Here is a 50,429-nt window from a genome sequence, read left to right as displayed (position 1 = left end):
GGGGAGGAAAAACGGCCCCCTCCCTCGAGTTGGGGGAGGTAACCACCCCGAAAAACAGGGTTGGGGGAAGGGCTGGCCCACGGGGGGGGGGGGGGGGGGGGCCCCCCCCCCCCCCCCCGACCGCTTTACCGGTACGCCGGTGACGTGGAGAATCGGTCCCCGTCAATCAAGCTGACGACGGGGACAGTCATGCCGTTCGACGGGTTCATCTCCTACAGCCATGCCGCCGACCGGCGTCTCGCCCCCGCGGTCCAGCGGGGTCTGCACCGGCTGGCCAAGCCGTGGCACCGGCGCCGCGCACTGTGGATCTTCCGGGACCAGACCGGGCTGGCCGTCACGCCCGCGCTGTGGAGCTCCATCCAGCAGGCCCTGGACGGCTCCAAGTTCTTCGTGCTGCTGGCCTCGCCCGAGGCGGCGAGCTCACCGTGGGTGAACCGGGAGATCGAGCACTGGGTGGCGACCAAGTCACCGGACCGCGTCCTCCCGGTGGTCACCGACGGCGAGTGGCGCTGGGACGCCGACACCCGGGACTTCACCGCCGATTCCACGGCTGTGCCGGCTGCGCTGCGGGGTGTGTTCACCGAGGAACCGCTGTACCTTGACCTGCGCTGGGCTCGTGATGACGTACACCTGAGCTTGCAGCACATCCGCTTCCGCGACGCGATCGCCCAGCTCGCCGCCCCGATGCACGGGGTGAGCAAGGACGAGCTGGAGGGCGAGGACGTCCGGTACCACCGGCGGGCCCGGCGGTTGTCGGCCGTCGCGGTCGCGACGCTGGTGCTGCTCACCCTGCTCGCGTCGCTGGCCGGTGTCGTCGCCACGCGCAACGCCGGCCGGGCCAACGCCGCCGCGGCGGAGGCCGTCCGGCAGCAGCGGGTGGCGACCGAACAACGCGGCACGGCCGAACGCGCCACGGAGGAGTCGCTGCGCCAGCAGGAGAACGCCCGTGTGCAGGAGGTGAAGGCGCAGGACGCGGTGGCCGAGACCGAACGGCAGGCGCAGCTCGCCGAGGAGCAGCAGGCACTGGCCGAGGACGCCGCCGCCGAAGCGAAGCGCGAGCAGGCCAACGCCGAGCAGTTCCGGGCCGACGCCGACCGGCAGAAGGCCAACGCGGAGCGGCAACGGGCGGCGGCGCAGGGCGCCTCCGAGGACGCGGCGCGCCAGCGGGAGAACGCCGAACAGCAGCTGGCCAACGCGCGGCGGCAGCAGGAGCTGGCGAAGCAGGCGAGGGCCCGTGCGAAGGAGCAGGAGAAGCTGGCCCGGCACCACCGCGAGCTGGCCCGGCAGGCCAACCAGGAGCGCATCAAGCAGGAGAAACTGGCCCGGGAAGCCGCCGCGGACGCCCGCCGCCAACGCGAGCAGATGGCTCTGCAGCAGCGTCTGGTGATCAACCGGCGGCTGATGGGCCGGGCCCGCGCGATGATCACGGACGACCCGAAGAAGGCCCTCATGCTCGGCGTGGCCGCGCAGCGCCTGCACACCGACGACCAGACCCTCGAAGAACTCAGCCACCTCGCCATGTCGACGCACTACGCCGGCGCCCTCGCCGACGCGGTTGATGCCGCGGCCCTCGCCGGTCAGGTGGTCGCCGTCGCCGGGCCCGGCGGGACGGTGACGCTGTGGAAGACGGCCGACCCGGCGAACCCCGCCCGGATCGGCCTGCTGCCGGCCGGTGGAACGGCGGACAAGACGCTGGCGACCAGCCCGGACGGGCGGACCCTGGCCGTCTCCGACGGCAGCCCGCAGGCGGTGCTGTGGGACGTGACAGACCCGGCCCATCCGGTACGGAAGGCAGCACTGCCCGACGCCGCGGGGATCGTGGCAGTCACATTCAGCCCGGACGGTCACACCGTGGCCACGAGCAACCGCGACAAGAACACCGTCCTGTGGGACCTCAGCACGGCGACACCGTCGACGCTGGCTAGCATGCCGGGGGCGTACCCCCTGCAGTTCAGCCCGGACGGGCGCACCGGAGTGACCAGCGGCACCGCGGTCACCGTCTGGGACCTGACCGATCCGGCCCACCCGGTCCGCGGGGCCGCGCTCACCCAGCTCTGGGGCGATCCGGTCGTCGACGCCGCCGTCGAGTTCAACCCGAAGCTGCCGGTGGTGGCCGTCGAGGAGTACGGCGACTACATGCGGCTCTGGGACCTGACCGACCCGGCCCAGCCCCGGCGCGGCTCCTCAAAGGTGGCGGCGTCCGGGGAGGCGCACCTGAGCACGATGGCGTTCAGCCCGGACGGGGGCATGCTGGCCCTCGGTGACTCGGACGGGTCGACCACGCTGTGGACGGTCGACCAGAACGACGGGTGGCCGTGGCTGCCGACCCAGATCACCACCGTGGTGGCCCGTGGCGGCCCGGTCCAGTCGATGACCTTCAGCCAGGACGCCCGCACGCTGATCACCGTCGGAGACCGCCGGACGGCGACGCTGTGGAACACCAGGGGCCGCTTCGCCCGCGACGCGATCGCCGAGCTGCCCGGACCGTACCCGGGCAGCATCGTGGGACTGACGTACGGGGCGGACGGCCACTCGCTGCTCGCCGCCGGCCATCAAGGATCGGCCGTGCCGTGGGACCTGACCGAGCCGACCCGTCCCGTGCGGCGGGACGCCGTACCGCTGAGCACCGGCAAGGTCGAGGCCATCACGCTGAGCCGGGACGGCCGTACGCTGGCGGCCACCGGCGCGGACAAGACGGTGACCCTCTTCGACATGGCCCGCCCGACCGCACCCACCCAGCTGGCCACGATCAAAGACGAAGGCGACCTGGTGTACGCGACGGCGTTCAGCCCGGACGGCCGCACCCTGGCCGTCGGGCGCCGCGACGGCAGGACCACGCTGTACGACCTGGCCGACCGCCGGCACCCCGTGCTGCTGACCACGCTCGCCCTGCGCAAGACGTTGACGGCCATCGCGTTCAGCCCGGACGGGCGCACGATGGCCGTCGCCGAGGGCTACAACGTGTCCCTGTGGGACCTGGCCGACCGTTCCGTCCCGGTGCGGCTCACCTCGATCGCCCTCTCGGAATTCATCGGCTACACCGCCAAGGTCCTCGCGTTCAGCCCGGACGGCCGCACCCTGGCCGCCGGCACGGACAACGAGGCGGCGGCGATGCTCTGGGACGTCGGCGACCCGTCCCAGCCCAGCCGCATCGCCACCCTGATCGGCCACACCAACGCGATCCTCTCGCTGGCCTTCACCCCGGACGGGCGCACGCTGGCCACGGCCAGCCTGGACAATGCCATCATGCTGTGGGACATCGCCGACCCGGCGACCCCGATCCGGTACGCCACGATGAAAAGTCCCGAGCTGCAGAGCTTCTACACGGCGCTGAGCCCGGACGGCCGCACGTTGGCCGCCGGCGGCACGTACGGCGGCCCGAGCACCGCCGTCACGCTCTGGGACATCACGGTGCCGAAGGAAGTCGCCGCCGATCCGGCCCGGCAGGCGTGCGCGGTGAGCGGTCGCGGCCTCACCGCCGAGGAATGGGCCCGCTACATCCCCGAGATCCCCTTCGAGAGCACATGTTGATCCGGCAGGCCGGCTACGGCGAGGACGAGCCGCTGGTCGTCGGAACGCGGCGCGCTGGGGGCCTGCCGGTCTACCCGGCCCAAGGCGGGCTCACTGCTGACATCGTGGTACCTGTCGCCTCGCTGTCCAAGCAGATCACCGCCGCCTGTGTGGCTTTGCCGGTGCGACAGGCTCGGCTGGACACCGCGTCGACCTGGGGGAGTGGTTGCCCGAGCTGCCGGCGTGGGCCCACGGCGTACGGGTGCGGCACCTCGCCGGACCGGGAGCGAGCATCTGTCCGGCGGGCGGGTCTAGACCCGTCGGTCGGACGTGCGCGGCCGCAGGTGTCCGACCAGGGCGAGAGTGCGGTCCGGCGGAACCACACGATGGTCGCCAGCAGGACCAGCAGGATCAGGGGTACCAGCACGTCGCCGTCGAGCAGGACGAGCTCGGTGAGCACGGCACCGCTCATGACCCCGACCAGGCCCAGCGCCCCGAGCCCGCTCAGCCGGGGGATGAGCAGGCGGCGGGCCATCGTGACGACATGGTCGAGCAACGCCGAACGCCACGCCCGCTGTTGCCCCGAGGCGAGCCGGTGCTCATGACAGCATGCGCAACCGGCAGGTCGTCGCCACCCGGTTCTTCGTGCTGCGCGGCATGTGGCGGTACCGCCTGCTGGAACGGGTCCTCGACCTCTGACCGGAACGGGTTCAGCCGGTCTGCATGCGCTCGTACAGCGCGCGCAGCTCGGTGCCGCCGGCCTGACGGCGGGAACGGTCCAGCAGGATCCGGAGGGTCTCGGCGACCTCGGCCGACGTGCGCACATGCTGCGGCGCGATCCGTTCCGCGGTGAGCAGGAAGCGGACGGCCTCGCGGTCCTGCCCGCCGATGCGGGTCAGGGCCCGGGCGGTGTCGGCGTAGTAGAAGACCTGCCGGACCCCGGCCGGGATCGCCCGCGGGTCGGTGCGCCGGGCGATCTCCACCACCCGGACCGGGTCGCCGTCGCCGGCCTCGATGCTCATCCGCCAGATGTCCACGTTGGTGGGTCCGAAGAACATGCCCATGGTGTTCGTCTCGCCGGTGCGGCGGGCCAGCCGGGCCGCCTCGACCAGCCAGTCCCGGCTGTCGTCGAGCCGCTGCCGGCACCGGCCGGCCAGGGCGGCGACCAGGTGCAGCGAGCCGAGCACCTCCGGCCCGCCGGGCCGCCCGAGGTGCCGGCTCAGGTCGTCCACGGCCCGCTCGGCGAGGGTCTGGCCCCGCTGGTACGAACCGCAGGCGGTGGCCGCTCGGGCCAGCGCGTACGCCGCGTGTCCGCGCAGCACCGGGTCGCCGGTCGCCTCCGCCGCGTCGCGGCACCGCTCCGCGGCCAGCCAGGCGTCCGCCGGATACCCGAGACCACGCAGCACCGTGGACGCGACGTGGGTCGCGTCGCACAGCAGCCGCAGCGCCTCCAGCTGATCCGGGCCGGCCGTCTCGGTGTGCAGGTCCCGCAGCAGATCCGGGAGCAGGCGGGAGGCGCCGGCGTAGTCGCACGCCTGGTGCAGGGCGTCGGCCAGGGTGACGCTGCGGCGCAGCTCGGCCGTCGGCGGCGCGGGCCGGGCCGGTGGCTCGGTGAGGTCGATGTCGACCAGGGCCCGGCGCAGCTCGAACACGCCGGCCCGGGCGGACGCGGTCGCCCGGTCGAGAGCCGGCACCCCGGTACCGGCCAGATCGGCCGGGGCACAGTCCAGGGCGCCGGCGATATCCGCCAGCATGAACCGGTTGTCGGCCGTCTGGAGCCCCCGTTCGATCCGGCTCCAGGTGGCGTGGGAGACACCGGCCCGGCTGGCGGCGTACCGGACACTCCACCCACGAAGCAGGCGGCGGGCGCGGATCTGCTCGCCGACCGCGGGGTCGGCGCTCCGTCGGAGGGTCATACGAGCGACGGTAGCCCCGCAGCTCCGCCGGGCGGTCCATCCCTGTACCACCAACGGTGGCCGCCGGTCAGTCGGCGTCCTCGACGACCGTGGCGTTGTAGTCGCCGGTCCAGGACGCTCTCGCGCCGCGGACCCGGTTGTTTTTGGCGACAACCTGTCGTAATCTTTGCGACGGATTGTCGCCAAAAGAATCGAGGGCTTCCCATGACCGTGCTCGACGATCGCGCCCAACTCTTCGAACTGCTGAGCCGCTACGCCGACATCGCGGATCTGAAGGAGTTCACCGACCTGCCCGGCCTCGTCTTCACCGACCCGCTCACGATCGACTTCGAGTCCGTCGCCGGCATCCCGCCGATGACCGTGCCGCTGAGCGACTACGTCGGGATCGTCCGGGCCTCCTTCGCGTCCTTCACGGCGACCCACCACGCCATCACCGGCCACGTGATCGCCGTCGACGGTGACCGCGCGACGATCCACGCGCACGTCCGCGCCGAGCACTGGCTCCCGGCCGAGCTGGCCGGCGACGGGCCCGACCGCTGGCTGGTGGCCGGCTTCTACGACAACGAGGCGGTCCGCACGCCGGACGGCTGGCGCCTCAGCCGGGTGAAGCTGACCGCGGCCCACCAGGAGAATCCGCAGCTGGCCGGGGTCGCCGTGGCTGCCGGGCAGGCCGGCCGGCAGTGAGGGCGGGCCCGGCACGATCGGGACGCCCCGGTGGGGGAGGATGATCGGATGCCGCGGATCCGGGGAGCCAGCATCGACGAGCACCACGAGATGGTGTGGGCCGAGCTCGCCGAGGCGACGCGGCAGCTGCTGCTCGAACGCGACTACGACTCGATCACCATGGGCCACATCGCGGCCCGGGCCGGGCTCGCGCGCAACACGCTGTACAACTACGCCGCCGACAAGAGTGCGCTGGTCATGGCCCTGACCGAGCGGGCCGGCCGGCCCACGGTCGAGCGGGTGGCCGCGATCGCCGCCCGGTCCGCGGAGCCGGCCGCGGAGCGGCTGCCGGAGATCATCGAGGCGGTGCTGCAAGCGTTCACGGACCAGGCCCTGCAGTTGATGTTCCGGCCCGGCTCCGGCCCGCCGGATGCCGCGGCGCCGAAGGGGCCGGGCAGCCCGTTCCACGCGATCGTGCTCGAGGTGGAGAACGTCGTGCGGGACGGCATCGCCCGCGGTGAGTTCCGCGACGTCGGCGACGTACAGCTGGCGGTGGAGCTGTTGTCCGGCGTCATGCGCGCGGGCGCCGAGCGCCTCGGCCGGGATCCGGCCGCCTTCGCGGCCACGGTCCGGATGGCGCGGGAGATCATCCTCTCGTCGCTGGCGCGCGCGGAGTGAGCGGTCAGACCGCCTGCAGGTACGGGGATTCCGTCAGGCAAGTGGTGAGGGTGTCCAGCTCGGCCCGGGTGTAGCCGAGGAAGTAGATCGCCCGGAGCCCGGTCGTCGCCCGTTCGTTCAGATGATCGACCGCGGCGGTGATCATGGCGGTCGCGGTGGCCTGCGGGTCCCCGTGCCCGCTGCCCACGCCGAGCAGCGGGAAGACGATGCTGGTGACGTCGAGGGTCTCGGCCAGCGCCAGGGCGTTGGTCACGCACACACCGACGTTGCGGACCTGACGGAAGCCGGCCCCCGGCTCGCCCTGGACCGAGGCGACGTGGATGATCGCCCGGACGTGGTGGCTGTCCGCCAGCGAGCCCGGGCCGGTGACGAACGCGGCACCGGGCATGACCGGCCGGCGGCTGCCCACCTGCTCGGCCAGCTGGCGGGCGATGGTGTCGTCGACGATCCGGCCGCCGCCGTCGCGGCGCGCACCCCAGTAGCGGACGATGCCCGAGATCGTGAACTCGGCCGCCCGGGACATCTCCATGTCGGTGTTCTCGCTGCTCACCCAGGCGTCGGCGAAGCGGACGCGGCGGATGCTGCCGGCCACCGCACCGAGCCGGCAGGGCGATCGGTGTGCCGGTAGGAGGGCGAACATGCGGGGCTCGTCCGCTTCGGCCTCGGCGGTCGCGTCGTCGTCGGCGCGCTTGGTGAGCGGCTCCCGGCGCAGCACGGCCAGCGCGAAGCGGGCCGCGGCCTCGCTCGCGTACTCCTGCCAGGCGTCGTCCTTGTCGTGGTCGGCCAGGTCGCTGACCGCCTTGATCAGCAGAAAGCCGGCGCCGCTGCGGTAGGAGGCCGTGGCGACGCCCAGGCCCTCCATCTCGACCCCGACCGTTTTCGGCCAGGCCCGGCTCAGCCGGGCCAGCTCCCGGCTGTCGGCGATCACCTTCTCACCACTGAGGACCGTGCCGAGGTGCGACCGGGGCTGCGCCGGCGGGCCGGGACGGTCGGCGTCGATGTACGGCGCCCATTCGCCCGGCTCCACCTCCTGTGCCGCGGCCAGCAGCGCGAAATCGGGCCGGTGCACGTCGGGCCGCCGGTGCAGGCCGGCCTTGTCGTGGCGGCCGGGCTCGTAGCCGACGACGGTGTCGGCCACCAGCACGTCGCCCAGCGCCAGGCCCGATGTCGTCGGCGCCCCGCCCGCGATGCCGATCAGCAGTACGGCAGCCGGGCGCAGAGTGTCGATGAGCTGCTGCGTACCGGCCGCGGCGCCGGTGTTGCCCATGCCGGCCAGGCACCGCGCGACCACCCGGTACGGTCCGACCCGGGTCACGCCGCCGAGCGCCCGCAGCACGGCACGGTGCTCGACGGGCAGCGCGGTGAGCAGGACCACGTCCGCCGCTCGTGGACTTGACACCCCTCTACCGTGCCACGCGCCGATAGAATCTCCACCCGTGCCGCCCACGCCCGTCGATGCCGTGCGCGGCCGCCCGCATCCACCTCGGACCGTGACATGACCGGCGACGGGAGGGTGACGGCGCTCAGCGACCGGATCCGGATGTTCCTGGCCGGGAACCACGAGTTCGTCACCTCGGACGAGGCAGTGGCCGACGCGCACATGGTCATGCTTGCCCTCGACAGTGAGACCATCCCATCGAGGGATGCCGGCCGTGCCCTTCGCCTCGTGGCCCGGTTCTACTGTTTCCGGTATATGATGCTGCCGCCCGGCCGGCGAAAAGCCGAACTCCGGATAGCGCGGCAGCTCTTCGGGTACATCGCCCCGGACCCTCATGCCGCGGCCGCTTCCGAGACCGCGGTGCTGGCCGGCGCGCTGCTGCTGCGTGGTTCCGCGGACCTCGGCGTGCTCGACCGGGTCGTCTCGATGATCGACGAGGCCCTGCCCGAAGCCGACGACCTCGGCACCGTCGCGCTGCTGTCCCACCTCGCGGTTGCGCTCCGGCGGCGTTTCCAGCTGCGGCACCAGCGTGATGATCTCGTCCGAGCGGTGGATGTCTGCCGACGGTGGGCGGACTGCTGCCGCTCGAGGGTTTCGCCCGCGGGAGCGCCCACTCGATGCTGGCGGCGGTGCTGGGCACGCTCTTCGAGGCGTCCGGCCGGCCGGAGGACCTCACCGCCGCGGTCGCGGCGGCACGGGAGGCCGTCGCCGGGCGGGATCCGGACCGGATGCACCGTGCGCGGTACCTGACCAACCTCGGCAATCTTCTGCGGACCCGCTATGAACACTACCGGTCCCGCGACGATCTCGATGAGGCGGTCGGCGTCTGTGCCGAGGCGCTCGCCCTCGCGCCCGATCACCGTGGGGTGGCCGCCGTGTGGTCCAACTCCAGTGCGGCCCTGGGGGACCGCTTCCGCCTGGCGGGCGACCCGGAGGACCTGACAGCGGCCATCGACGCGGCCCGGCACGGTATCGCGGCGGCGCCACCGGGTGATCCGGACTTCGCCCCCTGTGCCGTCCATCTCGGCCTTGCTCTGCTCGACCGTTTCCGTCTCGGGGGCTCCGGGGAGGCGCTGGACGACGTCCGGGAGGCGGTCCGCATGCTGCGGGTCGCGCTCGAGGAGCTACCCCCGGCTCACCGATTCCGCGGTCCGGCGTGGGTCGATCTGGGCGCCGGGCTGCTCACTCTTTTCGAGGCTACGGGCGACCGCGCCGTTCTGGATGAGGCGGTGCTCGCCGGACGAGCCGGCCACCGCGCCGGACGCGACGACGACCCGCTCCCGGGCAATCGACGCCCTGAACCTCGCCGAGTCTCTGCGTACACGGTTCGGGGTGTCGGGGGAGGGCAGCGACGCGAGGGAAGCCGCGGACCTGTTCCGGGAGGCCGCCGAAGCGGTCACCGCGCCGGCGAGGATCCGGCTGGACGCCGCCCGGACCTGGGCCGATCTGGAGTCGACGCTGGAGTTCGGCAGCGCCGGCGCCCTGGCGGCCTATCGGGCAGCCGTCGGCCTGCTGCCCGTGGTGGCCTGGCGCGGCCTGCCGCCTGAGGACCGTGAGAACCTGCTGGCCGAGTACGCCGGCCTGGTCGACGAGGCGGCCGCCACCGCGATCGAGGCCGGTCACCCGGAGGAAGCCGTCGAACTGCTCGAAGGCGGCCGGGCGGTGCTGTGGTCGCAGTGGCTCGCCACGCGCGGCGACCTGGCCGCGGTCACCGCCGCGTCGCCGGAGCTCGGCGCGCGCCTCGACGCTCTCCGCGCGGTGCTCGACGACGACCTGTCGACGGTTGAGGACCGCATGGCGGCCGCTCAGCAGTGGGAAGCCACGGTGGCGGAGGTTCGCCGGCTGCCCGGCCTGGACGGCTTCCTGCGCCTGGCGACCTTCGCGGAGCTGAGGACCGGGCTGCCGGCCGGCACGGCGGTCATCGTCACGACCAGCCGGCACCGCTGCGACGCCCTGCTCGTCGACCGGGACGGCGTCCGCGTCGTCCGGCTGCCGGAGCTCACCTTCGACGACGCGTACGACCGCACCAACGCTTGCCTGGCCGCCCACGAGGCCGCCGACAGTGGCGGGGACAGAGCCGCCCACGACGCCGCGATCACTGCAACCCTGGCGTGGCTGTGGGAAGCCGTGGTCGGCCCGGTGCTGGCGGAGATCGGTCCCAGGGAGCCCGGGCACCGCGTGTGGTGGTGCCCGACCGGACCGCTGATGCTGCTGCCGCTGCACGCCGCGACCAGTGCCGACGGCCTTGATTGCGCGCTCGACCGGGTGGTGTCCTCGTACACGCCGACCGTCCGGATGCTCGCCGACGCGTCCGGCCCGGACTCCGGCACGCCCGGCACCGAGGTCCTGGCCGTCGTTCAGTCGGCCACGCCGGGACTGCGACCGTTGCCGAGCGCCGCCCGCGAGCTGGGCGTGCTGCGCGAGCTGACCGGCGGCGAGCTCACCGAGCTGAGCGACGGACGGGCCACCCGCGCCGGCGTCGTCGCGCTGGTCGCCCGGCACCGGGTGGCACACTTCAGCTGCCACGGCCTGCAGAATCCGCGGGATCCGAGCCGCAGCGGGCTGGCCGTGCACGACGGCTTCCTGACGGTGGCCGACCTGCGCGCGGTCACCGCCGGATCGCGGGGCGACTTCGCCTTCCTCTCCGCCTGCAAGACGGCGGCCGGCGGGGTGCGGCTGCTCGACGAGGCGCTGACCGTCGCCGCGGCCCTGCACTACGTGGGCTACCGGCGGGTCGTGGGCACCCTCTGGTCGGTGCCCGACCTGCGGGCCGCCGCGGTCAGCAGCGACGTCTACCACCGGATCATCCCGTCCGGCCGCCTGGACGCCGCCGCCTCCGCCGGCGCCCTGCACGAGACGGTGCGGGAGCTACGCCGGCGCTTCCCCGGGATGCCGCGTCTCTGGGCGTCCTACGTGCACCTCGGCCGCTGACCCCTGGTGGGCTGTGGCCAGGGCGTTTCCCTGGTGCGACCCCCCTGGCCGGTGACGCGAGTCTGATCGCATGAGTATCGCGGAGCAGTTCCACGTCAACGAGGTGTCGCCGTCCTACTGGCGGGTGACCTTCGACAACGGCCCGGTCAACCTCCTGGACCCCGACACCGTCGAGCAGCTCGGCGCGCTCATCGGGCGCATCGAGAACGACCCGGACCTCACGGTCGTCGTCTTCCGCAGCGACCGGCCGGGCTACTTCATGGCCCACTGGGACTTCCTGGCCGACGGCGCCCGCGTGGCCCGGATGGCCCCGGGACCCACGGGCCTGCACCCCTACCTGGACAACTTCGTGCGGCTGAGCCGGGTGCCGGTGGCCACGATCTCCGAGATCCGGGGCCGCACCCGCGGCGCGGGCAGCGAGTTCGTGCTCGCCACCGACATTCGTTTCGCGTCCGAGCAGGCGGTCCTGGGCCAGTTCGAAGTCGGTGTCGGTGCCGTACCCGGTGGCGGGCCGATGGCCCGGCTGGGCCGGCTGGCCGGTCGCGGGCGGGCCCTGGAGATTCTGCTCGGCGGTGAGGACATCTCCGCGCGGACCGCCGCCGAGTACGGCTACGTGAACCGGTTGGTCCCGGACGCCGACATCGAGGCCGTCACCGACGCGTTCGCCCGGCGGATCGCGGCCTTCGACAAGGTGGCCGTCACCGGCATCAAGGAACTGGTCGACCGGGCGACGCTGCCGGCCGACGAGGAGCTGGCGGCCGGGCTGGCCGCGTACTTCGCCACCGCCGGGCGGCCGGAGCACCGGCCCTTCGTCCGGCTGCTGCTCGACAAGGGACTGCAGCAGGCCGGCGGCATCGAGACCGACCTCGGCACCGCCATCGGGGAGTTGCGCCAGAACACGGTCACGGCCTGAACGCGCGGAGGGTGATGTCCACGAGCGCGTCGGCGTACTCCTCGGTCAGCGGCCCGGATCGGTGCAGCCAGCGCTGGAACAACGGTGCGTACAGGACCTCCAGCACGAGGTCCAGGTCGGCGTCCGCGGCCAGCTGGCCCGCCTGCTGGGCCCGGCGCAGCCGTTCCTTCTTGGCTTCGTCGACGGGTCCGGCCAGCTTCTCGCGGTACAGCGCCGTCAGGCCCGGGTCGGCGACGATCTCCATGGTGAGTGCTCTGATCGGTGCCTCGAAGGCCGGATCGGCGAACTCGGCGACGGTGGCCCGCATGACGGTCCTGAGGTCGGCCGCGATGTCGCCCGTGTCGGGCAGGCGGATGCCGTCCTCGTCCCCGGCCTCGCTGAGCGCCAGGAACGCATCGAAGATCACCGCGCCCTTGGACGGCCACCACCGGTAGATGGTCTGCTTGCCGACCCCGGCCCGGGCGGCGATGGCTTCGATCGAGATCTTCGCGTATCCGAGCTGGGCGACCAGCTCGCGGGCGGCGTCGAGGATGGCCCGGCGCGATCGCTCACTGCGCCGGGCGGGATTCGGGGTGCTGGGGCGGGACACGTCCGGGAGCCTAACACCGAACAAGACGAGACGTTCCGTCTTGCCAGTGCGCCGGCGAGCGCGCATACTCGTGTAACACGAGACGGGCCGTCTCGTCTCGTACGATCGAGGAGGTCGCATGACAACTGCCCGGGTGTGGTTCATCACCGGCGCGTCGAGGGGCCTGGGCCGGGCCTTCACCGAGGCGGCGCTCACGGCCGGAGAGCGCGTCGTAGCTGCCGCCCGCGATCTCAGCCCGCTGGACGACCTGGCCGGCGCCCACCCGGAGAAGCTCGTCCGGCTCACGCTGGACGTGACGGACCGTGCTGCCGTACGGGTGGTGGTGGATCGGGCGGTGGCAGCGTTCGGCCGGCTCGACGTCGTGGTCAACAACGCCGGAGTGATGCTGCTCGGCATGGTGGAGGAAGCCACCGAGGAGGAGGTCCGGGCCCAGTTCGACGTCAACTTCTTCGGCGCTCTCTGGGTGGCCCAGGCCGTGGTGCCGCACTTGCGGGCGCAGGGATCCGGCCATCTCCTGCAGGTCACCTCGATGGGCTCCGGCGGCGGGTTCGCTTCGACGGGCTTCTACGCGGCCAGCAAAGCGGCGCTCGACTCGCTCAGCCAGGCGCTGGCGATGGAGGTGGCGCCGTTCGGGATCAAGGTGACGATCGTGCAGCCCGGCGGTTACGGCACCGACCTGTTCACCCGGGGCACCACCCTGACCGGGCCGCGCCGCGAGTACGAACCGCTGCGCGTCCAGCTGGCCGAGATGTGGGGCGAGGACGCCGGCCCCGACCCGAGCACCGCCGCCCCGGTGATCACGGAGCTGGCCGGGCTGGCGGAGCCGCCGCTGCGGCTGATCGTCGGCTCCGCCTCGTACGACCTGGTCCAGCAGCTGGACGAGGCCCGCACCCAGGAGTACCGGACCTGGGAGCACCTGAGCCGCAAGGCCCCGGGCTGACCCGCGCGAAGGTCCCCTGTGGACATCGAGGTATCAAACCAGCCGGCCCTGGGTATGCCGTCCGCATTGGACAACGAGGAGGGACCATGGAAGCGCAGCCGATGAATTCCCCGACCCAGCAGCACGCCGGCGGAGCGGTCGCCGGCACCAACGTGATGGCGATCCTCGCCCTGGTCTTCGCCTTCATCTTCGCGCCCCTGGGCATCGTGTTCGGCGCCGTGGCCAAGCGGCAGATCCGGCAGACCGGCGAGCAGGGCGCCGGCCTGGCCAAGGCGGGCTTCTGGCTCGGCATCGTCTTCACCGTGCTGAGCGTCCTGTGGGTCGTCTTCGTCTTCATCCTGGCGGCTTCCCAGACGACGGCGTGACCAGCTCAGCCCCTCGGCGTTGATCACCCCGGCCGGGTGATCGACGCCGAGGTCGCTGCGGTACGCGGTAGGTTGCCGGGCATGATCGCGACGCGTCTGGATCTCGCCCGGGTCCGCGCGGCCCGCCGGGACATCAACCCGATGTTCCTCGACACCCCGCTGTACGAGTGCGACGCGCTGGGGCGCGAGCTCGGCTGCACGGTCAGCATCAAGCTGGAGACGGCCAACCCGGTGCGCTGCTTCAAGGCCCGCGGTACGGAACTCGTGGCCGGCCTGCTGACCGGCCAGGGTCGTACGGCGGTGGTCTGCGCCAGCGCCGGCAACCTCGGCCAGGCGCTCGCCTGGTCCGGTCGTCGCCGTGGCCTCGATGTCACCGTCGTCGCGACCCGCCGGGCGCCCACCGCGAAACTGGATCGCATCCGTGCGCTGGGCGCGGAGTTGCTGCTGACCGACGGCGACTTCGAGACAGCCCGGGAACGGGCCCGGGAGGTCGCGCGCGAGCGTGGCGTCAGGCTGGTCGAGGACAGCCTCGACCTCGAGACCTGCGAGGGCGCGGCGACCATCGGCCTGGAGCTGGCCGAGGCGGGGACATCCGTCGACACCGTCCTGATCGCTCTGGGCGGCGGCGCGATGGCCACCGGCGTGGGCTATGTCCTCAAGACGCTCTCACCGGACGTCGAGGTGATCTGCGTGCAGCCCACCGGCGCACCGGCGATGACGCGCTCCTGGCGGCAACGCCGGGTCGTCACCACCGACTCGGCCGACACCATCGCCGACGGTGTCGCCGGCCGGTTTCCCATCCCGGAGGTCCTGGACGACCTGCTCGCCGTGGCCGACGACGCGATCCTGGTGAGCGAGGCGTCCATCGTCGCCGGCATGCGGCTGCTGCTGCACCATGCGGGCCTGGTCGTCGAACCCTCCGCGGCCCTCGGCGTCGCGGCGCTCCTGGAGAACCGTGACCGCTTCGCCGGCCGCCACGTGGCCACGATCATCTGCGGCGGCAACGTTGACCTGGACGCCTACGCACGCTGGGTGCGCGGGTAGGGACGGGGTGTCGTGCGCAGCCGGTCGCACGGGCGACATCGCCGAGCGTGTCACCGCGGTGACGACGACCTCGCGGGAGGCGACCCTGTCGGCGTCCTAGACCCGGCAGGCGGGCCAGGAGCTGGCCGTCACCGCCGCGAACCCGCGGTCGGTGATCGGTCAGTTCAAGCTGGCCTCCTGACGCCGATCGCCGGTCAGGGCCCGCGGGCGGTGAGTGCGAAGGCCAGCATCCCGGTCGCGGTGAAGTCGATGGACGGCTCGGTGTTGGCCGAGACCTGCTCGTCGTCGGTGTAGTGGGCGTCGTCGCGGTCGAAGGCGGCGAAGGCGTCGGTGGAGCATGAACCGTGCTTGCGGGTCTCGATCAGTTCGTGGATCCGGTCGGCCTTGTTGGGGCCGTTGACCACCGCCCCCGTCATGCCGGGAGCGGGGGAGCCGATGGTCAGGTCGGCGATCTGGTCGTGCGGGCACCGGGGGTACGTCGTACCCGCGGCCACCACCAGCGACGTACCCCAGCCGTTGGCGCCCAGCGCGACCCCCCGCTGGGCCGTGCCGAACGCGGCGTAGCGGTCGTCGCCGGTGAGGCCGCGGTAGAGCGCCGCGGTGACGACGTAACCGAGCTGCCGGGAGGCGTAGTCGTATCCGCCGTTGCCGGCGGCGGCTCTCAACGGGTTGGTCTCGGCCGCCCGGACCCCGGCATCGAGGCGTTTGCGCAGGTCGCGCCGTAACTCTTCGCGGCTGATGGCCGCCCCGGTCACCGGTGTGGTGGTCAGCACCTTGCTCAGTTCGGCGTCGGCGACCGCGCTGAGGTCGTAGACATTCAGGGCGTCGGTCCGGCCGGTGTCGGCATTCACCCTGGCCCAGCGGGCCGCCCGCAGCGTCCAGTCCCGGGATCGCGGATCCCGCAACAGGGCGCCGGCCAGGGCCAGCTCGGCCGCGCCGGTGGCGAGGTCGTCGGCCCAGCTGTCCTCGGGATAGAAGCTGCGCGGCTGGGCCGTGACGAGGTCACCGACGTCGGAGGTGCCGGCCTGGTCGAAGATCTGCGCCGCCGCGGCGAGGTGCCGGCGGGCGCGGGCGGGATCGGCGGCCGCCTCGACCTGGGCGGCCAGCGCGAAGGCGGCGGCCACCCGGCCGGCCAGGTTGGGGCTGAGCTGCCCGCCCGGAGCGGCAGCCCGGAACACCGGCCGGTAGCGCTGGTAGTAGCGTGCGTCGCCCGGCTCGACGGCGAGCTGGTCGTCGGCCTGCGGCAGCCGCCAGGTGTCATGGTCGCCGAGGAAATCCGCGGCGACGCCGCTGCCGATCCCGACCTGGGTGTAGAGGGTACGGGTGTGCTCGTCCCACATCTTGTCCAGCCAGTCGACGCCGTGCCGGGTCTCGTCGGCCAGGCCCGGCGGGGCCGGCCCGTCGCGCTGCACCAGCAGCATCGCGACCAGAGCGTACGCGCTGGTGTGGGTGAACTTGAGGAAGTCGCCCGCGTCGTACCAGCCACCTTCGACGTCCACCGGGCCACCGATGGGCTCCAGCGCCGCGATCATCCGGCCGTTGTCGTCGTAGCGGGGATCGGCATAGACGCCGGCCTCACGGTCGGCCAGGTGCGCCGGCGTACGCCGCCAGGCGCCGGCGACCTGATCGGCGCCGTCCCGATGAGCTTGGAAGTACGCGAGCGAGTTGGCCACCAGCGGACCGAACAGCTCGGCGGTGGGAGCGACCCGGAACGCGGGGGACTCGGCGGTGACCGATCCCTGCACCCGGAGCCGATACGTGCCGGGCCTGGTCAGCGCGGTGAGATCGATGGGGTGGACCGCCGGGAACCTGGCATTCCACTCGCCCCGGCCGCCGCCGATCTCCGGCGACAGCACGGTCCGCCCGGCGGTGTCGATGACGGTGGCGTGGGCACCGCCGGCGTCGCGGGGTGCCAGCAGTGTCGCTGTCTTGGCCTCGCCGATGCCGTAGCCGACCTGATCGAGGCGCAGCACCGCGTCCTGCCTCGGCAACACCGGCACCGGGCTCGGTGGCGGCACAGCCGGGCTCGGTGGCGGCACCGCCGGACTGGTGGGCAGCACCACGCGGGGCTCAGCCGGACCATCACACGCGGTCGCGCCCAGGACGGCTGTCATCAGCATCGCCACGACGCGGCGGCGACGGGTACCGGGCACTGATCGGGTCACGGAGGCCGAGTATGGGCCGGTCCGGAGCGCATGATCCGGACCCGGTGTCCGTCGCTCGTCCGGGAAGGCGGGACTGCTCCCGAGGGGCGGACGGCCGCCACGGCTGGTTAACTACAGACGTGGCCGCGTACCCGTTCCGGATGTCCCGGCCCGGCCGTGCCCGGCCGATGCGGATCTCCGGCGCGGCCCTGGTCCTGTTGCTGCTCGCCGCGGGCCTGCTGTTCTCCGCGGGCAGCGCCCACCACGGACACCCGCACGATGCTCCTGCGGGAGACCGGGTCACCGTCGCGGACCTCGCGTGCGTTCCGCCCGCGCACACCGGCGAGACCCCCGTCCACCAGCATGAGCACGGCGACGACTGGACCGCCTACCTGTCGCCGCGCGCCCGTCCGGCCGGCGGCGTCACCCTGGTCGCCACGGTCGCCGTCGATGCGACGGCACTGTGCCCGGACATGCGTACGTCGCCCATCGTCGCCGCCGCGGCTGACGCGGATCTGAGTCAACTGGGCGTTCTGCGGGTATAGCAGCGTCTTCCTTCCTGCTCACCGCACCACCGCACGCCATCGCGCCCACCGGCTTTGACGCCGGCGGCGTCTGTTCCGTGTCCCGCAGCCCCCAGGAAGACGATTCCCTGTGCACCCGCAACCGCCTCGCCGCACCACCCACGCCTACGGAACCCCGAAGAACCGGCTCGTCTACGACCGCTGGGGCCGTTTCGGCCGGCCGGTCGTGCTGCTGCACGGGCTGTTCTACGACCGCACCATGTGGTGGCCGGTCGCCGCCGAGCTCGGCGACAGCTGTGCCGCCATCGCCGTCGACCTGCCGGGGCACGGCGACTCCGCGGCCCGCGACGACTACGACGTCACCCAGCTGGCCGAGGACCTGGCCGTGCTGATCAACGGCCTGGCCCTGCACCGGGCCCCGGTGATCGTCGGGCACGCCGAGTCGGCCCGGCTGGCCGAGACGTTCGCCGCCGCGTACGCCACCCAGGCGGTCCTCACTTTCCAGGACACGCGGGCCGAGCCGCCCGAGACGACGCGGGAGCTGGACGCGGGCGACCTGAGCGGCGTGCCGGAGCTCTACCGGCAGTTCGCCGTCGCCCGGCACGACGACGTGCTGCTCGCCGGCTACCGGTCCTGGTTCAGCCCGCCCGCGCACAGCGAGCCGCGGCCGGACGCGATGCCGCTGAGGCTCAGCGCTGAGGGCAGTGCCCAGGCGCGGCTGGGTGGACGGTTCCCGCATCTGTGTGACGCGGCCAGCTTCGCGGACCTGTTGCGGACCCTGCGCTAAGGTCAGGAGCCTCATGACCACGCCGGCAACCCGTGAACCCGCGCGCGATGTCGTCCCGTTCCGGGAGGCCGTACGGGCCTGGTTCACCATCTCGCTGCAGACCTTCGGCGGCCCGGCCGGGCAGATCGCCGTCATGCAACGCCACCTGGTCGACGACCGGCGCTGGATCAGCCAGCACCGGTTCCTGCACGCGCTGAACTACTGCATGCTGCTGCCCGGGCCCGAGGCCCAGCAGCTGGCCATCTACGTCGGCTGGCTGCTCAACGGGCTGCGCGGCGGCCTGGTCGCCGGGACGCTGTTCGTGCTGCCCGGCGTGGCCGCCCTGCTCGCGCTCTCCGCCGTGTACGTCGGCTACGGCGACACCACTGTGGTCACGGGCCTGTTCGCGGGGCTCGCGCCGGCCGTGGTGGCGATCGTCGCCCAGGCGGTGTGGCGGGTCGGCAGCCGCTCGCTGACCAACCGGGTCCTGCTCGGCCTCGCGGTGGCCGCGTTCGCCGCCCTGGCGCTGTTCGGCATCCCGTTCCCGGTCGTGATCCTGCTGGCCGCCCTCACCGGCTGGGCGCTGCACCGGTGGCGCCCGGCCCTGACCGACAACAGCGGCGGGCACGGCGCGGAGAAGTCCGGACCGCAACCGCTGATCTCCGACGACGCCCTGCACCACGACCAGCCCAGCGCCCGCCGTACCGCGACCATCCTCGGGGTCGGGCTCACCGCCTGGTTGCTGCCGGTGGCCGCGTTCGCGCTGTTCACCGGCACGGACAGCGTCTACACCCAGCAGGGGCTGTTCTTCTCCGGCACCGCCGTGGTCACCTTCGGCGGCGCGTACGCGGTCCTCGCCTTCGTCGCCCAGCGGGCGGTGGAGCACTACGGCTGGCTGTCCGCCGGCGACATGGTCCGCGGCCTGGCCCTGGCCGAGACCACTCCCGGCCCGCTGATCATGGTGGTGCAGTTCGTCGCGTTCCTCGGCGCGTACCACCACCCCGGCCCACTCGATCCGTGGACCGCCGGCATCGTCGCGTCCCTGCTCACCACCTGGGTCACGTTCGTACCGTGCTTCCTGTTCATCCTGCTCGGCGCCCCGTACGTCGAGAAGCTGCGGGGCAACCGGTCGGTCTCGGCCGCCCTGACCGGCATCACCGCCGCGGTGGTCGGGGTGATCGCCAACCTCGGCCTCTACTTCGCCGTCCACACGTTCTTCGGTGAGGTCCGCACGGTCACCGCCGGGCCATTGAATGCTCAGGTGCCGCAGTTCGGCACCATCCGGCCGGCCGCGGTGGTCCTCACCGTCGTCGCGGCTGTTTTGCTCATCAAGGTCAAATGGTCGGTCCTGCGGGTGCTCGGGATCTGCGCGGCGGCCGGCCTGATCGCCGCCCTGGCCGGCCTGCCGGGCCTCGGCTGACGGGAGCGGCCGCTACTCGGTGGCCGCGTCCACGTCGGCCTTGTCGCCTTCGCCGACCCAGACCGCCTTGAGGTTGCAGAACTCGCGGATGCCCGCGGACGACAGCTCCCGGCCGTACCCGGAGTTCTTGACACCGCCGAACGGCAACTGCGGGTACGACGTCACCATCCCGTTGATGAAGACCGCGCCCGCCTCCAGCTCGGTGATCAGCCGCTGCTGCTCGTCCGGGTCGGCGGTCCAGGCGTTCGCCCCGAGCCCGTACGAGGTGGCGTTGGCCAGCTCGATCGCCTCGTCGAGGGACCCGGCCCGGTACACCCCGGCGACCGGCGCGAACACCTCCTCGGCGTACATGCGCATCTCCGGCGTGAGGTCGGTGACCACGGTCGGCGGGTACCACCAGCCGGCACCTTCCGGGGCGCGGCCGCCGCACCGTACCGTCGCGCCCTTGCCGACCGCGTCGGCGACCTGGTCCTCGGCGTCCTGGCGGCCCTGCTCGGTGGCCAGCGGCCCGACGTCGGTGGTGTCCAACATCGGGTCGCCCACGGTCAGGGCCGACATGTGCGCCACGAACGCGTCGACGAACCGGTCGTAGACGTCGGTGTGCACGATGAAGCGTTTCGCGGCGATGCACGACTGGCCGTTGTTCTGGCAGCGGGCGGTGGCGGCGACCTGGGCGGCCCGGTCCAGGTCGGCGGTCGGCAGGACGACGTACGGGTCACTGCCGCCCAGCTCCAGCACGGTCTTCTTCAACTCCCGCCCGGCGATGGCGGCGATCGATCGTCCGGCGCCTTCGCTGCCGGTCAGCGTGGCCGCCCGTACCCGGGGATCGGTGAGAATGCGCTCCACCGCGTCGGAGCCGACCAGCAGGGTCTGGAAGGCCCCGGCCGGGAATCCGGCCCGGGTGAAGAGCTCGCCCAGGTAGAGAGCGGTCTGCGGCACGTTGGACGCGTGCTTGAGCAGCCCGGTGTTGCCGGCCATCAGGGCCGGCGCCGCGAACCGCATCGCCTGCCACAGCGGGAAGTTCCACGGCATCACGGCCAGCACCGGCCCCAGCGGCTGGTACCGGGCGTACGCGCGGACGGCCCCGACCTCGGACGCTTCGGCCGGTTCGTCGGCGAGGAAGCGCTCGGCGTGCTCGGCGTAGTAGCGGCAGGCGGTGGCGCACTTGGCCACCTCGGCCTTCGCCGCCACGAAGGTCTTGCCCATCTCGAGGGTCATCAGGGCGGCGACGTCGTCGCGGTCGGCGTCGAGCAGGTCGGCGGCCGCGGTCATCCAGGCGGCCCGCTGCGCGTAGGTGGTTCTCCGCAGCTCGCGGAAGCCGGTCAGCGACCGGCCGATGGCGACATCGATCTGCTCCTCCGTGAGCGCGTCGAAGGTCTTGAGCACTTCACCCGTGACCGGGTTGATCGTCGCGATCGGCATGGTCGCACTCCCCTCAGGTCTCTTCCAGGCCCTACCCGGCTGCGGGTCCGCTAACCGCGGCCGGGCGTAGCGGAGGGGCCGGCGGGGTATCGGTGCCGCGTGACGGATCGACGCTTCCCGCGGTTGGTCGCGGTGGCGTGGCGGCGACTGCGTCACCGTGTCGGCTGGCTGGATCACCTCGTCCGGGCCGGGCTGCGGTACGACGAGGCCGACGGTGGCCGCCTGGCCGCGGCCGTGACCTACTACGCGTTCTTCGCCACGTTCTCGCTGGGCCTGCTCGGTTTCGCCGTCTTCGGGTTCGTCCTGGACGATCCGGCGGTGCTGCGCGCGGTGGAGCGTTACGCGGCGGAGAACCTGCCCACCGTCGACGTGCAGACGTGGCGCAACGCCCGTAACACCGCGGGCGTCATCGCGTTCATCGGCTTGCCGATCACGGGCTGGTTCTGGGTCGACGTGCTGCGGTCCTCCATCCGCAAGATCTGGGACCTGCCCGAGTATCCCGGCAAGCTGGTCGTCCGGGTGCTCCTGGACCTGCTCGTGCTGGCCGGGCTGGGCGTGCTGCTGGCCGCTTCGCTGTCGGTGGCGTACGTGACGACGACATTGGCGAACCGGGCGGTCGACGCGGCGGACACCGCGGCCACCCCGTCGCGGTGGGTGCTGGCCACGGTCGGGCTGCTGATCGGCCTTGCGGTGAACACGGTGCTGGCCGCCGGCATGCTGACCGGGCTGCCCCGCGTACGGATGCCGGTGCGCCGGGTGCTCGGACCGGCGCTGCTGGCGGCGGCCGGGCTCGAACTGCTCAAGACCCTCGGCCGCCTGTACGTGCAGAACACCGCGGCCAATCCCACGTACCATCTGGTCGCCGGCTCGGTCGGGCTGCTGGTCTTCCTCAACGCGGTCAACCAGCTGGTGCTCTTCGCCGCCGCGCTGACGGCGACCAGCACCGCCGGTCGCCCGGCCGACCTCGCCGCGGAGGGGGACGACGACGAGATCCCGGACGAGGACGTGCCGGCGTGAGGCTCGTCGGCCTACCGTGGTGCGTTGCGGCCGAGTTCGGCGGTCCGCAGGTGGCCGGCCAGGTTGGCCTGGGCTTCGTGCAGGCGGGCGTTGGCCAGAGCCACAGCGGCGTAGCCGGCGAAGGTCTGGGCGACGGTGACGGCGTCCTCGTCGAACGCCTCCGGCTCGGTGGCATAGAGGTTGAGCGCCCCGGCGGCCGAAGCGTGGACGGGCAGCCCGACCGACAGGCAGCTCCTGCACCCGGCGTCGAGGGCGAGGGCGGCGAAGTCCGGCCACCGCGCCTCGCTCTTCAGGTCGTTGACGACCAGTGTGCCGCCCGAGGCGAGGGCGTCGAGGCAGGGTCCGTGGCCCTGCTCGTACTGCCTCTCGTCCAGGTCGAGCGCCAGGCCGCCGGTGAACGCCGCGGTGTGCGCGCCCTTGCCCCGGCTGAGGATCACGGAGACCTCCGCCGTGCCGGGGACGGTGCGCTGGGCCAGCTCGGCTATCTGGTTCAACACGCCGTCGACGCTGGTCCCGCTGAACGCGAGGAGACTGATCTCGTGGAAGGCGTCGGTGGGATCCATCGGGTGTGCGCCGGTCATGGCAGGTGTCCTCGGGGACGGGGTCGCTGCAGGAACCCCGCAGGGGGATCCGGGACCCACGCCGCTGCATGACGCAAGCACGCCGACGTCAGGGTGGCGTCGACTACAGATTTCCAGCCGAAGCGTACCCGCGTCCGGGCGGAATACGCGTGTGACAGCGGGCCGGCGACGCCGACCCGCCCGCATGTTGCACGAGCGTACGAAGCCGGCGCACGGCCGAAAGTAACCAGCAAACTATCGGAATGTTTCGGCGTTGACACCGAATGTTTCACGCTATTACGTTGGCGTGGTCTCGTCCGCCGACGGCTCCTGGGGGCCGGACGCCAGAAGGGCTCTGCCGACAATGACCTTCGTCCTGCATGTGGCGACCAGTGGTTCCGACGACGCCGACGGCTCGGAGAAACAGCCGTTCCGCACGATCAACCAGGCAGCGGCCGCGGCCCGCCCGGGCGACACGGTTGTCGTGCACGGCGGCGAATACCGGGAGTGGGTGGCGCCCCCGCGCGGCGGCCTGAGCGACACCCGCCGGATCACCTACACCGCCGCCGACGGCGAGCACGTGGTGATCAAGGGGTCGGAGCGGGTCACCGGCTGGGTGCCCGACGGCGGCACGGTGTGGCGGGCCGAGGTGCCGAACGCGCTGTTCGGCGGCTTCAACCCGTTCGCCGAGGAGGTCGCCGGCGACTGGATCGTCTACCCCGAGGGTGCGCCGCACAAGCACCTCGGCGACGTGTACCTCAACGGCCGCAGCTTCTACGAGGCCGGTGGCCGCGCCGAGCTCGACGACCCGCCGCTGCGCACCGAGGAGGTGGACCACTGGACCGGCCTGGCCGATCAGGTCCGGGACCCGGAGCAGACGCGGCTGGTCTGGTACGCCGAGGTGGGCGCCGAGCAGACGACGATCTGGGCCAACTTCCAGGGCGCCGACCCGAACGCCGAACTGGTCGAGATCAACGTCCGCCGGTCGGTGTTCCACCCGCTGGTCCCGCACGTGAACTACATCACCGTACGCGGCTTCGAGCTGGCCCAGGCCGCGTCGCCCTGGACCCCGCCGACCGCCGACCAGCCCGGCCTGATCGGCCCCAACTGGGCCAAAGGCTGGATCATCGAGGACAACGTCATCCACGACGCCAAGTGCTCGGCGGTCTCGCTCGGCAAGGAGGCGTCCACCGGACACAACTACGCCACCGAGCGCGGCGACAAGCCCGGTTACCAGTACCAGCTCGAGTCGGTGTTCGCCGCGCGCCAGATCGGCTGGGACCGCGAGCACATCGGCTCGCACATCGTGCGCCGCAACACCATCTACGACTGCGGGCAGAACGGCATCGTCGGCCACCTCGGCTGCGTGTTCTCCACCATCGAGGACAACCACATCTACAACATCGCGCTCAAGCGCGAGTTCTACGGCTACGAGATCGGCGGCATCAAGTTGCACGCGGCCATCGACGTGGTGATCCGGCACAACCGCATCCACGACTGCTCGATGGGCACCTGGCTGGACTGGGAGACCCAGGGCACCCGGGTCACCCGCAACGTCTACTACCGCAACAACCGGGACCTGTTCGTCGAGGTCAGCCACGGCCCCTACCTGGTGGACCACAACCTGTTCGGCTCGCGCGCGTCGTTCGAGTCGTTCAGCCAGGGCGGCGCGTTCGTCGGCAACCTGTTCGCCGGCACGCTGCGCCTCGAGGCGGTGATGGACCGGGCCACGCCGTACCACCGGCCGCACAGCACCCAGGTCGCCGGCTACGCGTTCATCCGCGGCGGCGACGACCGCTACATCGGCAACGTCTTCCTCGGCGGCGACACCGCTGCGGCGTACGGCGACGGCGGCCAGGGCGGATCCGAGCCGGGCTACGGCCTCGCGGGTTACGACGACTACCCGGCGTCCTTCGAGGAGTACCTGGACCGCATCGAGGCGCAGCCCCCGGGCGACCACCAGCGCTACCTCGACGTGCTCCAGGCGGTCTACGCCCGCGACAACGTCTACGCCGCCGGCGCCCGGCCGTTCGCCGCGGAGACCAACCCGCAGGTGCTCGGCGACGCGACCGTGTCGGTCGTCGAGGAGGGCGACGCGGTCTATCTCGTGACGAACTTCCCGGCCGGGTTCGACGAGGCCCGGGTCGGTCCGGTCGGCGGCCGTGACCTGCCGCGCGTCCGCTTCGCCGACGCGGAGTTCGAGGAGCCGGACGGCAGCCCGGCGGTCATCGACGTGGACCTGACCGGGCAGCGGCGCAACCCCGGCGAGACCGCGGCAGCCGGTCCGGTCGCCGCGCTGACCTCAGGCGATTCCCGCGTACGGGTCTGGTGAAGTCATGAATCGGCGGGCCCGGCCTCCCTGGCCGGGCCCGCCGATTGCGTCATGCCGTCAGCGCTGTCGGGTGAGCAGTCCCGGGCGGTACGGCAGCAGGCCGTAGTCGCCGCCGGAGCTCGGTGAGCGGCCCTGGTAGAGCAGTTGCAGGTTGCACGGGTCGATGGTCATGGTCTGGTCGGCGCTGGTCCGGATCAGCTCGCCGTGGCTGATGTCGTTGGTCCAGGTGGCGCCGCTGTTGGCCTTGCCCGCGAACGGGTTGCTCTCGGTCGCGGCGTTCGGTGTCCACGAGCCGTTGAGGCTGCTCGCGGTGAAGGAGCGGAAGTAGCGTCCCTGGCTGCCGATGGCCTCGACGATCATCAGGTACTGGTTCTGGCCCTGCACCTTGTACACCTGCGGTGCTTCGAACAGGTTGTTCGTGGTGTCGCTCATGATCGTGGTGTACGAGGAGCCGAAGTTACCGGGGAAGTTCCCGATCGGCATGCTGGCGCGGTAGATCTTGCCGTTGTCACCGGCGAAGAACAGATACATGTTCGTGCCGTCGCCGATGACCGTCTGGTCGATCGGCCCGGTCCCGGACCCGGTGATGCTGCCGGAGAACAGCGGTTGCGCCGCGGACCAGCCGTTGGGGTTGGTCGGGTCGTTGGACGTGCGGTAGGAGAACGCGGTGGCGCCCCACTGGTAGGTCAGGACCCAGATGTTCTTGGGCGCGAAGTAGAACAGTGACGGCGCCACGGTGGCCGACGACATGGTGTTCTGGCTGGCCGAGCCCAGCTCGTTGAAGTTGTTGACCAGGCTGAAGTTCATCGAGCCCCAGCCGCTGGTCGAGGTGGTGCCGTGGGTGGTGGCGTAGACCAGGTGCTTGCCGTTGTACGGCGCGGTGGTGAAGTCCTTCAGCGATGCCCACCCGGCCTTCGGGGTGGCCAGCTGACCGGTCGAGCTCCACCGGTACGACGTCGGCAGCGTGCACGAGCCACCCGGCGGTGGTGTCGTCGGCGTGGTCGGGGTGGTGCCGCCGACGCGGACGAGTTGCCACTGCTGGTTGGCGCCGTTCCAGTCGGCGTACTGCACGATGTTCGCGCCGTCCGCGGTCGAGGCGCCCTGCACTTCCAGGGCCTTGCCGCTGTTGCGGTTGATCAGCTGGATGTAGCCGTCGATGTCCTGGATGCTGAACTGCTGGTTCGCGGCGTTGTTGTCGCTGTATTGCACGATCGCGCCGCCGTCGGCGGTCGACCAGTTGTAGACGTCGAGGACTTTGCCGGACAGCCGGGACTTGAGCCGGTAGAAACCACCACCGGAATCCACGAACTGCCACTGCTGCTGGCTACCGTCGTTACGGGTCCACTGCGTGATCCGCGCCCCGTCAGTGGTGGCCAGGTTGTACACGTCCAACGCCTTACCACTGGTGCGGTTGACCAGAATGTACGACGCACTCGTATCGATCGTCGCGGCTGATGCCGCGGTGGCGGTGATCGCGACGGTTCCGGCGGTGGCCAGCAGCGCCAGGGACGCCAGGGCCGTACGGATCCAGCGAGGCCGCCGGGGACGGGCGGACACTTCCATGTGTCGTTCTCCTTCAGGAGTGGGGGAGGGGTGACCAGTTGTTAACGTTCACAACTACGCCGACATTGATCTCGGGACGCGGAGTGACGAAGATTGGAGTGGCACTGATTGGGAGCGCTCCCGAGAAGCCCATGTTGCCAGAAGGTTTCCTGCTCATCAAGGCGCTGATTCGCCATTGGTGAGCGACTTTGTGAGGACCTTCCGCGTAACGTTTTTTCGGAAATTGGAGCGGGATTCAGAAATCGCGTTCGGCGTCGAACCGGGCCCGGGCTGCCTCGGCGTGGTCGCCGGCCGGCCGGGCCACCGCGGCCGCGGCGTCCTCGCGTTCGCTGGTCTCGATGCCGGGCAGCTGGTTCACCGCCCGGACGAAGTCCCGCACCCCGCCGCCTCGAGGTCACCGCCGCGGCGATCGCCTGCTCGGCGGCGCGGTAGGCCCGGGTCGCCGCCCGCGCCGGCCAGGCCGTACCCGGTGGCGGCGTGCGGCGTCCACGCGAAGCCCCTCGGTCGGCCGGGTGCGCGTCTACGCCGCGAAGCCGGTGTCGTCGCCCTCGTTGTGCTGCCAGCGCGGCCACGGCCCGCCGGCCGGGACGGTGAACGGGTCGAAGACCGTCCGGTCGAGCCGGTCGGTGGGGGAGACCCGGCAGGCTGGGAACGATCCGTATTGCCCGTTCGCCGATTCGCCGGTCCACTATCAATAACGCCGGTCCGGCGCATCCTACCGGTACGGTAAGAATGCCCCCGGATCACGGGTATCGGTTTTCCCGATGCCCCGGATCGACACCTCTGATAACGCTCACAACGGATCGACCGGCCTTGCTTTCCGGAGCCACATCATTGAATATTGCCGGGCATCGCCATTCTGGCTGCGCCGCGGTGACGGCCGGTATCCGGGAGACAGACACCCCCCATGTCCTATCAGCAGCCCGGTCGTTCGCGCGGCCGTCCCGGACCGCGAGCCGGCCGGTCGCCCGCACAACCGCGCAGCTCAGCCGTCATCGTCGGCGGGGCCGTGCTCGCGGTGCTGGCGATGGTGCTGGTGATCGTCATCGAGCGCCGGCAGCACGCGGACACCGCGCCCGGTACGAGCGGGGCGTGGATCGCTCCGCCGGTGGCCGACCAGTCGCCGGCGCTCATCCCGTTGCAGTCCGCCACGCCGTCCCCGTCGGGCGCCCCGAACGCCGCGGCCACCGGTATGCCCCTGCCGGTGGCCCGGCCCTCCTCGTCCCGTCCCGCGCCCCGCCGTACGCCCGCCCGGCTGCTGCCCGAGCCGGGGAGCCGGATCAGCCTGGTCGCGGTCGGTTCTCCCGGCCTGCGGCTGCGGCACCAGGACTTCCGGATGCGGCTCACCGCGATCGGCCCGCGCAGTCCGGCCCTGGCCCGGGCCGACGCCACCTTCGTGCTGCGCCGGGGCCTGGCCGACGCGCGGTGCGTGTCGCTGGAGGCGGTCAACTTCCCGGGACGGTTCATGCGCCACCGCACCTTCGTGGCGGTGCTCCAGCCGCGGGAGCGCTCGTCGCTGTTCGCGGCCGATGCGACGTTCTGCCCGCAGGCGGCCGGCACCGGCGGGACCTTCGTGCTGCGGTCGAGCAACTTCCCCGACCGCCACCTCATCGCCGACAGCCGGTCGGTGCGTCTGGTCGGACCGGCCACCGGGCCGGCGCAGCGGTTCCGCGCCGAGCCGGGCCTCTGAACCCGTGGTCCCCGGCCGCCCGACACCACGGCAGGAGTGACGGATGAGAACCGCGAGCATCGACCTGAACCTGCTGGCGGCCCTCGACGCTCTGCTGGCCGAGCGCAACGTCACCCGGGCCGGGCGGCGGCTCGGGCTGAGCCAGCCCGCGATGAGCGAGGCGCTCGCCCGGCTGCGCCGGCATTTCGGCGACCAGCTCCTCGTCCGGGTCGGCAACAACTACGAGCTGACGCCGCTGGGCATGGGCCTGCGGGCCACCTCGGCCGCGGCGATGCAGCTGGTCGAGCAGACCTTCACCGCCGCACAGGGCTTCGATCCGGCGTCCTGCGAACGTGAGTTCGTCCTGCTCGCCTCCGACTACGCGGCGGCGGTGCTGGGCCCGCCGCTGATGCGCGCCTTCCGTCAGGCGTCGCCGGTTGCCCGCCTGCGCCTCGACCAGCTGCCCGCGGACGACCCGGCCGGGACCACGCCGGGCCGCCCGCGCCCACCCGACGGGGTGGTTCTGCCCCGCAGCCTGGCCCCGGCCGGGATGCCCGGGACGACCCTCTTCTCCGACCGCTGGGTGTGCCTCGCGGCCGCGGACAATCCGGCTGTCCGGGGCGGGCTGACCATCGAGAAGCTCGCGGCGCTGCCCTGGGTGGTGCACCAGGACGTACGGGCGCACCACCCGGTGCTCGCCGATCTGCGGGCCCGTGGGCTCTCGCCCCAGGCCCGGTTCTCCGTCGGCGGGTTCCATCTGCTGCCCGAACTGGTCCGGGGCACCGACCATCTCTGCCTGATCCAGGAACGGCTGGCCACCCGGGTCGCCGGGCCGGAGCTGCGGGTCCTCGAGGTGCCGTTCGACCTGCCGCCGGTGGTGGAGACTCTGTGGTGGGACCCCGCGCACACCCACGATCCCTCGCACCGGTGGCTGCGCGACCTCGTGGCCGGCGCCGCCCGCGAGCTGACGGTTGAGCCCGGCACCGGCACCGCGCCGAACCAGTCGTGCAAAGCCCGCCCGCCGGCACGCTCGTTGTCGCCCGGCAAACGCCGCACCCAGAACGATTGACGCGGTATTCCACAATGGCGCCGCCCCGTATGGGAATAGTGCGGGCATCGTCTTTATCCAATGGGCTGACGATCGATCTGTGGACTGCTTTCATCAAAGCGCTTCGGCAGTGCGAGAGCAGGCGGCGGTGACAGCACATCGGGTCACGATTCGCCATCGTGCTGGTCGACGATTCGGCGAAACGGACGATGGCCGGTGCGCTCGGCGCGTTCCGGGGTCAGTGGGGCATGGACATCCCGCTGGTGTGCGCCGGCTCGCTGCTCATCCTGACGCCGACCCTGGCCATCTTCCTGATCTTCCAGCGCCCGGAGGAGGTCGCCGCCGGGATCGGGGCCCTGCGGGCCGAGGTCGGCCGGGCCGCGGCTGACCTGCTCGCCGACGCCGGGCTGCGGGCGGCGATCGAGGCGCTGCCGTTCCGGGCCGGTGACCGCGTCGTGGCCGTCGGCGACTCGATCACCGCGGACCGGGTCGGTTGGTTGGAGATGCTCGCCGCGGCCGTCGCGGCGGCCGGCCCCGGCGGCTTCGCCCTGCGCAATCTCGGGCTCAGCGGCGACACGACCGCCGATGTGCTGGAACGCTTCGATCTGCTGGAGGCGGCCCGGCCCACCCACGTGCTGCTGATGCTGGGCACCAACGACGCCCGGCGGCACGGCCGGACGCCCGGCTACTCCATGGCCACCGGCCGGGAGACCGAACGCAACCTGCGGGCGCTGGCCGATCTCATCACCCGTGACCTGAACGCCGGCATCACGCGCATCACCCCACCGGCCGTCGACGGTCCGGCCGCCGGGACCTTCTTCGCGGGCCTGCCGTTGAGCTGGGACGCGGCCGCGGTGGCCAGCTCCGCCGCCCGGATCGGCCGGATCGACGCCCGGTCGGTCGGCCCGCACGACGTGGCGTGGGCCGGCGCGCCCGGGGAGCTGCTGGAAGCTGACGGCGTGCACCCGATCCCGGCCGGTCAGCAGGTCACCCTCGCCGCCGTCATGCGGCATTTGGCCGGCACCGTGGGCCGCCCGGTCGAGCCGGCTTACCGGTCCGGCGCGGCCGGCTGATGCCGTCCGGGAAACACGCCGCCGGCCCGGGGAGTCCCGGGCCGGCAGACGGATCGCGACCTCAGCCGGCGGTGCAGACCGGGGTGACGCCAGGGCCGGTACCGGTGCCCTGGAACCCGAACTCCGTGCTGCCACCCGCGGAGATCTGGCGGTTGTAGTCGACGCTCCGGAAGCTGACCGTCCCGGTGGTGCCGGTGTTGGTCGCGCTCCAGGTGCCGGTGACAGCGCCACCGGACGGCAGCGTCACATTGACGGTCCAGCCGTTGACCGCCGACGAGCCGGCCGTGACCCGCACGGTGGCCACGTAGCCGCCGTTCCAGCTGTTCAGTGAGACGGCGGCAGTGCAGCCCGAGCCGGTCTGCGGCGGGGGTGACGTGGTGACCGGCGGCGTGGTCGGATTGGTGGTGCCACCGGCGTTGAGGGCGTTGAGCACCGAGGTGTAGGCGGCCTTCTTGTTGCCCGAGCCGTCGAACAGCAGGGGGTTGTCATCGCGCCAGGAGTCGGTGTCGCGGATGCCCCAGGCGGTGATGCCGGTGCACCGGGTCACGGCGAGGCACGCCTTGGTGACGGTGGCGTAGATGGTGGCCTGGTTACCGCCCTGCTGGACGTCGAGTTCGGTGATCTGTACGTCGACGCCGAGGTCGGCGAAGCGTTGCAGGTTGGCTTGGTAGGTGGAGTCGATGCCGGTGCCGAGGTGGGACTGGAAGCCGACGCAGTCGATGGGCACGCCGCGGGATTTGAAGTCGCGGACCATGTTGTAGATGCCGGTCGACTTGGCGTTGATGCCGTCGGTGTTGTAGTCGTTGTAACAGAGTTTGGCGTTGGGATCGGCGGCGCGGGCGGCCCGGAAGGCGGCTTCGATCCAGTCGTTGCCGGTGCGCTGCAGGTTGGAGTCGCGGCGGGCGCCGCTGCCGCCGTCGGCGAAGGCTTCGTTGACGACGTCCCAGGCGTAGATTTTGCCCTTGTAGTGGGTGGTGACCTGGGTGACGTGGTTGATCGCGGCGTTGCGCAGGGCGCTGCCGGACAGCGACTGGGCCCAGCCGGGCTGCTGGGCGTGCCAGAGCAGGGCGTGGCCGCGGACCTTGGCGCCCATGGCGACACCTTGGTTGAGGATGCGGTCGCCGTTGGTGTACGTGAACCGGCCCTGCGACGGTTCGGTGGCATCCCACTTCATCTCGTTCTCAGGCGTGACCGAGTTGAACTCAGCGGTCAGGATCCGGGTGTAGGTCGCATCACCCAACCGGCCGGCCGCGATCGCCGCACCGAAGTAACGGCCTTTGGCAGCCGCGGAGGCGCCCAGAGTGCTGGCGGCCTCGGCGGTGCCGACGACCGCGATGCTGGTGGCGACAACCACACCCGCGGTCGCTGCCGAGAGCAGCAGCGTGCGTCGTTTTCCTGTGGAGGTTCGGAGCTTCATGAGGGGATGAGCCTTCCTGGAACGTGTTACCGGTAACCTCTCGTGCTCACAGGCGTCATTACTGCTGACGATGGGGGTGGCCACGAAAAGATGAGAGCGTTAACAGCCTGATTCGAGAGATTGCCAGATTGTTTCTGCTTATTCAAGTGGCAACCTTCGATGTGTTGTGCGGCCGCAAGCGCTCCGCACTGCGACTTCCGTGGCGCGCAGCGCATAACAGTTATTGCTGATTCCGGGCCATTCCGTCTTTCGAAATCCCGGCGCAGCTATTTGATCTCGGTGGCCAGCTTGACGCAGTCGAGCATCGCCGACCCGGCCGCGGTGCCCACCGGTGCGGCGTCGGCGGCGAGGTCGACGCCGTCGGTGCGCAGGGCCGAGCGCTGCTCGTCGGTGGCGTACTTCTCGTACCAGTCGGCGAGACAGTTCACCGTGCGATCGTCCGCGCCGGCCAGCTGCGGATCGGCTCTGATGCCGGCGACGATCTCGGCCCGGGAATGTTTTTCGCCGCTGCAGGCAGCGGCTGAAACAATGATTCCGAATGCGGCAACGGCGAGCGTAATGCGGGATCCGATCACGGGTGGAACCATACGCGAACCGGCTTGCCGGGTGGGGGCCGTGCGGCGCCGGCCACCGCACCGACATTGCCGCGCAACATCGATGAACGTCAGCCACAATCCCAGCTCAGGGGCCACCTGTGCCAATTGCCGGTCGGATGTCCACAGAGCACCGGAGCGGGGTGGCGAGCAACCGTCCTCTTCGGATAGCGTCACCGGCGTCGATGTCAGTCCCGGTGTGGATTGGGGTCGCCATACACGGTTGTCTGCCATGATCACGGGGGATCCATGCGCATACCGCGTCGTTTCCGCGCGCCTTCACGAATGGTCGCCGGAGCACTCATCGCGACAGTTGTCGCCTCGGGACTGCCGGCCGGCTCGGCCGCCGCGAAGCCCGACGCGCCGCCGCCCACCAGCGCCGCGTCCACCGGGGCCGCGTCCACCCGGGCTGCCGCCGCGCCCGCGCCGGCCGGTCCACGCGACTACTTCTACGACGCCGCGGGCCAGCTGGCCGGCGTCGCCGACAAGGCCACGGGATCGGCCTCCTACCGCTATGACGCGGCCGGCAACCTGCTCGAGACCAAGCGGCTCGCCGCGGACGCGCTGGCCGTCTTCGCCGTGACACCCGCGCGCGGGCCCGCCGGCACCGTGGTGGAGATCGGCGGTGTCGGCTTCGGAGCGACGGCGGCGGCCAACACGGTCACCGTCGACGGCCTGGCGGCGCCGGTCACGGCCCTGACCGCCAACCGGCTCACCGTCACCATCCCGGCCGGGGCCACCGACGGTGTGATCGAGGTCAATGCCAGTGGCAAGACCGCGCAGAGTCCCCAGCCGTTCCGGGTCGAGCGCGGCATGCCGGCCCCGGCCATCACCGCCGTCTCGACCGACCGCGGCAACAAGAACGACCTGGTCACCATCACCGGCACCGGCTTCGACCCGGACAAGACCCACGACGTCGTCATGTTCCACCGCACGGTCGCGCAGGTGCAGACCGCCACGACGACGAGCCTGACCGTGCGCGTCCCGGCCGCCGCCTCCTCCGGGCGCATCACCGTCCGCACGCCGGGCGGCCTGGCGACGAGCGCCGCCGACTTCTACGTCGCGCCGCGCGGGTTCGTCATGAGCAACCTGGTGATCGGCGGGCGCACCGGCGCGGGCAAGCCGGCGGTCACCACCACCATCCCGGCCGGCAAGGCGGGCATGGTGCTGCTGGACGGCGTCGCCGGCGAGAACATCAACCTCAAGTTCGACACCAACAGCATCAAGACGCGGTCGGCGCTGTGGCTGTACTCGCCGTACGGCGGCAACTTCGGCCGCAACGCGCTGGGCGACCCGCTCGACCTGTGGGGCTCCGCGACGCTGAGCCAGGATCTGCCGAAGCTGCCCACCACCGGCACGTACGCGCTGATCATCGCCCCGAACGACGGCGAGGCCGGCGCGGTGCGGGTGACGGCGTCGAACACGCTGACGGGTGCCCAGCTCGCCTCGGACGGCTCGGGCGTGCCCTTCCAGATCACCCAGTCGCTGCAGACGGTCTCCTTCCCGTTCACCAACGCCACCGCCAACAAATGGCTCAGCCTCGGCATGACCGACCTGAGCAAGCCGGCCAACACCATCACCGTCACGGTGAAGGCGCCGGACGGCAGCGTGCAGAGCTGGGCCAACATCGACCTGACCCGGTACACGCCGACCATGGTCTTCAAGGCCAAGCAGGCCGGTGCCTACACGGCCACGGTGCAGTTCGCGGCCAACCAGTTCGGCTACGGCAAGCTGTGGCTCTCCGACGTCATCGAGGCCGGCACCCTGGCCATCAACGGCGCGGCCGTCGGGATGACGATCCAGCGGCCCGGGCAGTCGGTGCGGCTGCCGTTCACCGGCGCCGTCGGCCAGACGCTGCAGCTGGGCTTCACCGAGAACACCCTGCTCGACAACGACCGGCCGCAGAACCCGTCCACGATCATGGCCGAGCCCGACGAGCGTCAGGTGGAGCTGCGGACCGGCTCGGCCGAGACCCGGGACATCCCCAAGCTCACCAAGGCCGGCACGCACGCCATCTTCGTCACCGGCTGGCTGGCCGTCGGCACGGTCAAGGCCTGGCTGTCCACCCAGCTCGAGGGCGGCGCCATCGCCGTCAACACCAAGAAGACGGTGACGATCGACCGCCCCGGCCGGGACCTGTACTTCCAGTACAGCGGCACCGCCGGGCGCTCGATCTTCGTCACGAGCCTCGACAAGCAGCTGCCCGGAGAGGTCAACTTCAAGCTCTACCGGCCCAACGGCAACGTCTATCTCACCGGCCGCACCCTCGACCTGGACGCGCTGCCCGACACCGGCACGTACCGGATCCAGGTCGACCCGGAGTCACCCGGCACGGGCAGCCTGTCGGTGTCGGTCACCGAGACCTACAACGTCGGCGCCCTGACGGTCGACGCGCCACCGGTCGCGGGCTCCCTCGCCCTGCCCACCAAGCGCGTCGCCGGGACGTTCACCGGGGCGGTCGGCCAGCGGCTCACCCTGGCCGCTCCCAGCGCCGTGCACGACTGGTGGGACATCAAGGTGTTCAAGCCCGACAACACCCAGCTGGACTTCTTCGGCGCCACCTACATGCCGTACGGGCTGGACCTGCCGGCGCTGCCCGTCGCCGGCGTCTACCGCTTCGAGATGCGGTGGTACCAGACGACCTACACGACCGGTGACTTCTCGCTGCTGCTCTCGGCCGAGGTCGACGGCGGAAAAGCCACGGTGGACGGGGACACCATCCATCCGGTGGTCGCCCGGCCGGGGCAGAACGTGAGATTCACCTTCGACGCTCCCGCCGGCTCACAGCTGGACATGATCTCCGGCGGCGTCATCGTGAATCCGTACGCCGGCTACTACACCATCTACGGCCCGACCGGCACCGTCTTCCAGCGGCGCATCGGCATCTGGTACCTGCGGGAACGGCTGCCCACCTTCACGACCGCGGGCACGTACACGATCGTCCTCGATCCGGCGCAGGGCATCACCGGCACGATCGACACGACCATCAAGCGGCGTACCACTCCGCTGGCCGGTCTCGCCACCAAGAAGCTCGCCCCGGCCGAGGCACTCGATCGCAAGCCGTGTGCCACCAGGAAGTCCACCGTCGAGACGCCCTCGGCACCCGTGCCCCAGGACGGGCTGCGGCCCGCGGCCGGCCCCGAGAAGCAACCCGTCGAGGATCCGCTGTGCGCGGACGGCGGCTGGCGGCCCGACGCGAAGAACCTCGGCGGCGAGGACTGGAAGACCCGCAACGAACCGGCACCGGCCCGTGACCGGGCACTGCAGTTCCCGGTCGGCGTCACCGGGGTCGCCGGCCGGGTGCTGGACACCACCGACAAGCCGCTGGCCGACGTCACCGTCAGCACGGGGGACAAGCGGGCGAAGACCGACGCCGACGGCCGCTTCGTGCTGACCGGCGTGCCGGCCGGTCACCTCGCGCTGCGGGTCGACGGGCGCCCGGCGGGCACCCGCAAGGACTCGTACGGCGTCTTCGACATCGGTGTCGACGTGCAGCGCGGCAGCGTGCTGGTCCTGCCGCACACCGTCTTCCTGCCGAAGCTGGACCGCTCGGGCACGGTCCGGGTGGCCAGCCCGACCCGCAAGGAGGTCGTGCTCACCACCAGGGCGATCCCCGGCCTCGAGGTGCACATCCCGGCCGGCACCGTCGTCCGCGACGCCGACGGCAAGGTCGTCCGGGAGCTCAACCTGACCGCGATCCCGATCGACCGGCCGCCGTTCCCGCTGCCGCCGACCAAGGTGCCGGTCTACTTCACCCTGCAGCCCGGCGGCGGCGTGCTGTTCCCCGAGGGCGCGCGGATCGTCTACCCGAACTACACCAAGGAGCCCCCGGGCACCCGCACCCAGTTCTGGAACTACGACCCGACCGGCAAGGGCTGGCACATCTACGGCCTCGGCAGGGTCTCCGCCGACGGCAAGCAGATCGTGCCCGACAAGGGCGTCCGGTTCTACCGCCTCACCGGCGCGATGACCGCCGTGCCGGGCATGAACCCGCCGCCGGTCGCGCCGCGGCCCAACGGCATCCGGATCGCCGACCCCGTCGACCCGGCCACCGGCCTGCTCGTCGACCAGGCCGTCGACCTCACGGTCGACGACATCATGCCGATCACCATCACCCGGACCTACCAGCAGGGCGACCCCGACATCCGGGCGTTCGGCGTGGGCACGAGCTTCGGGTACGGCATGTTCCCGTGGTCCCCGGGGGTCATCGGCAGCTTCGACTTCAAGCAGTTCGACCTGGTCCAGCCCGACGGCAGCAAGGTCCACTACACCCGCACCTCGGTCGGCGACGACTACGCCGGAGCGGTGTTCGCCGCCGATCCGACCCCGACCGTGTACGACGGCTCCGTCGTGCGCTGGAACGGCGACGGCTGGGACGTGGAACTGCGCGACGGCACCGTCATCGTCCTCGGCGACGAGTCACCGATGCAGGCGATCCGCGACAAGTACGGCAACACCACGACCATCACCCGGGCCACCGCCGCGCCCGGCACCGACGGCAAGGTCCGGCTCAACGGCGCGATCACCCAGATCACCTCGCCGAGCGGCCGCTGGGTCCGGTTCAGCTACGACGCGGCCAACCCGCCCAAGGTCACCGGCATCGAGGACAACATCGGGCGCAAGGTCTCCTACGAGTACGACAGCACCGGCCACCTGCGCTTCGTCACCAACGCGGAGCAGGGCCGCACCGAGTACAAGTGGGACGGCACCGGCCGGCTCAAGAGCGCCACCAACGCCCGCTCGGTCGAGTTCATGGTCAACGAGTACGACACCAACGGCCGGGTCAAGACCCAGAAGGCCGCCGACGGCGGGGTCACCCGCTTCGACTACACCGCGGTCAACGGCGTGGTCACCGAGACCAGGATGACCGATCCGCGCGACCACGTACGCCGGATCACCTTCAACGACAAGGGTTTCCCGCTCACCGACACCCGGGCGTTCGGCACCGACCTGGCCCAGACGACCACCACCGAGTACGACAGTTCCGGTGTCCGGGTGGCCGCCACGGTCGACGCATTCAACCGGCGCACCACGTACGCCTACAACGCGGTCGGCAAGGTCAGGGAGATCACCCAGCTTGCCGGCACAGCGCAGGCGCGCACCTCCAAGTGGGAGTACAACGGGCCGCACGCCGAGCTGACCAAGTCGACGGACCCGTACAACAAGTCCACCGTCTACGAGCTCGACACCCGCGGGGCGGTCAAGAGCGTCACCGACCCGATGACCCGCAAGACGAGCCTGGTGGTCGACAGCAGCGGCCTGGTCACCAGCGTCACCGACCCGGCGACCAAGACGGTTCGCACGGACTACGTCGGCGCCGACCCGGTGAAGGTCACCGACGCGCTGGGCCGGGCCACCCGTACCGGCTTCGACGCCATCGGCCGGGCGGTGTGGGACGCCGACGCGCGCGGCGGGATCACCGACACCACGTACGACGCCGCGGGCCGGATCCGTACGGTCACCGATCCGTTGCGGCGCACCCTCGCGTACGGCTACGACGCCAACGGCAACCGCACCACGGTCACCGACGCCCGCGAGCACACCACCGTCTTTGCCTACGACGAGATGGAGCGGCTCAAAACCATCACCGACCCGCTGGGCAAGGAGCAGTCGTTCGGGTACGACCTCAACGGCAATCTCAAGACGCACACCAGCCGGCGCGGCATCGTCACGGGGCAGGACTTCGACGAGCTGGATCGGGTGAAGCAGACCCGGTACGGCACCGAGAGCACCGTCACGTACACCTACGACGCGGCGAACAGGCTGCGCCGCACCGACGACTCGGCCGGCGGGGTCGCCACGGTCGACTACGACGACCTCAACCGGGTCAAGGCCGAGACCACCACCAGCGGCACCGTCTCGTACGACTACGGCGCCGCCGTCCGCGACCGCACCATGACGGTGCCCGGCCACTCGGCCGTGCGCCACGTGTTCGACGCGGCCGGTGACCTGGCCGAGGTCCAGCACGGCACGACCACAGTGTTCAGCGTCGGCCGCGACGCGGTCGGCCGCCCGAGCCGGGTGGGCGCGCCCGCGACCACGGGCATCAGCCAGAACTACACCTACACCGACGCCGGTGAGGTCAAGACCATCACCTACCGGGCCGGCAGCACGGTCCTGGGCGACCTGGGCTACGAGTACGACGCGATCGGCGAGCCGGTCCGGACCACCGGCACTTACTCGCGCACGCAGCTGCCCGAGGCGTACGGCCCAGCTGCCTACGACAACGCCAACCGGCTGGACACCGTCGACGGGACGCAGGTCGGCTACGACGCCGACGGCAACCTCACCTCCGACGGCGCCACCACGTTCAGCTGGAACGCCCGGGGCGAGATGTCCGGCCTGACCCGCGACGGGATGACGGCGAGCTTCGGCTACGCCGCCGACGGCCGCCGGCTGTCCCGCACGGTCAACGGCACGACGACCACCTACCTGTACGACGGGGACAACCCGTTGCAGGAGAAGGTCGGCGACGCGGTCACCGCGACGATGACCGCGGCCGGGATCGACGGCTTCCAGCTCCGCGAGTCCGGCGGGGTGACCCGGCGCTACCTGACCGACGCGCTGGGCAGCACGCTCGGGCTGGTCGACGACACCGGCGCCGGGGCGTCGTACAGCTACGAGCCGTTCGGCCGGACCACGGTGACGGGCAACGACGGGGCCAACCCGTACCGCTACACCGGGCGCGAGGACGACGGCACCGGGCTGTACTCGTACCGCAAGCGCTACTACAGCCCCGCTCTGCAGCGCTTCCTCAGCGAGGACCCGGCGGGCTTCGCCGGCGGTATCAACCTGCATGCCTACGTCGGCAACCAGCCCACCGAGCTGCGGGACCCGACCGGTGAACAGCCGCAGGGATCGTGCCTGGCCAACGTCTGCGGCCCCAACGGCGCACCGGTCTACCAGATCCCCGGTGGTTCCAGCGGCGGGCCGACCGCGGGGCAGCGGATCCCGCAACAGGACCTGATCGACTTCAACATCGGCGTCAACCGTGATCCGAAATACCCGCCGCCGATGTGCTCCTACTGCCGGCAGAACCCGGCCCAGGCCGTCGACCATGTCGAGCCGCGTTCCCGCGGCGGCAACCTGACCCCGGAGAACAAAGCACCGATCTGCACCCCGTGCAACAGCGGCAAGCGCGACAGGTACGTTCCCAGGAATCCGCCCAAGGGGTACGTGGGGACGTGGCCACCGAAGCACTGGCCACCGCGGATGATCCAGGAGTGGTACCTCCTCTACGGAGGCGCCTGATGATCGAGGAGCTGTCGGTGACCGAACCTGTCTACGTCGTGCACCAGAGTCCGATCGGGTGGGATCCGCCCTTCTACATGGCCCGGGTGCGCCTGGACTACTCCAGGCTCCCCGGCCAGATCGAGCAGCTGCCCCTCAAGGAGCTCGACGACGGGCTGTTCCGGATCATGTGCGTCCCGTTCTGCGCCGACGGCCTGGCGTACCAGGACGTGGTCACGCTCGACCCGGACGGGGTCTACGTGCACGAGGTGCGGCAACGGTCGGGCCACCAGGTGCTGCGTGCGCTGCTGCGGCCCCGCGACGAGGCCGGGCTGGCCGCGGTCACGGACTCGCTGGTGGCGGTGGCCCGGCGGCTCGGCGTCGCCCACGAGCACCACGGTGACCGGTTCATCGCGTTCGACGTCAGCGTCGGCATGGACCCGCAGCCGCTCATCGACTCGCTGCAGAAGGCGGCGGACGACGGGCACCTGTACTGGGAGTGGGGCGACAACGCGCCGTTCACGCCGTGAGCGGCGCGCCGCGAGCGCGGTGAAGTGTGACAGTCACGGGGGAGGAAGCAGTGAGCAGAACGCTGGCGGGGGTGCTCGCCGCCGCGGTGGCCGCGGTGCTGGTCACAAGCACCGCGGGGGTGGCGCAGGCCGCACCCGCTGAACAGGGGCTGGGGCAGGTCGTCGTGCCGGCCCGGGCCCGGATCGTCAAGAACCAGTACATCGTGACGCTGCGCGACACGCCGGGACTGCGGGCCCTGGCAGCGGCCCGCCCGGTGGCCGAGCAGTACGGCGGCACGGTACGGCGCACGTACACGAAAGCTCTGAACGGCTTTGTCCTCAGCGCGACCGAGCAGCAGGCCCGCCGGCTCGCCGCCGATCCGCGGGTGGCCCGGGTCGAGGCCGACTCGCTGGTGCCCGGCGCCGCCGTCCGGCCCTACCCGGTGTGGAACGTCGACCGGATCGACCAGCGCTCCTCGGTGCTGGACGACTCCTACAGCTTCACCGACGAGGCCGGCGCCGGCGTCACGACCTACATCATGGACACCGGCATTCGCACGACCCACACGCAGTTCGGCGGCCGGGCCACCGTGGGCTTCGACGCCATCGGCGACGGCTGGAACGGCCAGGACTGCGGCGACCTCGGGCACGGCACCCAGGTCGCGGCGATCGCCGGCGGCGCCACCTACGGCCTGGCCGAACGCACCAGCCTGGTCGCCGTCCGGGTGCTGGGCTGCGACAACTTCGGCAGCGTCAGCCAGATCATCGCCGGCGTCGACTGGGTGACGCAGAACGCGCGGCGCCCCGCGGTCGTCAACATGAGCCTCGGCGGTGTCTCCAAGATCCAGACCCTGGACGACGCCGTCGCCGCGTCCATCGCCGCGGGCATCACCTACGTGATCGCGGCCGGCAACTCCGAGGTGGACACGTGCACCACGAGCCCGGCGGACGTCCCGGCGGCGATCTCGGTGGCGGCCAGCAACCCGTCGGGCGAACGCGCCACCGGCTGGGGCGGCACCCAGCCCGGCTCCAACTACGGCCTGTGCGTCGACCTCTTCGCGCCGGGTGAGCAGGTCAAGTCGGCGTACAACGCCAGCGACCGGGCGACCAGGGTCTCCCGAGGCACCTCCCTGGCGGCCCCGCACGTGGCGGGCGCGGCGGCGCTGATCCTGTCGAAGTACCCGGACGCGACCCCGGCCGAGGTCAGCGCCATGATCGTCGGCTCGGCAACCATCGGAGCGATCAACCCGGCGACCCTGCGAGGCACCCCGGACCGCCTGCTGTACATCACCGACGTGATCGATCCGCCGGTGCGCCCGGCCACGCCATGACCGGCGTACCAGGTGTGAGCCGACGGCAGTTCCTGGCTGCCGTCGGCTCGGCCGGCCTCGCCGGAGCAGCCGGCTGTTCCACGTCGCATCCGGACCCGCAGCCCGCCGCGGCCCCTCACCAGGCGATTCCCCGCCAGACAGCGATCCTCGGCCGGGCCCCCTCATCCACCCTCCTGGTGGCATACGACGCGGAGGCGCCGGACCGGACGGCCCTGGCCGGCACGCTGCGCGCCCTGACCGACCGGCTGTCCGGCGCAACCGCGACGGTCGCGGTCGGCGCCTCCCTCTTCGACAACCGGTACGGACTCAGCCGCCCGCGCCGCCTGGAACCCATGCCGGCGTTCCGCGCCGACGTCCTCGACCCCCAGTGGTGCCACGGCGACCTGCTCGTCCAGGTGTCCGCCGACGACCCAGCCGAGCTGACGGCACTCCTCGCCCGCCCACTGCCGGGCCTACGGCAGCGCTGGCGCATGGAAGGCTTCCACCCACCGGCGCGCAAGGCCGGAGAGGTCCGCAACCTGTTCGGCTTCCGCGAGGGCGCCGGCAACCCGGACACCAGCGACGCGGCCCTGATGGACCAGCTCGTCTGGACCCAGCCCGGCGACGGCGAGCCCGACTGGTGCGTCGGCGGTACGTACCAGGTGGTCCGCCTGATCCGGCTGGCCATGCAAACCTGGGACGGCGAGCAGGAACAAGAGCACGAGCGGGTGTTCGGCCGCCACAAGACCACGGGTGCGCCGCTGGGCCGGACGCGGGAGACCGAGGAGCCGGACTTCGCGGCGGACCCCGACGGGCAGATCATCGCCCTGGACGCACACATCCGCCGGGCGAACCCGCGGACACCGGAAAGCCAGGCCCACCGCATCCTCCGCCGCGGTTACTCGTACAAGCGCGAGCCGCAGGTGTCCGGCACGCAGGACGCGGGCCAGATCTTCATCTGCTACCAGCGCGACATCGAGGCCGGGTTCGCGACCATCCAGCGACGGCTCAGTGGGGAGGCGCTGGAGCGCTACACGCTGCCGTTCGGGGGTGGTTACTACTTCGTCCTGCCTGCTGCCGGGGCGGGCGTGCACCTCGGCCAGACCATGCTCGCGGGCTGAGCCGGGGGAGCGCTGCTGCGGTGCGCTGACCGCTTGCCGCGCACCTGCTCGGGACGCACCTCCCCTCGGGCGTGCTTGCCTGCGGCGTGCCTCCCCGCAGGCGCCGGCCGCGGCGCACCTGCCCTGCGGTGCACTTGCCTTCGACGCGCCTGCCTGCGGTGGGCCTGGCCGCGGCGCGCTTGCCTGCGGCGGACCCTGCCTGCGGCGGACCCTGCCTGCGGCGGACCCTGCCTGCGGCGCGCCTGCCTGCGGCGCGTCTGTCGCGGTGTGATCAGCCGCGTCCGCCGAGCCCAGCGCTGCTCTCCCGCGCGGCGGCGGCAGGCCGCCGCGACGTGCGTATCCCGATCACAAAGCCCTCGTCCGCTTCGTGATGGCGATCGCCGGCGCCCGCGATGAGCCCGCTCCCTCGAGCGCCGAGCACAACAAAAGCACCACGGAGAGCTAGCGCCAATTGGTTTGCTGTGGAAACCTATTGGCATGACCACTGAATCGATGTCCGCCGGCGGCGACCCCCGCCGGCTCTTGTCGGACGTCCGGGGCCTGACTCACCGGGTGCGCCTGGACCAGCGGCTGACTTGGGTCGCGCTGCTGGTGCTGGGCCTGGTGACCCTGGTCGGAATCCCGTTCGACTGGTTCGGCCTGCGGTTGAACTGCGCCTCGGACGGCAGTTGCGAGTTCGCCCGGCGCGGCGTGCTCTTCTACTGGCCACCCGCACTCCTGCTGGCGTACGCGGGGATCACCGTCAGCTACATCCGGACCGCCCGGGCGCGGGGGCTGGGTGCCCGGGTGCTGCCGTACGCGATCACCGGTGCCGCCCTGACCGTCCTGTTCACCGCCGCTTGGGTGGCGGCCGCCCTGTACTTCCCGGACCACCCGGTGCGGTTCTCGTCCTGGGTGCTCGTGGTGGACCGGCTGATCGCGCCATGGGGGGTCATCGGGGTTGCGCTGCTGGTGCTGGCCCGGGGGGAGCGCAACGTCGCGTTGCTGCTGTTCACCCTCGGATACCTTGCCGTGGCGCTGACGTTGCCCACCAACGAGGGGTGGGGGACCTCCTGGGGCATCCGGGCCGACTTCGCGATCCCGCAGGTCATCTGCGGCATCGTGCTGCTGCTGGGCGCGACCGGCTTCGCGGTGGCCCGCCGGCGGCACCGGTGACTGCCGAGGTGCCGGAGCCGCAGGCGTCGGCCGCGCATCCGGTCACCGGGCTGGACGAGGTTGTGCATCAGCGGGTACGGCTGGGGATCCTCGCCATCACCCACGAGGCGCGCCGGGTCGAGTTCAGCTACCTGCGCAATCAGTTGGACCTGACTGCCGGCAACCTTTCCAAGCACTTGAGCGTGTTGGAGATGGCGAGCCTCATCGACGTGGAGAAGGGCTACGAGGGCCGGCGCGGCCGTACCTGGATCACGCTGACCGCCGCGGGCAGCACCGCGCTCGCCGAGGAGATCAAGCGGCTGAAGCTGCTCATCACCCAGATCGAGAGCACCGACACCCCGGAGGACTGATGACCACCGCCCTGACCCGCCGGCACGTGCTCACCGCCGCGCTCGCGACCGGCGTCGCCGTGCCGCTCGGCGCCGGCCCTGCCCGGGCGGCGCGGACCGTGCCCGGCCCCGTACGGCTGACGCTGCCCGCACCCACCGGGCCGCACCGGATCGGCACCGTGTCGTTGCACCTGGTCGACCGGTCCCGCCCGGACCCGGTGGCCGGGCGGGGGCGGCACCGGGAGCTGATGATCAGTGTCTGGTATCCCGCCGCTGCCGGCGCCCGGCGTCATCCGGTGGCGCCGTGGATGCCCGCCGCGTCGCTGCGGGCCCTGCTGGCGGGCAACGGCTTCGATCCCGAGGTCGCGGCGGGCCCCCGTACGGCCGGGCATGAGGGAGCGCCCGTGTTGCGGGCAGCGGACCGGCGGCCCGTGATCGTGTTCTCCCACGGCTCCGGCGGTCACCGTGCGGAGACCACCGTCGTGGTGCAGGAACTCGTCAGTCACGGGTACGCCGTGGTCACAGTGGACCATCCGTACGACTCGTACAGCGAGTTCCCCGGCGGCCGGCTCACCGTGCCCGACGACGACGTTCCGGTGACGCCGTGGGACCACGCGAACGACGTTCGCTTCGTGCTCGACCGGGTCGAGGATCTCGTCGCGGGGCGCAATCCCGACGCCGGGCGACGCCGGTTGCCGGCCGGCCTGGGGGCCACGCTCGATCCGCGTGGTGTCGGCATGTTCGGCTGGTCGAAGGGGGCGACGGCCACCGCCCTGGCCATGAACACCGACCGGCGGGTGCGGGCCGGGCTCAGCCTCGACGGCCCGATGCAGTCGCAGCCGCCGGTCACCGGGCTCGACCGGCCGTTCATGCTGATGACCGCCGAGCTCAACCGGGCCGCCGAGCCGAGCGTCGCGGAGTTCTGGTCGCAGCTACGGGGGTGGCGGCTCAACGTGCAGGCGGACGGTGCGCTGCACGGGGCGTACTGCGACAGCCAGTGGCTGGTTCCGCAGCTGGCGACGCTCATCGGGATGAGCGACGAGGAGCTTGCCGGCTGGATCGGCACCCTCGACCCGGCCCGGGCGGTACGGATCCAGCAGGCTTACCCGCTCGCCTTCTTCGACCTGCATCTGCGCCACCGTCGGGGGCAGCTGCTCGACGGTCCTAGCGGGGTCTTCCCCGAGGTGCGTTACCTACCGTGAGCCGGACCTAAGGGTCATCAGCCGGACCTGAAGATCCTCAGCCGGACCTGAAGATCCTCAGGCGGACCTGAGGGACCTCAGGCGGACGTGAGGGACCTCAGGCGGACGTGAGGGTGCTCAGGCGGAGGTGAGGGTGCTCAGGCGGAGGTGAGGGTGCTCAGGCGGACTTGAGGATCCCAAACCGGACCTGAGGGCCCGGTCAGTCCTTGGTGGACCGCTCGGTCGCGGCGCGGTCGCTCGCCACGATGAGGCCGAGCAGCTCCTCACCCAGACCGGCCGGGACCCGGACCCGCCCGCCGCCTGTCGAGATGGCCTGCGGGCAGTTCTTGTCGCCCAGCACCACGGTGACCTCGCCGATGCTGATGCCGACCGTCTCCGGTCCGCGCAGGACGCATTCCGCACCGGCGGGCACCGGATCACGCAGCTCCGCGAGGGCGGCCCGAATCCGGTTCAGCGTCTTGGCGTCCGTCGCGACCACCATGCCGTTGCTGGGCGGCGCGTCGGTGGTGGCGCTGGTGATCCGGGCCGGCAAGTTCAGGCCGCCGGAGGCCGGGGCCGCCGGGGCAGCGGGCCAGGTGATGCGGTCGAGCAGCTGCTCGCGACGCTTCTCGTCGCCCGAGATGAGGGCCGCCGTCGCCTCGATCGGGCCGGTGTAGGGCCGGTACGACCAGGCGGAGGTGACCCCGATCGGGCTGGCCTGTTCCACCTGGAGCAGCTGGTCGTCCTTGGCCACCAGCTGCTCCGGACCGAGGGACGGGGCGACACCCCGCTCCACGAGAGCCATCCACGGCTCACCGTCCGACCGGCAGACGACGAGACCGCCCCCAGGAGGGACAGAGTCCGACGGCATGAAATCCCACTGGGCGGCGAGGTAGACGGTGTGCGGCTCGGCGGTGCACGCGTTGAAGGCGTGGACCGTGCTCGTCCGCCAGCCCTCCGGCACGACGACCGACACGCCGCCGAAGCTCACCGGGGTCCCCGACTGCCGCTCGACGTCCGACCGGCCCAAGGTGGTGACGACGAAGGGCAGGGTCAAGACAGCCACTGCGGCGGAGGCGGCAGCTGTCCAGGCGCGGCGGCGCCGCACACTTCGTCGCCCCAGGCTGACCATCCGGGCCGCGGGGTCGGTCTCGGACGGCGTCACGGAGGTGGCCGCGCGGTCGAGGAGTTCGTTGACTTGGCTGGTGTTCACGGCGTCTCCCGGGCGGATTCGACGAACAGGCCACTGGCACGCAACGCCGCCAGGGCGCGGGACGTGCGGCTCTTGACCGTGCCCACCGCGATGCCGAGGGTCTGTGCCACCTCGGCCTCGGAGGCGTCGGCCCAGAACCGCAGCACGAGCACCACCCGCTGGTCGGCGGGCAGCCGGCGCAGGCTGGCGAACACCTGCACGCTGAGGTCAACCTGCTCCGCGAAACCCCGGCGTGAGGTGTCCGGCAGCTGCTCGGTCGGCACCTCGCCGCGCCAGCGCCGGCGCCGGGCCCGCATCGCGGCCCGGATCATCACCTGCCGGACGTACGCCTCCGGCCGGCCGTCGGGCCCGCCCAGCCGGGACCACGACCGGTACGCCGCGATCAGGCCCTCCTGGGCGAGGTCCTCGCCCAACCGGCTGTCCCCGGCCAGCAGCGCGCCGAAGCGAACGATCTCGCGGTACCGGCCGGCGACGAAGTCCTCGTAGCCGGCGGGTTCCGCACCGCGGAGCAACCCCATACCGGAGTAAGGGCGCTGGACCCACCCGATGGTTCCCCCAATCCGGCACGCGGGAGGAAATGGCGCCCGGGAGAGTGCAGCGCCCGGGAGAAAGCAGCGCCCGAGAGAAAGCAGCGCCCGAAAAAAGTGGCGGTGGGGGAGGAAGTGGCGCGTGGGAAGGAAGCCGGGGAGGAAGCGGCGCGTGGGAGAGGAGCCCGGGGGAGGAAGCGGCGCGTGGGAGAGGAAGCCGGGGAGGAAGCGGCGCGTGGGGAGAAAGCCGGGGAGGAAGCGGCGCCTGAGAAGGAAGCCGGGGAGGAAGCGCAGCGTGGGAGAGAAAGCCCGGAAGGAAGCAGCGCCCGGCAGAAAAAGCAAAAGGCAAGGAGACCTCTCCCTGCCACTTCTAACGTATAGCGCACCGGGGGGCTTGCGGCAAGACCCCGGTGATGGCGCAGAATCGTCCGCCGAGACCACCACCTGCGGAAATGGGGACACGACGTGCGTATGTTGTCGGCCGATGAGCTGCCGCGGTGACCGGGCGGTACGTGCTTGATCTCGACCGGATCGACGGGACACAGGGTGCGGTGGCCGGCGGCAAGGGCGCGCAGCTGGGCGCGTTGTCCCGGCTCGACGGCGTCCGGGTGCCGGCCGGCTTCTGCGTGACGACGGAGGCGTTCCGCCGGGTGGCAGTGCCGTTGATCGACGATCAGCTCGTTCAGCTGTCGGCTCTGGACCCGGACGACCGGGAAGGGATCCGCGCTCTCAGCGCGCAGATCCGCCGCAGCATCGAAGGGATCGCGGTCCCGGAGGATCTCGCGGCGGAGATCACCCGCGCGCTCGCCGAGCACGGCGAGCAGGCCGCCTACGCCGTACGGTCCAGCGCGACGGCGGAGGACCTGCCCACAGCCTCCTTCGCCGGCCAGCAGGACACGTATCTGAACGTGGTGGGGCCCGCCGCGATCCTGGAGCACATCAGCCGGTGCTGGGCCTCCCTGTTCACCGAGCGGGCGGTGATCTACCGCCGGCGCAACGGCATCGACGACCGTACGGTCGCCATGGCCGTGGTCGTGCAGCGGATGGTGTTCCCGCAGGCCTCCGGCATCCTGTTCACCGCCGACCCGGTCACCGGCGACCGCACCTCCGCCACCGTGGACGCGGGCTTCGGGCTCGGCGAGGCCCTGGTCTCCGGCCTGGTCAACCCGGACGTCTACAAGGTGCGCCGGGACGAGATCGTGTCCCGGACGATCGCCGCGAAGGAGCGGGCCGTGCAGGCCCTGCCCGGCGGCGGTACGCACCAGGCGGCGATCGATCCATCCCGGCAGGAGCAGCCCGCGCTGACGGACGCGCAGGTCCTGGAGCTCGTACGGCTGGGACGGCGGATCGAGGCCCACTTCGGCCGCCCGCAGGACATCGAGTGGTGCCTGGCCGAGGACGGCTTCCGGATCGTGCAGAGCCGCCCGATCACGACGCTGTTCCCCGTCCCCGCCGGCGACGACCAGGCGCGCGTGTACCTGTCGGTCGGCCACCAGCAGATGATGACCGACGCCATGCGGCCCCTCGGCTGGTCCATGTGGCAGCTGACGGCCATGGCGCCGATGCACGAGGCCGGCGGGAGGCTGTTCGTCGACGTCACCCGGGCCCTGGCCACCTCCGCGGGCCGCACCGGCCTGCTGGACATGGCGGCCCGGTCCGATCCGCTGACCCGGGACGCGCTGGAGACGGTTCTCAGCCGCGACTTCGTCCCGCTGTCCCCGGACGCGGGTCCCGGCCGGCCGCCGGCCGGTGCCGGGCCCGCCCCGATCGAGACCGATCCGGCCGTCGTCACCGAGCTGATCGCTCGCAGCGAGGCCTCCGTCGCCGCCCTGCAGCGTGACATCCGTACGAAGACCGGGCCGGCGCTGTTCGACTTCCTGCTGGAGGCGTTCGAGGAGCACAAGCGGGTCCTCAGTGATCCGTTGAGCATCCAGGCGATCATGGCCGGCATGGAGGCCACCTGGTGGCTCAACGACCGGCTGCAGGAGTGGCTGGGGGAGAAGAACGCGGCCGACACCTTGACCCTGTCCGCCCCGGGCAACATCACTTCGGAGATGGGCCTGGCGCTGCTGGACGTCGCCGACGTGATCCGCCCGCATCCCGAGGTGGTGGCGTTCCTGCGCGGCGTCGAGGACGAGGGGTTCCTGGACGAGCTGCCCAAGCTCGCGGGCGGGACCGAGGCGCGCGACGCCATCGAGACCTACCTCGACCGGTACGGCATGCGCTGCGTCGGCGAGATCGACATCACCAGACCGCGCTGGCGTGAGCGACCGACCACGCTCGTGCCGGTCATCCTCGACAATGTCCGCAACTTCGGGCCTGGTGCCGCCGAGCGCCGCTTCGAGCAGGGGCGGCGGCAGGCGGAGGAGAAGGCCCAGGAGGTGCTCGAACGTCTGCGCGCGTTGCCGGACGGCGAGGACAAGGCCGGCGAGACCGAGCGGATGATCGACCGGGTCCGCACCTTCATCGGCTACCGGGAGTACCCCAAGTACGGCATCATCTGCCGCTATTTCCTCTACAAGCAGGCTCTGCTGGAAGAGGCCGGCCGCCTCGTGCAGGCCGGTGTGCTCGCCGGGAAGGAGGACATCTACTACCTCACGTTCCAGGAGCTCCACGAGGTTGTGCGGACGCACCGCGTGGACGGCCGGCTCATCGCGCAGCGCAGGGAGGAGTTCCGGGCGTACCAGGCGCTCACGACGCCGCGGGTGTTGACCTCGGACGGTGAGGCGGTCCTGGGTTCGTACCGGCGCGCCGACCTGCCGGCCGATGCCCTGGCCGGGCTGCCGGTCTCCGGCGGGACGGTCGAGGGCCGGGCCCGGGTCGTCCTCGACCTCGCCCAGGCCGACCTGGAGGCGGGCGACATCCTCGTCACATCCTTCACGGACCCGAGCTGGTCGCCGCTGTTCGTCGGGATCGCGGGCCTGGTGACGGAGGTCGGGGGCCAGATGACCCACGGCGCGGTGATCGCCCGGGAGTACGGCCTGCCGGCTGTCGTCGCGGTGCCGCAGGCGACCCGGCTCATCCGCGACGGCCGGCGGATCCGGGTGCACGGCACCGACGGCTACGTCGAGCTGCTGTCCTGAAGATCGTTGTGTTGAAGACCTCGTCCTCCGGTAGGGCATGGATGTTTTTGATCGCCCTGGTTTAACCTGGCATCGCCCGCCGCGGGCGTGGGCCGGGACCGGGGAGAAAACCATGAACATGCAGGGACAGAGTCGCGGGGGGGGGGGGGGGGGGGGGGGGGGGGGGGGGGGGGGGGGGGGGGGGGGGGGGGGGGAAGAAGAAAGAGGGGGGGAAAACCAAAACAAGACGGGGGGTG

38 protein-coding genes are annotated in these 50,429 nt (G+C 71.6%); 25 read left to right on the top strand and 13 right to left on the bottom strand.

What is annotated here, in order from left to right; translation table 11 throughout:
• Window positions 1-189 precede the first annotated feature (189 nt).
• Complete coding sequence (locus ACZ6S4_RS15265; RefSeq protein ID WP_465475523.1) at window positions 190-3,531, top strand: TIR domain-containing protein; 3,342 nt, start codon at window positions 190-192, stop codon at window positions 3,529-3,531.
• Between the two features lie 70 nt (window positions 3,532-3,601).
• On the opposite strand, the gene ACZ6S4_RS15260 is transcribed toward ACZ6S4_RS15265, so the two are convergent.
• Together ACZ6S4_RS15260 and ACZ6S4_RS15255 are read right to left on the bottom strand one after the other, a co-directional pair.
• Window positions 3,602-4,066, bottom strand: a complete 465-nt coding sequence (locus tag ACZ6S4_RS15260; RefSeq protein WP_465475522.1) for a hypothetical protein — start codon at window positions 4,064-4,066, stop codon at window positions 3,602-3,604.
• A 154-nt stretch (window positions 4,067-4,220) separates the two neighbouring features.
• Window positions 4,221-5,426 carry a helix-turn-helix domain-containing protein gene (locus ACZ6S4_RS15255; RefSeq protein WP_465475521.1) on the bottom strand — a complete coding sequence of 402 codons (1,206 nt, stop codon included), beginning with the start codon at window positions 5,424-5,426 and terminating at the stop codon, window positions 4,221-4,223.
• A 204-nt stretch (window positions 5,427-5,630) separates the two neighbouring features.
• Here ACZ6S4_RS15255 and ACZ6S4_RS15250 point away from each other — a divergent pair, with 204 nt between their 5' ends.
• Window positions 5,631-6,110, top strand: a complete 480-nt coding sequence (locus ACZ6S4_RS15250) for a nuclear transport factor 2 family protein (protein ID WP_465475520.1) — start codon at window positions 5,631-5,633, stop codon at window positions 6,108-6,110.
• A 48-nt stretch (window positions 6,111-6,158) separates the two neighbouring features.
• The gene (locus ACZ6S4_RS15245) at window positions 6,159-6,767 is read left to right on the top strand and encodes a TetR/AcrR family transcriptional regulator (protein ID WP_465475519.1); all 609 of its coding nucleotides are present in this window, start codon (window positions 6,159-6,161) and stop codon (window positions 6,765-6,767) included.
• 4 nt (window positions 6,768-6,771) lie between these two features.
• Here ACZ6S4_RS15245 and ACZ6S4_RS15240 read toward each other — a convergent pair whose 3' ends face one another.
• Window positions 6,772-8,166, bottom strand: a complete 1,395-nt coding sequence (locus ACZ6S4_RS15240; RefSeq protein ID WP_465475518.1) for a phosphorylase family protein — start codon at window positions 8,164-8,166, stop codon at window positions 6,772-6,774.
• A gap of 96 nt (window positions 8,167-8,262) precedes the next feature.
• Between ACZ6S4_RS15240 and ACZ6S4_RS15235 the strand changes: the two genes are divergently transcribed.
• The 3 genes from ACZ6S4_RS15235 (at window position 8,263) to ACZ6S4_RS15225 (ending at window position 12,049) form a co-directional block, all read left to right on the top strand.
• On the top strand, window positions 8,263-8,955 hold the full coding sequence (locus ACZ6S4_RS15235; RefSeq protein ID WP_465475517.1) for a hypothetical protein: 693 nt from the start codon (window positions 8,263-8,265) through the stop codon (window positions 8,953-8,955).
• A gap of 471 nt (window positions 8,956-9,426) precedes the next feature.
• A complete protein-coding gene (locus ACZ6S4_RS15230) occupies window positions 9,427-11,136 on the top strand; it encodes a CHAT domain-containing protein (RefSeq protein WP_465475516.1) in 1,710 nt (569 codons plus the stop codon).
• A gap of 70 nt (window positions 11,137-11,206) precedes the next feature.
• Window positions 11,207-12,049, top strand: a complete 843-nt coding sequence (locus ACZ6S4_RS15225) for an enoyl-CoA hydratase/isomerase family protein (RefSeq protein ID WP_465475515.1) — start codon at window positions 11,207-11,209, stop codon at window positions 12,047-12,049.
• Here the strand turns inward: ACZ6S4_RS15225 and ACZ6S4_RS15220 are convergent.
• Entirely contained in the window at window positions 12,039-12,638 is a 600-nt protein-coding gene (locus tag ACZ6S4_RS15220; protein WP_465475514.1) for a TetR/AcrR family transcriptional regulator, read from the bottom strand. The two genes, ACZ6S4_RS15225 and ACZ6S4_RS15220, sit on opposite strands and share 11 nt — an antisense overlap.
• A 118-nt stretch (window positions 12,639-12,756) precedes the next feature.
• Between ACZ6S4_RS15220 and ACZ6S4_RS15215 the strand changes: the two genes are divergently transcribed.
• The 3 genes from ACZ6S4_RS15215 (at window position 12,757) to ACZ6S4_RS15205 (ending at window position 14,987) form a co-directional block, all read left to right on the top strand.
• A complete protein-coding gene (locus ACZ6S4_RS15215) occupies window positions 12,757-13,578 on the top strand; it encodes an SDR family NAD(P)-dependent oxidoreductase (RefSeq protein WP_465475513.1) in 822 nt (273 codons plus the stop codon).
• 86 nt (window positions 13,579-13,664) lie between these two features.
• Window positions 13,665-13,943: a DUF4190 domain-containing protein gene (locus ACZ6S4_RS15210; protein ID WP_360831096.1), complete on the top strand. Its 279-nt coding sequence runs from the start codon at window positions 13,665-13,667 to the stop codon at window positions 13,941-13,943.
• A gap of 81 nt (window positions 13,944-14,024) precedes the next feature.
• Window positions 14,025-14,987 (top strand): threonine ammonia-lyase, encoded by a 963-nt coding sequence (locus ACZ6S4_RS15205; protein ID WP_465475512.1) that lies wholly within the window; start codon window positions 14,025-14,027, stop codon window positions 14,985-14,987.
• Between the two features lie 194 nt (window positions 14,988-15,181).
• Here ACZ6S4_RS15205 and ACZ6S4_RS15200 read toward each other — a convergent pair whose 3' ends face one another.
• The gene (locus ACZ6S4_RS15200) at window positions 15,182-17,152 is read right to left on the bottom strand and encodes a glycoside hydrolase family 9 protein (protein WP_465475511.1); all 1,971 of its coding nucleotides are present in this window, start codon (window positions 17,150-17,152) and stop codon (window positions 15,182-15,184) included.
• Window positions 17,153-17,271: 119 nt separating this feature from the next.
• Between ACZ6S4_RS15200 and ACZ6S4_RS15195 the strand changes: the two genes are divergently transcribed.
• The 3 genes from ACZ6S4_RS15195 (at window position 17,272) to chrA (ending at window position 19,841) form a co-directional block, all read left to right on the top strand.
• On the top strand, window positions 17,272-17,676 hold the full coding sequence (locus ACZ6S4_RS15195) for a hypothetical protein (protein WP_465475510.1): 405 nt from the start codon (window positions 17,272-17,274) through the stop codon (window positions 17,674-17,676).
• A gap of 109 nt (window positions 17,677-17,785) precedes the next feature.
• Window positions 17,786-18,442, top strand: a complete 657-nt coding sequence (locus ACZ6S4_RS15190) for an alpha/beta fold hydrolase (RefSeq protein WP_465475509.1) — start codon at window positions 17,786-17,788, stop codon at window positions 18,440-18,442.
• 13 nt (window positions 18,443-18,455) lie between these two features.
• On the top strand, window positions 18,456-19,841 hold the full coding sequence (gene chrA / locus ACZ6S4_RS15185) for a chromate efflux transporter (RefSeq protein WP_465475508.1): 1,386 nt from the start codon (window positions 18,456-18,458) through the stop codon (window positions 19,839-19,841).
• Window positions 19,842-19,853: 12 nt separating this feature from the next.
• Here chrA and ACZ6S4_RS15180 read toward each other — a convergent pair whose 3' ends face one another.
• Window positions 19,854-21,263 carry an NADP-dependent succinic semialdehyde dehydrogenase gene (locus tag ACZ6S4_RS15180; protein ID WP_465475507.1) on the bottom strand — a complete coding sequence of 470 codons (1,410 nt, stop codon included), beginning with the start codon at window positions 21,261-21,263 and terminating at the stop codon, window positions 19,854-19,856.
• Window positions 21,264-21,362: 99 nt separating this feature from the next.
• Here ACZ6S4_RS15180 and ACZ6S4_RS15175 point away from each other — a divergent pair, with 99 nt between their 5' ends.
• Window positions 21,363-22,280, top strand: coding sequence for a YihY/virulence factor BrkB family protein (locus ACZ6S4_RS15175; protein WP_465475506.1), 918 nt, complete (start codon window positions 21,363-21,365; stop codon window positions 22,278-22,280).
• An 11-nt stretch (window positions 22,281-22,291) separates the two neighbouring features.
• Here the strand turns inward: ACZ6S4_RS15175 and ACZ6S4_RS15170 are convergent, their stop codons facing one another.
• Window positions 22,292-22,861 (bottom strand): GAF domain-containing protein, encoded by a 570-nt coding sequence (locus ACZ6S4_RS15170; protein ID WP_465475505.1) that lies wholly within the window; start codon window positions 22,859-22,861, stop codon window positions 22,292-22,294.
• Window positions 22,862-23,204: 343 nt separating this feature from the next.
• Between ACZ6S4_RS15170 and ACZ6S4_RS15165 the strand changes: the two genes are divergently transcribed.
• On the top strand, window positions 23,205-25,172 hold the full coding sequence (locus tag ACZ6S4_RS15165) for a right-handed parallel beta-helix repeat-containing protein (protein WP_465475504.1): 1,968 nt from the start codon (window positions 23,205-23,207) through the stop codon (window positions 25,170-25,172).
• A gap of 57 nt (window positions 25,173-25,229) precedes the next feature.
• On the opposite strand, the gene ACZ6S4_RS15160 is transcribed toward ACZ6S4_RS15165, so the two are convergent.
• Both ACZ6S4_RS15160 and ACZ6S4_RS15155 read right to left on the bottom strand, forming a co-directional pair.
• Window positions 25,230-26,735, bottom strand: coding sequence for a non-reducing end alpha-L-arabinofuranosidase family hydrolase (locus ACZ6S4_RS15160; protein ID WP_465475503.1), 1,506 nt, complete (start codon window positions 26,733-26,735; stop codon window positions 25,230-25,232).
• Between the two features lie 235 nt (window positions 26,736-26,970).
• Window positions 26,971-27,114, bottom strand: coding sequence for a hypothetical protein (locus tag ACZ6S4_RS15155; protein WP_465475502.1), 144 nt, complete (start codon window positions 27,112-27,114; stop codon window positions 26,971-26,973).
• Between the two features lie 630 nt (window positions 27,115-27,744).
• Here ACZ6S4_RS15155 and ACZ6S4_RS15150 point away from each other — a divergent pair.
• The 3 genes from ACZ6S4_RS15150 (at window position 27,745) to ACZ6S4_RS15140 (ending at window position 30,525) form a co-directional block, all read left to right on the top strand.
• The gene (locus ACZ6S4_RS15150; protein WP_465475501.1) at window positions 27,745-28,425 is read left to right on the top strand and encodes an AbfB domain-containing protein; all 681 of its coding nucleotides are present in this window, start codon (window positions 27,745-27,747) and stop codon (window positions 28,423-28,425) included.
• A 43-nt stretch (window positions 28,426-28,468) separates the two neighbouring features.
• Window positions 28,469-29,473, top strand: a complete 1,005-nt coding sequence (locus ACZ6S4_RS15145; RefSeq protein WP_465475500.1) for a LysR family transcriptional regulator — start codon at window positions 28,469-28,471, stop codon at window positions 29,471-29,473.
• A 158-nt stretch (window positions 29,474-29,631) separates the two neighbouring features.
• Window positions 29,632-30,525: an SGNH/GDSL hydrolase family protein gene (locus ACZ6S4_RS15140; protein WP_465475499.1), complete on the top strand. Its 894-nt coding sequence runs from the start codon at window positions 29,632-29,634 to the stop codon at window positions 30,523-30,525.
• A gap of 61 nt (window positions 30,526-30,586) precedes the next feature.
• On the opposite strand, the gene ACZ6S4_RS15135 is transcribed toward ACZ6S4_RS15140, so the two are convergent.
• The gene (locus ACZ6S4_RS15135) at window positions 30,587-31,942 is read right to left on the bottom strand and encodes a glycoside hydrolase family 10 protein (protein ID WP_465475498.1); all 1,356 of its coding nucleotides are present in this window, start codon (window positions 31,940-31,942) and stop codon (window positions 30,587-30,589) included.
• A gap of 266 nt (window positions 31,943-32,208) precedes the next feature.
• The gene (locus tag ACZ6S4_RS15130; protein ID WP_465475497.1) at window positions 32,209-32,517 is read right to left on the bottom strand and encodes a hypothetical protein; all 309 of its coding nucleotides are present in this window, start codon (window positions 32,515-32,517) and stop codon (window positions 32,209-32,211) included.
• Window positions 32,518-32,820: 303 nt separating this feature from the next.
• Here ACZ6S4_RS15130 and ACZ6S4_RS15125 point away from each other — a divergent pair, with 303 nt between their 5' ends.
• The 7 genes from ACZ6S4_RS15125 (at window position 32,821) to ACZ6S4_RS15095 (ending at window position 45,391) form a co-directional block, all read left to right on the top strand.
• A complete protein-coding gene (locus ACZ6S4_RS15125; RefSeq protein WP_465475496.1) occupies window positions 32,821-39,786 on the top strand; it encodes an RHS repeat-associated core domain-containing protein in 6,966 nt (2,321 codons plus the stop codon).
• Window positions 39,786-40,295, top strand: a complete 510-nt coding sequence (locus ACZ6S4_RS15120) for a DUF4265 domain-containing protein (protein WP_465475495.1) — start codon at window positions 39,786-39,788, stop codon at window positions 40,293-40,295. Before ACZ6S4_RS15125 ends, ACZ6S4_RS15120 begins: the two co-directional genes overlap by 1 nt.
• A 50-nt stretch (window positions 40,296-40,345) precedes the next feature.
• A complete protein-coding gene (locus ACZ6S4_RS15115; RefSeq protein WP_465475494.1) occupies window positions 40,346-41,605 on the top strand; it encodes a S8 family peptidase in 1,260 nt (419 codons plus the stop codon).
• Window positions 41,602-42,705 carry a Dyp-type peroxidase gene (locus ACZ6S4_RS15110; protein WP_465475493.1) on the top strand — a complete coding sequence of 368 codons (1,104 nt, stop codon included), beginning with the start codon at window positions 41,602-41,604 and terminating at the stop codon, window positions 42,703-42,705. The genes ACZ6S4_RS15115 and ACZ6S4_RS15110 overlap by 4 nt, the downstream gene beginning before the upstream one ends.
• A gap of 477 nt (window positions 42,706-43,182) precedes the next feature.
• Window positions 43,183-43,860: a hypothetical protein gene (locus tag ACZ6S4_RS15105; RefSeq protein WP_465475492.1), complete on the top strand. Its 678-nt coding sequence runs from the start codon at window positions 43,183-43,185 to the stop codon at window positions 43,858-43,860.
• Window positions 43,857-44,210, top strand: a complete 354-nt coding sequence (locus tag ACZ6S4_RS15100) for a transcriptional regulator (protein WP_465475491.1) — start codon at window positions 43,857-43,859, stop codon at window positions 44,208-44,210. The genes ACZ6S4_RS15105 and ACZ6S4_RS15100 overlap by 4 nt, the downstream gene beginning before the upstream one ends.
• The gene (locus ACZ6S4_RS15095) at window positions 44,210-45,391 is read left to right on the top strand and encodes an alpha/beta hydrolase family protein (RefSeq protein ID WP_465475490.1); all 1,182 of its coding nucleotides are present in this window, start codon (window positions 44,210-44,212) and stop codon (window positions 45,389-45,391) included. Before ACZ6S4_RS15100 ends, ACZ6S4_RS15095 begins: the two co-directional genes overlap by 1 nt.
• Window positions 45,392-45,590: 199 nt before the next feature.
• On the opposite strand, the gene ACZ6S4_RS15090 is transcribed toward ACZ6S4_RS15095, so the two are convergent.
• On the bottom strand, window positions 45,591-46,583 hold the full coding sequence (locus ACZ6S4_RS15090) for a hypothetical protein (RefSeq protein WP_465475489.1): 993 nt from the start codon (window positions 46,581-46,583) through the stop codon (window positions 45,591-45,593).
• Window positions 46,580-47,095, bottom strand: a complete 516-nt coding sequence (locus tag ACZ6S4_RS15085) for a SigE family RNA polymerase sigma factor (protein WP_465475488.1) — start codon at window positions 47,093-47,095, stop codon at window positions 46,580-46,582. Before ACZ6S4_RS15085 ends, ACZ6S4_RS15090 begins: the two co-directional genes overlap by 4 nt.
• 512 nt (window positions 47,096-47,607) lie before the next feature.
• On the opposite strand from ACZ6S4_RS15085, the gene rph reads away from it, so the two are divergent.
• On the top strand, window positions 47,608-50,193 hold the full coding sequence (gene rph, locus ACZ6S4_RS15080) for a rifamycin-inactivating phosphotransferase (RefSeq protein WP_465475487.1): 2,586 nt from the start codon (window positions 47,608-47,610) through the stop codon (window positions 50,191-50,193).
• Window positions 50,194-50,429: the final 236 nt, after the last annotated feature.

The organism is Actinoplanes sp. NPDC051405 (assembly GCF_055586185.1).
The sequence above is the reverse complement of the archived record's forward strand: the minus strand, read 5'-3'. Positions and strand labels throughout refer to the sequence as shown.

What these genes read in the sequence shown, in the direction of transcription:
- ACZ6S4_RS15265 (WP_465475523.1), top strand. Translation starts at nt 190, where the DNA reads ATGCCGTTCGACGGGTTCATCTCCTACAGCCATGCCGCCGACCGGCGT.
- ACZ6S4_RS15255 (WP_465475521.1), bottom strand. Translation starts at nt 5,426, where the DNA reads ATGACCCTCCGACGGAGCGCCGACCCCGCGGTCGGCGAGCAGATCCGC.
- ACZ6S4_RS15250 (WP_465475520.1), top strand. Translation starts at nt 5,631, where the DNA reads ATGACCGTGCTCGACGATCGCGCCCAACTCTTCGAACTGCTGAGCCGC.
- ACZ6S4_RS15245 (WP_465475519.1), top strand. Translation starts at nt 6,159, where the DNA reads ATGCCGCGGATCCGGGGAGCCAGCATCGACGAGCACCACGAGATGGTG.
- ACZ6S4_RS15235 (WP_465475517.1), top strand. Translation starts at nt 8,263, where the DNA reads ATGACCGGCGACGGGAGGGTGACGGCGCTCAGCGACCGGATCCGGATG.
- ACZ6S4_RS15230 (WP_465475516.1), top strand. Translation starts at nt 9,427, where the DNA reads ATGAGGCGGTGCTCGCCGGACGAGCCGGCCACCGCGCCGGACGCGACG.
- ACZ6S4_RS15225 (WP_465475515.1), top strand. Translation starts at nt 11,207, where the DNA reads ATGAGTATCGCGGAGCAGTTCCACGTCAACGAGGTGTCGCCGTCCTAC.
- ACZ6S4_RS15215 (WP_465475513.1), top strand. Translation starts at nt 12,757, where the DNA reads ATGACAACTGCCCGGGTGTGGTTCATCACCGGCGCGTCGAGGGGCCTG.
- ACZ6S4_RS15210 (WP_360831096.1), top strand. Translation starts at nt 13,665, where the DNA reads ATGGAAGCGCAGCCGATGAATTCCCCGACCCAGCAGCACGCCGGCGGA.
- ACZ6S4_RS15205 (WP_465475512.1), top strand. Translation starts at nt 14,025, where the DNA reads ATGATCGCGACGCGTCTGGATCTCGCCCGGGTCCGCGCGGCCCGCCGG.
- chrA (WP_465475508.1), top strand. Translation starts at nt 18,456, where the DNA reads ATGACCACGCCGGCAACCCGTGAACCCGCGCGCGATGTCGTCCCGTTC.
- ACZ6S4_RS15180 (WP_465475507.1), bottom strand. Translation starts at nt 21,263, where the DNA reads ATGCCGATCGCGACGATCAACCCGGTCACGGGTGAAGTGCTCAAGACC.
- ACZ6S4_RS15170 (WP_465475505.1), bottom strand. Translation starts at nt 22,861, where the DNA reads ATGACCGGCGCACACCCGATGGATCCCACCGACGCCTTCCACGAGATC.
- ACZ6S4_RS15165 (WP_465475504.1), top strand. Translation starts at nt 23,205, where the DNA reads ATGACCTTCGTCCTGCATGTGGCGACCAGTGGTTCCGACGACGCCGAC.
- ACZ6S4_RS15160 (WP_465475503.1), bottom strand. Translation starts at nt 26,735, where the DNA reads ATGGAAGTGTCCGCCCGTCCCCGGCGGCCTCGCTGGATCCGTACGGCC.
- ACZ6S4_RS15145 (WP_465475500.1), top strand. Translation starts at nt 28,469, where the DNA reads ATGAGAACCGCGAGCATCGACCTGAACCTGCTGGCGGCCCTCGACGCT.
- ACZ6S4_RS15135 (WP_465475498.1), bottom strand. Translation starts at nt 31,942, where the DNA reads ATGAAGCTCCGAACCTCCACAGGAAAACGACGCACGCTGCTGCTCTCG.
- ACZ6S4_RS15125 (WP_465475496.1), top strand. Translation starts at nt 32,821, where the DNA reads ATGGTCGCCGGAGCACTCATCGCGACAGTTGTCGCCTCGGGACTGCCG.
- ACZ6S4_RS15120 (WP_465475495.1), top strand. Translation starts at nt 39,786, where the DNA reads ATGATCGAGGAGCTGTCGGTGACCGAACCTGTCTACGTCGTGCACCAG.
- ACZ6S4_RS15110 (WP_465475493.1), top strand. Translation starts at nt 41,602, where the DNA reads ATGACCGGCGTACCAGGTGTGAGCCGACGGCAGTTCCTGGCTGCCGTC.
- ACZ6S4_RS15105 (WP_465475492.1), top strand. Translation starts at nt 43,183, where the DNA reads ATGACCACTGAATCGATGTCCGCCGGCGGCGACCCCCGCCGGCTCTTG.
- ACZ6S4_RS15095 (WP_465475490.1), top strand. Translation starts at nt 44,210, where the DNA reads ATGACCACCGCCCTGACCCGCCGGCACGTGCTCACCGCCGCGCTCGCG.